At 47.7% G+C, this 57,671-nt stretch carries 49 protein-coding genes, 2 pseudogenes and 1 other annotated feature (2 of these 52 only partly in view); of the genes and pseudogenes, 7 read left to right on the top strand and 44 right to left on the bottom strand.

All coding sequences use genetic code 11. The annotated features are described in order from the left end of the window. The 36 genes from EUZ85_RS13490 to EUZ85_RS13315 form a co-directional block, all read right to left on the bottom strand. Positions 1 to 1,062, bottom strand: partial view of a nucleoside-diphosphate sugar epimerase/dehydratase gene (locus EUZ85_RS13490; protein WP_241567027.1) — the 5' portion only. The gene continues 852 nt to the left of window position 1, outside the view; only the first 1,062 of its 1,914 coding nucleotides appear in the window; its start codon is at positions 1,060 to 1,062; its stop codon lies off the left edge, out of view. A 1-nt stretch (position 1,063) separates the two neighbouring features. Continuing rightward, complete coding sequence (locus EUZ85_RS13485; RefSeq protein WP_256372773.1) at positions 1,064 to 1,957, bottom strand: glycosyltransferase family 4 protein; 894 nt, start codon at positions 1,955 to 1,957, stop codon at positions 1,064 to 1,066. An 884-nt stretch (positions 1,958 to 2,841) separates the two neighbouring features. Then, entirely contained in the window at positions 2,842 to 3,795 is a 954-nt protein-coding gene (locus EUZ85_RS13480) for a ketoacyl-ACP synthase III (RefSeq protein WP_127969782.1), read from the bottom strand. Between the two features lie 221 nt (positions 3,796 to 4,016). After that, positions 4,017 to 4,937, bottom strand: a complete 921-nt coding sequence (locus EUZ85_RS13475; protein WP_129498739.1) for an NAD-dependent epimerase/dehydratase family protein — start codon at positions 4,935 to 4,937, stop codon at positions 4,017 to 4,019. Between the two features lie 153 nt (positions 4,938 to 5,090). Further along, positions 5,091 to 5,993 (bottom strand): MraY family glycosyltransferase, encoded by a 903-nt coding sequence (locus EUZ85_RS13470; protein WP_164887236.1) that lies wholly within the window; start codon positions 5,991 to 5,993, stop codon positions 5,091 to 5,093. 707 nt (positions 5,994 to 6,700) lie between these two features. Further along, positions 6,701 to 7,810, bottom strand: coding sequence for a glycosyltransferase family 4 protein (locus tag EUZ85_RS13465; protein ID WP_127969779.1), 1,110 nt, complete (start codon positions 7,808 to 7,810; stop codon positions 6,701 to 6,703). Positions 7,811 to 7,858: 48 nt separating this feature from the next. Beyond that, positions 7,859 to 9,847 (bottom strand): asparagine synthase (glutamine-hydrolyzing), encoded by a 1,989-nt coding sequence (gene asnB / locus EUZ85_RS13460; protein ID WP_127969778.1) that lies wholly within the window; start codon positions 9,845 to 9,847, stop codon positions 7,859 to 7,861. Beyond that, a complete protein-coding gene (locus EUZ85_RS13455; RefSeq protein ID WP_127969777.1) occupies positions 9,835 to 10,701 on the bottom strand; it encodes a class I SAM-dependent methyltransferase in 867 nt (288 codons plus the stop codon). The genes asnB (EUZ85_RS13460) and EUZ85_RS13455 overlap by 13 nt, the downstream gene beginning before the upstream one ends. After that, positions 10,673 to 11,821: a glycosyltransferase gene (locus tag EUZ85_RS13450; RefSeq protein ID WP_127969776.1), complete on the bottom strand. Its 1,149-nt coding sequence runs from the start codon at positions 11,819 to 11,821 to the stop codon at positions 10,673 to 10,675. Before EUZ85_RS13450 ends, EUZ85_RS13455 begins: the two co-directional genes overlap by 29 nt. Beyond that, positions 11,822 to 12,916, bottom strand: a complete 1,095-nt coding sequence (locus EUZ85_RS13445; RefSeq protein ID WP_127969775.1) for a hypothetical protein — start codon at positions 12,914 to 12,916, stop codon at positions 11,822 to 11,824. Between the two features lie 213 nt (positions 12,917 to 13,129). Continuing rightward, entirely contained in the window at positions 13,130 to 14,263 is a 1,134-nt protein-coding gene (locus tag EUZ85_RS13440; protein WP_127969774.1) for a glycosyltransferase, read from the bottom strand. Then, positions 14,260 to 15,162, bottom strand: coding sequence for a hypothetical protein (locus EUZ85_RS13435; RefSeq protein ID WP_127969773.1), 903 nt, complete (start codon positions 15,160 to 15,162; stop codon positions 14,260 to 14,262). Before EUZ85_RS13435 ends, EUZ85_RS13440 begins: the two co-directional genes overlap by 4 nt. A gap of 24 nt (positions 15,163 to 15,186) precedes the next feature. Further along, entirely contained in the window at positions 15,187 to 16,038 is an 852-nt protein-coding gene (locus EUZ85_RS13430) for a bifunctional 2-polyprenyl-6-hydroxyphenol methylase/3-demethylubiquinol 3-O-methyltransferase UbiG (protein ID WP_127969772.1), read from the bottom strand. Positions 16,039 to 16,073: 35 nt separating this feature from the next. Beyond that, the gene (locus EUZ85_RS13425) at positions 16,074 to 16,634 is read right to left on the bottom strand and encodes an acyltransferase (RefSeq protein ID WP_127969771.1); all 561 of its coding nucleotides are present in this window, start codon (positions 16,632 to 16,634) and stop codon (positions 16,074 to 16,076) included. A 1-nt stretch (position 16,635) separates the two neighbouring features. Then, entirely contained in the window at positions 16,636 to 18,102 is a 1,467-nt protein-coding gene (locus EUZ85_RS13420) for a hypothetical protein (protein ID WP_127969770.1), read from the bottom strand. Between the two features lie 54 nt (positions 18,103 to 18,156). Next, the gene (neuC, locus tag EUZ85_RS13415; protein ID WP_127969769.1) at positions 18,157 to 19,284 is read right to left on the bottom strand and encodes a UDP-N-acetylglucosamine 2-epimerase; all 1,128 of its coding nucleotides are present in this window, start codon (positions 19,282 to 19,284) and stop codon (positions 18,157 to 18,159) included. After that, complete coding sequence (locus tag EUZ85_RS13410) at positions 19,281 to 20,309, bottom strand: N-acetylneuraminate synthase family protein (protein WP_127969768.1); 1,029 nt, start codon at positions 20,307 to 20,309, stop codon at positions 19,281 to 19,283. Before EUZ85_RS13410 ends, neuC begins: the two co-directional genes overlap by 4 nt. Continuing rightward, the gene (locus EUZ85_RS13405) at positions 20,290 to 21,240 is read right to left on the bottom strand and encodes a D-isomer specific 2-hydroxyacid dehydrogenase family protein (RefSeq protein WP_127969767.1); all 951 of its coding nucleotides are present in this window, start codon (positions 21,238 to 21,240) and stop codon (positions 20,290 to 20,292) included. Before EUZ85_RS13405 ends, EUZ85_RS13410 begins: the two co-directional genes overlap by 20 nt. Next, complete coding sequence (locus tag EUZ85_RS13400; protein WP_127969766.1) at positions 21,215 to 21,931, bottom strand: cytidylyltransferase domain-containing protein; 717 nt, start codon at positions 21,929 to 21,931, stop codon at positions 21,215 to 21,217. Before EUZ85_RS13400 ends, EUZ85_RS13405 begins: the two co-directional genes overlap by 26 nt. Before the next feature lie 9 nt (positions 21,932 to 21,940). Beyond that, the gene (gene asnB / locus EUZ85_RS13395; RefSeq protein ID WP_127969765.1) at positions 21,941 to 23,737 is read right to left on the bottom strand and encodes an asparagine synthase (glutamine-hydrolyzing); all 1,797 of its coding nucleotides are present in this window, start codon (positions 23,735 to 23,737) and stop codon (positions 21,941 to 21,943) included. Then, positions 23,725 to 24,903: a glycosyltransferase gene (locus tag EUZ85_RS13390; protein WP_164887235.1), complete on the bottom strand. Its 1,179-nt coding sequence runs from the start codon at positions 24,901 to 24,903 to the stop codon at positions 23,725 to 23,727. Before EUZ85_RS13390 ends, asnB (EUZ85_RS13395) begins: the two co-directional genes overlap by 13 nt. Before the next feature lie 16 nt (positions 24,904 to 24,919). Then, positions 24,920 to 25,657 carry a WbqC family protein gene (locus EUZ85_RS13385; RefSeq protein ID WP_127969763.1) on the bottom strand — a complete coding sequence of 246 codons (738 nt, stop codon included), beginning with the start codon at positions 25,655 to 25,657 and terminating at the stop codon, positions 24,920 to 24,922. Between the two features lies 1 nt (position 25,658). Next, positions 25,659 to 26,381, bottom strand: a complete 723-nt coding sequence (locus EUZ85_RS13380) for a hypothetical protein (protein WP_127969762.1) — start codon at positions 26,379 to 26,381, stop codon at positions 25,659 to 25,661. Next, entirely contained in the window at positions 26,378 to 28,054 is a 1,677-nt protein-coding gene (locus tag EUZ85_RS13375; protein ID WP_164887234.1) for an ABC transporter ATP-binding protein, read from the bottom strand. The genes EUZ85_RS13380 and EUZ85_RS13375 overlap by 4 nt, the downstream gene beginning before the upstream one ends. A 151-nt stretch (positions 28,055 to 28,205) precedes the next feature. Beyond that, positions 28,206 to 28,724, bottom strand: a complete 519-nt coding sequence (locus EUZ85_RS13370; protein ID WP_127969760.1) for a DapH/DapD/GlmU-related protein — start codon at positions 28,722 to 28,724, stop codon at positions 28,206 to 28,208. After that, a complete protein-coding gene (asnB, locus tag EUZ85_RS13365) occupies positions 28,717 to 30,597 on the bottom strand; it encodes an asparagine synthase (glutamine-hydrolyzing) (protein ID WP_127969759.1) in 1,881 nt (626 codons plus the stop codon). Before asnB (EUZ85_RS13365) ends, EUZ85_RS13370 begins: the two co-directional genes overlap by 8 nt. Before the next feature lie 95 nt (positions 30,598 to 30,692). Then, on the bottom strand, positions 30,693 to 31,847 hold the full coding sequence (locus EUZ85_RS13360; RefSeq protein WP_127969758.1) for a DegT/DnrJ/EryC1/StrS aminotransferase family protein: 1,155 nt from the start codon (positions 31,845 to 31,847) through the stop codon (positions 30,693 to 30,695). Positions 31,848 to 31,852: 5 nt separating this feature from the next. Next, positions 31,853 to 32,857: an NAD-dependent epimerase/dehydratase family protein gene (locus EUZ85_RS13355; RefSeq protein WP_127969757.1), complete on the bottom strand. Its 1,005-nt coding sequence runs from the start codon at positions 32,855 to 32,857 to the stop codon at positions 31,853 to 31,855. Positions 32,858 to 32,873: 16 nt separating this feature from the next. Beyond that, a complete protein-coding gene (locus tag EUZ85_RS13350; RefSeq protein ID WP_127969756.1) occupies positions 32,874 to 33,866 on the bottom strand; it encodes a Wzz/FepE/Etk N-terminal domain-containing protein in 993 nt (330 codons plus the stop codon). A gap of 31 nt (positions 33,867 to 33,897) precedes the next feature. Continuing rightward, positions 33,898 to 34,998 carry a DegT/DnrJ/EryC1/StrS aminotransferase family protein gene (locus tag EUZ85_RS13345; protein WP_127969755.1) on the bottom strand — a complete coding sequence of 367 codons (1,101 nt, stop codon included), beginning with the start codon at positions 34,996 to 34,998 and terminating at the stop codon, positions 33,898 to 33,900. A gap of 1 nt (position 34,999) precedes the next feature. Continuing rightward, positions 35,000 to 35,584 (bottom strand): N-acetyltransferase, encoded by a 585-nt coding sequence (locus EUZ85_RS13340; protein ID WP_127969754.1) that lies wholly within the window; start codon positions 35,582 to 35,584, stop codon positions 35,000 to 35,002. Between the two features lie 16 nt (positions 35,585 to 35,600). Next, the gene (locus tag EUZ85_RS13335) at positions 35,601 to 36,530 is read right to left on the bottom strand and encodes a Gfo/Idh/MocA family protein (RefSeq protein ID WP_127969753.1); all 930 of its coding nucleotides are present in this window, start codon (positions 36,528 to 36,530) and stop codon (positions 35,601 to 35,603) included. Between the two features lie 121 nt (positions 36,531 to 36,651). After that, the gene (locus tag EUZ85_RS13330; protein ID WP_127969752.1) at positions 36,652 to 37,155 is read right to left on the bottom strand and encodes a transcription termination/antitermination NusG family protein; all 504 of its coding nucleotides are present in this window, start codon (positions 37,153 to 37,155) and stop codon (positions 36,652 to 36,654) included. 51 nt (positions 37,156 to 37,206) lie between these two features. Continuing rightward, entirely contained in the window at positions 37,207 to 40,125 is a 2,919-nt protein-coding gene (locus EUZ85_RS13325; RefSeq protein WP_164887233.1) for an SLBB domain-containing protein, read from the bottom strand. A 14-nt stretch (positions 40,126 to 40,139) separates the two neighbouring features. Next, complete coding sequence (locus EUZ85_RS13320; protein ID WP_127969750.1) at positions 40,140 to 41,630, bottom strand: capsule assembly Wzi family protein; 1,491 nt, start codon at positions 41,628 to 41,630, stop codon at positions 40,140 to 40,142. Between the two features lie 226 nt (positions 41,631 to 41,856). Beyond that, positions 41,857 to 42,204, bottom strand: coding sequence for a histone-like nucleoid-structuring protein, MvaT/MvaU family (locus EUZ85_RS13315; RefSeq protein WP_127969749.1), 348 nt, complete (start codon positions 42,202 to 42,204; stop codon positions 41,857 to 41,859). 225 nt (positions 42,205 to 42,429) lie between these two features. On the opposite strand from EUZ85_RS13315, the gene EUZ85_RS13310 reads away from it, so the two are divergent. Then, complete coding sequence (locus EUZ85_RS13310) at positions 42,430 to 42,735, top strand: helix-hairpin-helix domain-containing protein (RefSeq protein ID WP_127969748.1); 306 nt, start codon at positions 42,430 to 42,432, stop codon at positions 42,733 to 42,735. 99 nt (positions 42,736 to 42,834) lie between these two features. On the opposite strand, the gene EUZ85_RS13305 is transcribed toward EUZ85_RS13310, so the two are convergent. The 6 genes from EUZ85_RS13305 to EUZ85_RS13280 form a co-directional block, all read right to left on the bottom strand. Beyond that, a complete protein-coding gene (locus tag EUZ85_RS13305; RefSeq protein ID WP_241567026.1) occupies positions 42,835 to 43,953 on the bottom strand; it encodes a DUF3103 domain-containing protein in 1,119 nt (372 codons plus the stop codon). Between the two features lie 536 nt (positions 43,954 to 44,489). After that, entirely contained in the window at positions 44,490 to 45,074 is a 585-nt protein-coding gene (locus tag EUZ85_RS13300) for an ATP-dependent Clp protease proteolytic subunit (RefSeq protein WP_127969746.1), read from the bottom strand. A 127-nt stretch (positions 45,075 to 45,201) separates the two neighbouring features. Next, positions 45,202 to 45,717, bottom strand: coding sequence for a DUF1993 family protein (locus EUZ85_RS13295; protein WP_127969745.1), 516 nt, complete (start codon positions 45,715 to 45,717; stop codon positions 45,202 to 45,204). Between the two features lie 621 nt (positions 45,718 to 46,338). Next, positions 46,339 to 46,887: an outer membrane beta-barrel protein gene (locus tag EUZ85_RS13290; RefSeq protein WP_127969744.1), complete on the bottom strand. Its 549-nt coding sequence runs from the start codon at positions 46,885 to 46,887 to the stop codon at positions 46,339 to 46,341. A 4-nt stretch (positions 46,888 to 46,891) separates the two neighbouring features. Further along, entirely contained in the window at positions 46,892 to 49,321 is a 2,430-nt protein-coding gene (locus tag EUZ85_RS13285) for a choice-of-anchor L domain-containing protein (protein WP_127969743.1), read from the bottom strand. A gap of 264 nt (positions 49,322 to 49,585) precedes the next feature. Then, the gene (locus EUZ85_RS13280; RefSeq protein ID WP_127969742.1) at positions 49,586 to 49,756 is read right to left on the bottom strand and encodes a diguanylate cyclase; all 171 of its coding nucleotides are present in this window, start codon (positions 49,754 to 49,756) and stop codon (positions 49,586 to 49,588) included. Between the two features lie 52 nt (positions 49,757 to 49,808). Between EUZ85_RS13280 and EUZ85_RS31615 the strand changes: the two are divergent. The 6 genes and pseudogenes from EUZ85_RS31615 to tal form a co-directional block, all read left to right on the top strand. Next, positions 49,809 to 50,545, top strand: a pseudogene (locus EUZ85_RS31615) (IS3 family transposase); the annotation flags it as partial. Beyond that, positions 50,087 to 50,203: a sequence feature (AL1L pseudoknot), on the top strand. It overlaps the preceding pseudogene by 117 nt. 510 nt (positions 50,546 to 51,055) lie before the next feature. Beyond that, positions 51,056 to 52,312, top strand: a complete 1,257-nt coding sequence (gene ltrA, locus EUZ85_RS13265; protein ID WP_127969739.1) for a group II intron reverse transcriptase/maturase — start codon at positions 51,056 to 51,058, stop codon at positions 52,310 to 52,312. A 65-nt stretch (positions 52,313 to 52,377) separates the two neighbouring features. Beyond that, a pseudogene (locus EUZ85_RS13260) lies at positions 52,378 to 52,829 on the top strand (IS3 family transposase); the annotation flags it as partial. A gap of 34 nt (positions 52,830 to 52,863) precedes the next feature. Beyond that, positions 52,864 to 53,898, top strand: a complete 1,035-nt coding sequence (locus EUZ85_RS13255; protein WP_127969738.1) for an IS630 family transposase — start codon at positions 52,864 to 52,866, stop codon at positions 53,896 to 53,898. Positions 53,899 to 54,148: 250 nt separating this feature from the next. Next, entirely contained in the window at positions 54,149 to 55,198 is a 1,050-nt protein-coding gene (gene dusA, locus EUZ85_RS13250; protein WP_127969737.1) for a tRNA dihydrouridine(20/20a) synthase DusA, read from the top strand. Between the two features lie 27 nt (positions 55,199 to 55,225). Continuing rightward, the gene (gene tal / locus EUZ85_RS13245) at positions 55,226 to 56,185 is read left to right on the top strand and encodes a transaldolase (RefSeq protein WP_127969736.1); all 960 of its coding nucleotides are present in this window, start codon (positions 55,226 to 55,228) and stop codon (positions 56,183 to 56,185) included. Positions 56,186 to 56,285: 100 nt separating this feature from the next. On the opposite strand, the gene EUZ85_RS13240 is transcribed toward tal, so the two are convergent. Both EUZ85_RS13240 and EUZ85_RS13235 read right to left on the bottom strand, forming a co-directional pair. Next, the gene (locus EUZ85_RS13240; protein ID WP_127969735.1) at positions 56,286 to 56,981 is read right to left on the bottom strand and encodes an ABC transporter ATP-binding protein; all 696 of its coding nucleotides are present in this window, start codon (positions 56,979 to 56,981) and stop codon (positions 56,286 to 56,288) included. Next, positions 56,974 to 57,671: the 3' portion of a lipoprotein-releasing ABC transporter permease subunit gene (locus EUZ85_RS13235; protein ID WP_127969734.1), read on the bottom strand. Its footprint extends 544 nt past the window's final position; only the last 698 of its 1,242 coding nucleotides appear in the window; its start codon lies beyond the right edge, outside the window; its stop codon occupies positions 56,974 to 56,976. Before EUZ85_RS13235 ends, EUZ85_RS13240 begins: the two co-directional genes overlap by 8 nt.

Raw genomic sequence — 57,671 nt, 5'->3', positions numbered from 1 at the left:
CGCTATAACACTATTCATTAGCTCTTTATTCGTAACCGACCCAAGAATAGGTATTAAGTTAACTGATAGATTTTTCAGCGCAGATAGCTCACCCAGACATTTAACTATTTCATACAGAGCAAACTCTGACTGCTCCAATAAAACAAGTTTCTCTGGAGACAACCTAACCAACTGACGACATAACTCAGAGCCTATAGAACCACCCGCCCCCGTAACAAGAACGTTCTTACCCTTGGCACATGAAAGCATCAACTCCAAATCAGGCTCAACACTATCCCTTCCAAGCAAATCCTCTATTTCTACATTCCTCAGCTCTTGAATTTTGGACCTGCCTTCAATTAAATCTGTAAAGCTGGGGATTTTTAATACCTCAACAGAAAACGGCTCCAGAAATTTCAATATGAGCCGTTTTAAACTTTGTGGGGCCCCGCTAATCGCTAACAGGACTTTGGTAATCTGGTAATCCTTAATCAGCTCGCCAAGCTCATCAGGAGAGTAGACATGTAACCCTTGAACGATACTACCCTGTTTTCGTCTATCGTCATCGACGTATAAGACAGGTTGATAATCACTGCTTTGAGACAGTGCGATAGCTAGCTGGACACCCGCGTCTCCAGCACCATATATAATAACCTTCTCTTTTTGCTTGACGAGTTTACTATGTACATATGCACGCACTAACATTCTCGATCCGCCAACCATCAAGACGGCGAAACACCAATACATAAAAGGCACAGATCTAGGAACAAATGCTTTGAACAGAAATCCAACACTCGCTAAAACAAGCGAGGAGAACGTCACACCAAGAAGCACCGCCATCATCGCATGGTTACTCATAAAGCGAATAACTGCTCGATACAAACCAAGGCGAATGAAAGATATTATTGTGGCGGAGATAGTGATGCTTAAAACTGCTGCATGCTTGATATCAAAACCAAGGTAAAACTCGTCCAGGCGCAAACTCATAGCCGCCCAAAAGGCCAAGAAAATAAATCCTATATCTCCTATAACAGATACAATGCGCTTGGTTTTTCTCGATGCATTTAGCAGTGGTTCCAACACTTCAACCTTCCCTTGCCATAGATTTCATTATTTGACGTCGATTAGTGTAATATAACAGTGATAAAGGGATATACGCAGATATAGTACAAGCCCAAGCATAATCTGGAGAAAGATAAGCAAAAATAGCCATGGGTAGCAACCAAACAACATTAACTATCATCAATATATAGTTAACCTTCCTATGATCACCAAACCTAATGCTCAATAGCTGATATAAGTGAGTACGATGAGGGAGCCAAACTCTTTCACCTCGAAGAATCCGAGAAAATAGAGTGAAAGTCGCATCAGCAATGAAGCCTCCCATCAAGATGACATAAACCCACATACTCACATTTGTTTGCTGGGCACTGCTAAGCATACTCACGCCAAGCACCCAACCCAGAAAAACGCTCCCAACGTCCCCCATGAATATTTTCGCAGGAGCCCAATTCCAAAACAAAAAACCGAAGCAAGAGCACGCTATGGTAAGCATCAGAAAAGCCCACTCGTGCGCGCCTGCATGCGTATAAAGCACTGCAAGCGATAATGTCACAAACAATGTTTCAGTAGCGGCAATTCCATCAATCCCATCCATGAAGTTATACAAATTCGCCACCCATACTATGCCGCCCAGAAAAACAAAACCTCCTGCGAAGCAAAACCACGAATCGGAGAACCAAGGAAAAACGCATGAGGATAAGGAAAGCTCGCTAGCCACATACCCCCCTCCCAGTAGTAACTGACAGGCTAAGCGAAGCTTATACCCGAGTCCGATATGGTCATCAACATAGCTAACTGAAGCTATCAAAGCCGATGTCCACCAAAGACTCCACTTATGGGGAAGTGGGAGAAACGCAAGAACTATCAGCGTACAAATGACTACTGAGACCCCACCACCACGAGGAGTTGGAATCAAATGAGAGCTACGAGGCCCAGGAGTATCTATTATGCCGCCCGCATAAGCATACCGGCGCGCCAGCGCTGTAAGGAATAGAGAAGATAAGGTTACACATATTAGTAAGAATATCGTAATCAAAACTCATTCCGTACAAAGCTTATAGGGACATAGGACGCAAGCCCACTAAAAGCAACATCAAGTCACTTTACAACAAGAATCACATTGCGACGGAAGTCTACCAGCTTTCACAACTCACTTACACAACTTACATCAGGTTATTCACCAGCATAGTGTATCGAATTGTACATGCTTATATATACAGTAGTAATATTTAACTAGCATGCCCCATTGGCTGACTTCCTATGCAAAACGCTTACGGTCATATTCTGGCTGATATTCTTTGCCTCCTCATAAGTGAGTGCGCTACTGGAAGGCGGGCACCCTCAGCTACGCTGAGCGTTATCCCACAAAACCCCTGCCACTATTCAATATCTCAGCTTAAACGCCATTGCATGCCACATGCTCTGCATCACTTACAGTTTTAAAAATCCAGCTGCCGATGGACCGAGGAGAAACAAAGTTCTTAGCTTGCGAAGAAATACGTCAGTTAAGCGAACAGAGGAAGGGGCTGACGCCCGGCCAACTACAGAACAGAGGTTGAGCAAATGCAGCAGGTGTGAAAACCTTGTACTGCAACGTCAACTTCCAAACATGAAGGCGTAAAGTGCTTTACACTGGACTATGCTACGCAATCTAAACGGACATCCCAGTCCAGAAAATTGAGATGACGTATCAAAAGTCGCTTAATTACGCATCTAATTTTTGCGGACCAGATCGTTTCTATTGAGGTAACAACTTGAATTCCAACAACAAAGAGCACTATTGACTCTTTCGTTGTCGAACTAAAAGCCAGTCGACATTGTCGCGTTACATCCCCCCTTACTGGTCAACACACAACTCCCCCATGACAAGCCAACGCCAAACCCTGAGACAACCACTTTTCGGGCCTCTTTTTCATTGGCCAGGATCATTGGAATGGATGAGGAGACAGTATTGCCGTACTGAGCGGCTTCGAAGGGAACTTTGGCGGGGTCAAGCTTCATGCGTTTGATAACCATATCAACGATGAACTTGCTACCTTGGTGGAGGATAAATTTGTCGATATCGCCCAAAACACAGTCGTTTTGAGCCAGGGTGGCGTGAATGTTTTCAGGTACGACGTTGGCGCAAAAGTCGAGCACGGCTCTGCCCGCCATTTCAAATTTACGATCTTCCGCACGGACGCGAATCGCTGCGTTACGAGTACCGTCAGTGCCAAAAATACATTTGCCAATCAACCACTTTGGCTTATCGCTGAACAAGGTGACGGTAGCCGCATCGCCAAACAGTAGGGAAGTATTCTTGTCGGACATATCGATAATTTTCGAATAAGGGTCCGCAGTGATAAGTACGCCTTTTTTGTATCCGTTGGCTTCCATAAAGGCTTTCATAATGGAAATGCTGTAAACATATCCCGAGCAGGCAAGAGAAATATCAAAGCAAGCGCAATTTACGGACAACTCAAGCTTACCATGTACGATGGCTGAAGCATGTGGCACGCCGTAGGCGTCAGGATTTTGCGTACAGACTACAAGACACTCAATATCGCTGGCAAGCGGACCAAGCTCTTCCTCCAGACGTCGAAATGCCTTTACGCACATGTCAGAGGTTTCTTCCCCCTCTCCTTTCACCGCCAGATACCGCATCCCGGTCTTTTCGGTCAGAAAGGTTTCGTTGACGTTAAACTGCTCCTGACGCTCCAGATTGTTAACTCGTCCCTCTGGCAAATACGTACTGATGTGCTCGATGCCGATCATAAATAAACCGTTAAATAGCAAAACCGCATTTTCGGGGGCCCTTCACCCGAAACACGGCTTTTTGTAATTCTTTGATGGGACCGGCATTCAACTGAGAGTCGCCAGCGCCTTTACCTCAAAAGGTAAGTGCTTAGCGAGGAAAGATAAATTCGACCTTTTTCTATAAGAGGCAACCGCAATTCAATTCCTGGCGGCATCAGTTAACGTAATCAGCGTCCTAGTTACCGTATTCCCGGAGCTGGTCGCCAATCTAACTCGGACATCGTCGCTGAGCAGTCTACTTCCAAGCTGCCAAAGAGCTTTTCCTTGATCCCCAACTTATCAAGCACATAGAACATGAGCGATTTGAACGGCTTGGGAAGATTGAAAATACGCCCCTCAATATTCATTGAGCGGCACAACGAAAGGTAAATCTGACTGGTGGACACTGAATAGCCATCGGAAACCAGCCAAAGATTTCCCGCTCCGGGAGCGACGGAGGGCGCCTCCGCACAACGCAAAATAACGTCGACCAGATTTTCGCGACTGATCAAACTGCGACGGTTCTCCACTCCAGCCAAGGGCAGCGGCGCCCGCAGCCGCGCTAATTTTTCTAATATCGCCAAATTTCCTTTGGCGCCATCTCCATAAACCAAAGGAGGCCGAATGATGTCAAAAGACATCGTAGATCCAGCAGACACTTCACGCAGAGCCTGCTCCCCCTCCCACTTGGATAGGGCATAGGGAGATGTTGGATTCGGAGAGTCGAGGGAAGTAAATGGTTGGCCAGGGGAAGTCCCCTCCCCATTAACTTTGATTGTGCTTAAATATATGAATTTCTTAACGCCAGACTTAACAGCCCATTGCGCAAGTTTTCTAGTCGCATCAGTGTTTGCGGCGCGGAATTCAGCTAAAGGATCAACTGCATCGTCTTTGACTTGATGAACCCGAGCCGCGCAATGAACAAGAATGTCGACCCCACACAGCAGCTCAACCCAGTTTTCGCTGTCATAAGCGGGAGACAACTCGACTTTGCCAGGAAATAGCGGCGGACAGTGGTCGGCTTTTCGGGAAGTACCGATGACAAAATGCCCTCGCGACGCAGCTTCTACAGCTAATGCAGAGCCGACAAAGCCCGTACAGCCGGTTATCAATATTCTCATTAAAGCAGGCAACCCAATCTAGATAATGCGCCATTATAGCTTGAGCTGCGCACTTAACCATCGCTGACCTGACACACATTAATGCATGCCAGACAAAAACCACTTATCGCTTGCGCTCCAATCATCACAGATCACTTTTTCAACCATTAGGACCTAAAGGTGGCCTGCACCTACTTGGCCACGCCTTTGGTCCAGATGGTTTATCAGATAGCTATATAAGGCAAACAGCCCAATAAATAAGGGAAACATCACATATTCAGGAATGGCGGCAACCTCCCCGACGACGCCAAACAGCATCAACAAAAAGTGACCGCCAACAATGATTAGAACAGCTCTATTAATTGAGACGCCACTATCAAGGAGAATATGATGAATATGGTCCCTGCCGGCAGTAAAAGGCGAGCGCCCGAGTTTAATGCGTCGCGCCATGACTCTACAGGTATCAAACAAAGGCGCCGCGAAAACCCAGAGTGCGGTTACAGGCTGCATCACTTGATGGTCCCCCTGGGATAGATCTATTGAGAACCAGGCTATAGAGAACCCAAGAAACATGCTTCCCGCATCCCCCATAAATACCCTTGCTCTCGGTTGACCCGGTCCCCGCATATTGAAATAAAGGAAGGCTGCAATCACGCTGATATACAGCAACAAAATGCCGGATTTGAACAGTCCGTCTCCAGCCAATAAACTCAGTAGATAGAACCCTAAAAACGTGACCAGGCTCACGCCTCCCGCCAAGCCATCGACGCCGTCCGCCATATTCAACGCATTGATGACTCCAACTACGCAGAACACTGTAACCGGCAATGCAAAAAAACCAAGCGCAATGTCCCCGACGCCAACCAAGTTACCCATATTCTGTAACGTTACTCCGCCAAACAACGCCATAACCAATGTCGCCGCCGTTTGCGCAGCAAATCGAGTCTTAACGCCCAGCTCGTTAAGATCATCCAGAATCCCTGTAGTCAGTATGATAATTAGCGCAACCACCAAAAGAAGAAAGTAGTCGTTTCCATGAGTGAGAATAACGCCACTGACGCAAAAGCCAAAAAACATGGCGACGCCCCCTATCAAGGGAACCTTGCCATCATGGGCCTTACGCCCTCCCGGCGCGTCAACCAGCTCTAATTTCTGAGACATCGGAATCAGTATTTTGTGCAGAATAATTGTTCCTACTAACACCAAACTATAGAAAGCCAACTGAAATAACGCGTCCATACACCCTTCTTATTCTTCGAGTAAAACCAGTTGAAAAGCCCTCCGGCGAGACCAGAGGCATGAGTCGAACAGCCAAATCGACGCCAAAACGCCCAAGGCGAGTTTGGCTTACGAGCTGGTACTACTTAACTTCTTGGTTTTTTATTCCGGCTGACTTTGACTTCTTGAGCACTGGCTCTAAGTCCCGGAGCTGAGCATTTCAGCGCCTCCAACCATCCACAGTCAGCATCTCAACAATCACTGGAGTCCTATTCACGCCTTGGACACTGACCGGATATGCAGGTGAGTTCTGGTTGGAGCAGTACTATTCAGCTTAGTCGCTTTCCCCCATTTTGCTTGCGATTTTCCTTACATATTTATTAGCGCTCATAAGCCCCTGCCCTCATTAGCTTAAAAGAAAAAGAAGGACCGCAACTCGTTAGAACCACAATTTATGAACGTGGATGGAAAACATGGCCAGTATGAAGCTACATACAACAAGCGGAGTGATGATTAATGAAAACTGTCATTTCGATTAAACGCATGACGGATAAACTCGTGAGAGTTCAAATAACGGAACCGACGCAATCCAACGCTTTTTTTACAACGATCTCCTCAGAAAAGTAATCGACCATCCTTTTTCTTGCTTCTCGCCCCATATTTTCCAAAGCCGCCCTGTCCATATCTATCACTTTGAAAAATACATTCGCCAGATCCCCCGCATCCTTGGGTTTACACAGCAACCCGGTCTCTCCCGGAGCTATAGATTGCCGACACCCTGGCGCATCAGAGACGATGGCGGGCCGCCCCATGCTGGCGGCTTCAAGCACCACTCTGGGCATTCCCTCACGATAGGAAGGCAAAACAACAACATGAGCAGCCTTAATCCACGGCTTCACATCTTCTTGATAGCCAATATATTCCACAATCCCACTGCTCACCCACTGCTCAAGCTCACTCTCCGAAATTGCGCTCTGATTACTTACGCCAGCAGGCCCGGCTAATAGAAACCTCACATTCTGATTCGTCTCTTTCACAATTCGAGCCGCTTCGACATACTCTCTTACGCCCTTATCTCCGATAAGTCTGCCAATCATCAGAAAGACTAAGTCTGTTTTTGGAAGCTCACTGAAGGAGAACTCATTAACGTTAACGCCCGACCCCGGCAATACATCCACTCTCCCCCCATTTATCAGCCCCATGCGGTCAAATAACTGCCGGTCTTCGTCATTTTGAAAAAAAACAGTATCCGCCCCGCCGTTAGAGACTTTAAATGCTTTCCTGGCAATTCTGAACAAGATAGAGTCATGGATAAACATAGTCCCCAACCCTGATATATTATTAGAGTAAGGGATTTTCAGAATTCTACATGCAAGTCCCGAGTACAGATTCATCTTGGGCGTAAAGTTAAAGACATGACTGGGAGAAATTGACTTTATTTTATTATATATAAATAACGCCGATTTTAACTCAGAAATTAACTTTGTGCTTTTTCCAACCATATTTACTTTCACATAGTTGGCACCCAACTGAGATAATTTATAAGAATACTCATCCGGCGGCGCGACACAATAAACTTCAGCCCCCTTATCCAAAAATGAGGTAATGGTAGACTTTCTAAACTTAAACAAATACCAGGACGTATTAGAACAAAGAACCACTCTGTATTTTTTCATATTTTCTTCCTAAAAATACAAAACGTCAGTGTTACAATTTCTCCTCACTTAGCCGCTGATAACTTTGAGACTTTCCGGATTGTATGCACTGACGCTTTTTTCTCTTGTGCTCTCAAGCCAAGCTTGAAACATGAGTATGTCCCAGAGGCTATAGGCCCAGTTTCTGCTTCCAGATAAATGCTCTTTCCATTTAAGACGAATGTCGGCGGGGTGAAAATAACCTTCATGGATCAGTCTTTTCTCATCCAACAGAGATTCAGCCCAATCTCTCAAAGGCCCCCTTAACCAATCTTGCAGTGGTATCCCAAAACCTACTTTAGGGCGGTTAAACAGCGTTTCAGGAATGTATCGGTAGAGCAGCTTTTTCAATATCCGCTTAGTGTCATTACCTTGGAGCTTAAACGCCATTGGCAACCTCCAGGCAAATTCAATAACTCTGTGGTCAAGAAATGGCGCTCTGGTCTCCAAAGAAACGCCCATAGCCGCGCGGTCCACCTTAACGAGAATGTCGTCCGGCAAATAGGTCACCAAATCCAGCGCCATCATTCTTTCCACATAGTTGTGTGGAAGCTGCAACTCACCTCCTGTTATCAGGGTAGCAGGCTCAGCCGCCCCTCTTACTACAGACGTTGGATCTCCCCAATGAGAAACCAGTTTGTAATACAAGTCGTCAATAGAACGACAATTGATGACGCCAGCGGCTTTGTGTAGCTTATCGCCAAAGTTGGAGAGGGCTTCTTTGTTACCGGTGAGCTGAAGAAAACCGCTATAGAGCGCATTCCACCGTTGAGGAGAAATTTTCGTCATACTTGCCGCCAGCAAACTCCTCAATGGCGCGGGCAAAAGAGAAAGTTTCCCCCATAGTCTTTTTGACAAAACATAGCGGTTATAGCCTGCGAAGATTTCATCGCCGCCATCCCCGGAGAGCGCCACTTTTACATGCGCGCCCGCAAGCTTGGAAACCAGGTAGCAGGGTATTTGAGATGAATCGGCGAAAGGCTCGTCATAAAGGGCAGGCAACTTGGGAATGACGGAAATAGCGTCCTTGGGCGTTACATAAAGCTCTGTATGCTCAGTCCCCAGATGAGAGGCGACAGACTTGGCGTATTCAGCTTCATTAAAGCCCGCCTCAGTGAATCCAATAGTATAGGTTTTTACTGGCCTAGAGGACCGTGATTGCATAAGCGCCACTACCGTTGAAGAGTCTATGCCTCCAGACAAGAAACCTCCTAATGGCACATCCGCGATCATTTGACGATCTACGACATTGAGCAGCAGAGCCTCCAGCGCATCCACCGCCTCATCTTCGCTTCCATTGAATGGCTCAGTAATAGCATTATTTATAACATCCGAGGCCGACCAGTAGGGCTTGGTCGTGGGGGTCCTACGGTTCAGGGAGACGTTCAGCAGGTATCCAGGAGGAAGTTTGCTTATCCCTCGGTATATGGAGTGAGGAGCAGGAATGCAGTTATGTCTGAGAAACAACGCTATAGCGTCTCTGTTTACCTCCCCCTTAAACTCAGGGTGCATGGTGATAGACTTAAGCTCGGAGCCAAATACAAACGCAGCGCGCCGACCGTCACCCAGCCAACCATAGTAGAGAGGTTTTTCTCCTACCCTATCCCTGCCAAGCGTCAGCGTCCTGGACAGCCGGTCCCATACAGCAAACGCAAACATGCCAACTGCGTCGGCGATTGTTTGCTCTATCCCCCATTTCTCAAAACCAGCTAATAAAGACTCCGTATCAGAACTTCCTCTCCAGCCAACGTCTCCAACCTTTTCCCTTAAATTCATGTGGTTATATATTTCGCCGTTAAAAGCGACAACATAACGCCCTGAATGGCTCATCATCGGTTGCCGGCCGGCTTCAGACAAATCCAGTATAGACAGTCTCCGATGCGACAAACCAACATGACTGTCCGGGTCGTACCAGATATTTCCATCATCCGGACCTCTGTGAGCAATGGCTTGTCCCATCTCACGAAGCAAGTCGGCGAAGCACGAGCCGTAGCCAAGTATCCCCGTTATTCCACACATACTAGTTTCTTATATCCTATTGCACAGTGGTATGGCTGACTGTCACTGAAATGTACATTGACAAGACCCGCGGCAGTCATCATTTCCTTTATTTCCTGCCGGCTAAACCTTTTTTCCAGCCTTGTGCCTAGTCGATCCAGTGCATCGGTTCTCATCATGTAAAACGATTTATCTTTGTAAAAACCAAGCGGCCAGCTATCAACTTTAAAACCCAGCTTATTCATCATTAGCGCCGTTCTCGCCAATGGCCAATATACGAATAAAGCGAATAGCTGACTGACTGGATATTTATATGCGCCTGGCAACGCAGAAACCGCTTTTCTTATGTAATCGCTCGCCTTCCATAGCCATTTATACCAAGCAGGTTTGTTATCAAAAGAGTAGTACAGATATATAAGGAAGGGGGCGCCTGGCTTTAGCTTCGTAACACAGTCAGCGATGCCCCTGCCCGTATCAGGGATGTGATGGAGCACGCCCAACGAGTATCCAAAATCCAGCGAATTATCCTCAAATGGCAGCGCACCAACGCCCGAGCGGTGAAAATCGCAATTCGGACAGGTCTTGAGCTTTTCTTTCGCGACCTCTATCGCTTCAGACGGGTCCACACAGTGCAACCGCCCAACACGTGGGGCGACATACTTCGCCCAACGTCCAGATCCGCATCCTACATCTACGCCTTCGGCATCAGGCGATATTCGCCGCCAGGGGAAAATAGCGAAGTAAGCATTAAACTGACGCTCTGCCTCATCCTGCGGCATTGCGTCCTGATTCAGCCGACTCCACTCCTCACCAAAATCGTTGACAACCTGTTGGTCAATGTTTCCATCAACGGGGATATCCCTCAGCTTGTTCATTAAAGGCAATCTCCTTCCTCCACAATGAATGGTAGGCGTTCACCATTCCAGCCATACTGTAGTTCTCACGTATTCGCTTTACGCAGGCTTCCTGCCTGGCCCTCCAAAGCTCTTGGTCTTGCATGGCTGTAAACGCCCCCTCGATAGCATCCGCCAACGCAATCGGGTCTTCGGGCGGCGCAGTCCAACCTGTATCGCCAATGATCAATCCGGCGTCGCCAACATCCGTAGAAACACAAGGAACGCCATACGACATCGCCTCAGCAACCACATTGGGCGCAGACTCCGCTGCGCTGGACAATACATGTACGTCCAGCCCGGCAAAGACTTCTCCAACACTGGAAGTGGGGCCCATCAGGCGAATAACCTCTCTTGCAACCCCAGAGGCGCAGATCATCTCTTGTAGACCGCCATTTTCATGCGTCATGCCTGGACCAACCAAATGGCAGATAAAATCGTCTCGCCGGTGCGAAAGTACTTTTAAAGCCTTAAATAAGGTCATGTGATCCTTATAAGGGTCATAGCGGGCGACCATGCCTATTACAATCTTCCGAATAGGGAGTTCTTTTACGCGACGGATAGATCCAAGCTCTATCGGAGCCTCTGGCGACTCGTATCCGTTGGGAATATGAACGAGCTTCTTGCCGTCATAACCTTGGTTTCGGTGCGACTCGATGGCGAACTTGGAGTTACTGACGATCCCCATGGGCAACCAATAGGAAAGTATCGCGCACAGCTTGACGACAATGCGCGTTGAAACAGGAGTTCTTCTCCTGTCGTAAGGACCTCTAATTCCCCAAAATATCGCTCTGCATGACGCGAATCTCGCCAATAATCCACCCACGAGATCAGCGTGGTACATCCAGGTTTGCACGATATCAGGCGATATTCGTTTGATCTCCCGAAAGAGGGCGACAACGGATGTTATGAGGGTTTTCTTATGCAACAGGTTGGCGGAAAAGACATATACCCCCGATGCTTCCAAGAGATCTCCGTAAACCCCTCGCCCTTTAAGGGAGACAACATAGTGAGAGTTGTCTTTGTCGGCCAGGCATAACCTCACCAGTGCAGCTTCCGCTCCGCCTCTATCCAGTGTTGTAATGACATGCATGATCCTCATTTAGGCCCCCTGTAAACGACAGTAATCTTTGATCGCTTTGGGGTCGAAGGATAAAGAGAGTGCGCCCAGCATGCCTAACCCCGTCCAAAATATCCTTCCTCTAACCACATCATGCGCCAACATAAATATCATTATTGACAAGACGGAAAACAAAAGTGGAATCAGTCTCACGGAGAAGCTGCTCGATAGCGCTTTATAGAACACATAAAAAGTAAGTGTAAGGAATAAAATAAAGCCATATATTCCCAGAGTAAAAAACAGCTCCACCCATGAATTATGCATATTCAGTCCATATAGAGTTATAAAGCTACCAGAGCCATAACCAACGGATAAAAAACTTAACGGCGACTCTTTAAGAAGATTTAAAAAATAGGAGAGAGTTCCAAATCGTTCCCCCATTGAACTGTCCATAAATACCGTTGATTTGTGCTCGAGAACAGCAAGCCCATAGTTGTCGACTCCAGACCCTCGCAGCTCATAAAGTATGCCAAAGCTCAGTGCAAAGTAGATAACTGACCCAACCACAAAAAAAAGTATTGAGGCTGTAAACACCCAAAACGAGCGTCTTATTTCATAGCTGGAATCCAGTCTTGATCTGATTACGCCAAACGGGACAGCCATAATAAAAACCAATGCAAAACTGATAATTCCCGCCCGAGAAGCAGATAACGCAAGCGATAGCAGCCCTAGAAAAAAAGTAAAGTAATCTAGTTTCGAAAATTTGAGCTTTTTGAAAATCAAACAACCCAACATATACGACAGGGAAAAGGATATAAGAAATCCATTTTTTGTTGGCCCATCTGAAACACCGCAAGCGATAAGCAGTGGAGGATCACCAGACGCCAGATACCTCGCAGGGAAGTAACTCCCTGTAGCGGTTTGAAGAATAACCAGGGTCGCATTAATAAAGACAAACGCCCTGATTACCAGTCCAATTAGCCTGAAATTAGAATAATCAGTACTTTCCTTTGCATATATATATGTCAGAATCATGAGTATATATGCCTGAAAATTAGCCCAGTTAGCCGTTCTGAAATTAATGACAAAACCCAACACTATTATCAAAATCAAGCCGACGACAAGGGCGTAATCCAACGGAAGCACCCAATGAGAGTCATGGCATCTTTTAATGACTGACGGCAACGTTATAAGCAGTCCGGCGATCATTAACCATGAGTGTAAAGAGCCAGGAAAAAATCTGGTCTGATAGTACAGGAAGAAAATACTGCACAAGAAAAGGAAAAATATAATTCTATTTATTTTTATTAAATTCACTGCATAGCCCTTTAAAAGAACGATCACACCCAATCAGCATGCAGAGTTCGCCTCTTTTAGAAACAGGCGCTCTGTACTTGCAACCATTCTCTCAACGCTAAATTCACTAACAACCCTCTTTCTCGAATAGTCGGATAACTGCTGGTAATCCTTCGGTGACATGGAAAAAATTTTATGCCAGGCCGAGCAAAGCTCCGATATTGATCGTGGCGCGACTACGACTCCGCCATCACCCAATACATACGCAGAGTCTCCGACATCAGTAACGACACATGGCACACCGGAGGACATGGCCTCGCCAATCGAGTTTGAAAATCCCTCCCCATAGATCGACGTTGAAGTATAGACATCAAACAAATTATAGAAAGAGGATACGTCGGTCTGCTTTCCGGCCCATACTATATGATTTTTCAAGCCGGCTTTTTCGGCCAGGTCACGTAACTTGTTTGAATACTCAGCGTTCCCGTCTCCCACCACTACGAAACAAGCCTCAGGATCATGATTATTTACATATTCGGACGCGGCATGTATAAAATACTCAAGTCCCTTCATAGGGTCATGTCTCGCCACTATACCAATAACTCTGGCGCCAAGAGATATGCCAAGCCTATTCCGCATGGATTCTCGTTCTCCTGAATTTGGCTTGAATTTCTCTGTATCAATACCATTGTGCACCACAGAAAAGTTTCTACTATTGAACCCTTCCCTAATTGCCTGAAGGCGCCCCGAGTTAGAGTTTGAAATTATCAAGTTTGAAAATCTTGACAATTTAACTTCAAGCCATCTTATAGCCTCATCCATTTTCGTATAAAGAGCCAAATCCATATTAGAAGATCTCAACCCCCATGCCAGCACGATATTCCTGTCAACCAATTTCGAGATTACCGCGACAATGGATGCAGCCCCCATATAAGAATAGATATAGTCGGGCCTCTCTCTTCTCAAGAACTTTATAAATGAGAATATAAATCCTATAAAATTCCATCGCCCCTTCTTCTCGAGAGAAATAACTCTGTAGTTTAAGCGATCATTTATCTCATACTCGAACTGGCTATAAAAAGTAAGAATAATAACTTCATGTTTGAGAGAAAGGCTTTCAGCAAGCAGCAAGAGCTGCCGTTCAGCTCCGCCAATATTAAGAGAGCGGATAAATAGAACGATCTTCATGAATCCTTCTCGCAATGATTGCCCTTTGTCATGATCTCCAGCGCATAAAAACAAGTGGTTCCGCCAGGCGACGCCATATCCCGGCGAATCGCTTCTTCCAACGCATGCTCATAAACTTCAGGGTTTTCCTTTCTCGGATCTCTCTTTCTTAAAATTCGAGGAAGCGTGATCCAGTCAAAATGCAATTTATTACAGCGGTCCGAACCAAGCCGATATAAAGTCTTACTAGCATTATCGTCAAACAGGTTAGTTATTTTTGAAATAGACTGTATCGAGTATTGGCGCACACCATGCCAAGGAAAAGTTCTAATGCAACTTTCTGACGGAATCAAATGAACCTGGTAGGTATTAGACTTTCTTGAACTCACATAATCGGCAAGTTGCCGAAAAAAGGTGAGATCTTCATCAAAGTGCTCAAGTGCGCTTTGCGTGAAGATAAAATTTTCATCGTCCAGGTAGCCGGAGACATTATTCGATGAGGCTTGAACGAAATTGAACCCGTACTTTTCACGATATTCAAACCATATTGGATTATCTGAAACATCAACGCCTTTATAATAAAACTCGTCTTTTATAAGTATTTTTAATATTTCTCCATATATTCCAGATCCACATCCTATCTCGACGGCGTTAATAGGATGTTCCAGAAAGTCCGTACATCTTTTCAATGGTATGGAATGCCAAAATAGATCACACAGCCTGCGCGCAGGCGAAACGCCTTCAGCTGTTTCAATTTCCCTAATATTATCTATTGCAAAGTTGGAAACGTGGATCCCTTTGTCAACAGGGCCGCCCCCTACAGTGTTATTGGCTGCATTAAGCAACATCCATTTCAACTTATCAAAAAATCCCAATCCATGGTCCGCATTAAGATTCCATAAAGAGGTTGATTTCTCCATATTCCGCCTCACAATTAATAATTATTATTTCTTCTTAACAGGCCTTGCCACGCCATAAAGATTTCTATGCGCTACAGAATACTTACCAAACCTTTTAATTATTTTCTCATTGAAAGAATAAATATTTGAGCTTTCAATAAATTCAACGTCATATCCCGCTCTCCTCAGGATAAGCTCTATTCTGCTCTGAGTACTGGGGTTACAATGGGAGAGTTTTTGAATCCTTTCCTTATATATTTTCCCTGTTTTGGCTACCAGGAAAATATCCAACAGAAGCGCATACATTCTTGTTATTCGTTCGAAAGCCTTTTCAGACATCCACTTAAAGGGCCACAAAGGCCACGTGAGAAAGTCGCGACTATAGAAAATATAGTCATACTGCAGAGGAAAAGTGTAGAACACGAGGGCCCCATCCGAACGCATTTGTCGACGAATGCCCTGCAACAGAGCGCCAAGCTCGTCATCATGTAAATGTTCAAATATGTCGAAGCACAGCGCGATATCAAATTTTTCCTCATCCGCAAGTTCTAGTTCCGCGACATCACATAACTGGAAGTCAACCAAAACCCCTTCTTCTTCAGCAAGATCATGACCGATACGAAGAGCGGATGCATCGAAATCAACGCCCACAGAGGTGAAGCCTCTCAGCGCCATTTCTATCGCGATGGTGCCCACCGAACAGCCGACATCAAGAGTGCGAATTTGCTTATTGGATTCATAACTCAGCTTCGGCAGTACATATTTGTCGACCAGATGATGAGCCAGCTCTATCCTTGAACGCCAATGGTTCGCCTTTCTGTTTTTATGCTTATCAACCTGAGAGGCTTGGTAATCCTCTCCATATTCAAATGAGGTCTCTTTAGGCAGGGTTAGCATTCCAGTTACCTTCCTCTGATAATTTTTAATAGTGCTCAAAACGCGCTGGCGATTGCGCTGGGCGTTGTCTTACTGGATGAAATCACTCGGGCGGGAACCCCAACCGCAACGGCATAATCAGGAATATCTGTGTTAACAACGCTACCAGCGCCAATAATTGCGTGCTTACCGATTTTAACGCCGTCCAAAACCTTACATCCCGCACCAAGCCATGAGTAATCGCCTATTTCTATCCCCTTGGTGAAGACCTCTTTTTTATACAAAGGCGTGCTTTCGTCTCCAGGTGTATGGTTTGCAGGGATAACCACCACATGCGCGGCGATCCGCACTCCCGTCCCTATTCTGAGACCTCCATGGCCGTACAAGATTGAAAATGGGTTAAGGCTGCAGTTATCTCCTATGTATATGCTTCCTCCATATGAAAGAATCATAGAATAACTGTGCAACTCACAGTTCCGCCCAATGTATATATGTCCTCCTTGGTTCGCCTTAACTTTGCAATTAAGCGGCACTCTGGTCGAAGGTGAGATCTGGACATCACTTCGAAAATAGCGAACTTTGTTCCAAACGCCATTTAAATAACTCTTCCACTGCATATCAGCCTCCACTGCCCGTTAGCTTTAACGACCCGTCATAAACAGAGTGGGAGCAGGGTTCATAGAAATAGTCATAAACGGCGGCATACGCTTTTTTGAGGTTCTCAAGGTCATCTTCACTTAAGGCTCGGGGGTTTTCACCAAACATCCTATTTACTTCCCCATCGAACACTTTGCTGCGGCAATCAGACAAAAATTCGATGATTCGAGTCTTCAATTCTTCAGGAGGGAGGTCTTCGTGATCGAGATCATGAATCAGTTCAGGTAAGTCCGTAGGCGACTTGCACAGTCGTACAGTAGGAAGATCGTTATAATAGTTATTGGCGAAAGTGATTACTTTCTTACCCATCAACCCAGCCTCATGACCAATGGTTCCAGTAAGCGTAAAGACGATTTTCGCCCTTTCTATCAAAGTACGTGAGTCGTATTGGTCATGTACGAGCTTAACACCCGGTATTTGGCTGATTTTTCTATAGAACCGCAGTGACTTCCCATCAATATCGGTAGGATGAATTTTAACCAGAAGCACACTACCTACCGGAATGCTCCTCGCCACGAACGTAATGAGAGAAATCTGGTCGGAAAAGTAAGCCCCCGCCACATCAATGGAAGATTCAGGCTGGGTATGTAACGCATAGATATAAAACTCGCGTTCCAGGTTGATCGCGCTCCAGGGCTTGAACAAGTTAAATAAAATCATGTTCACCCTTCTCCGCATGTACATCGTCACAATCCTGGGAAGGGTATATCTTGACCAGTTATTACCTTTGTCATGCTTACTTCTGTCAAGCAAGTTAGCAAACACTGCAGCATGAGGTTTAAGTAGCTTTACAGTATCTCGCAGGCTTCGAGCGGATATTTTCAGCGCAGGCCGCTGCTTTGCTTCTTTGAATTCATGCAAAACCCGATGCGCCCAATCATAGTCGGCTTTTGATTTTTTCCTGAACGTGATAAGCGTGTCCGTCTCATGCGTTGTGCAAAATCCATATGTATTCAGTGGAATCCGCAGTCGAGTTGGAACAATCCATGGAATATCCAAAGAACGGCAGACCATCATCGTCATTAGCTGTAATGCCGTATCCCTTCCACTACTGACCAGATTGATCTCGTTCTTAGCCAAGAAGTCCGTGATCACCCGTCGCAAATGCTCCATATAACAGAGCGCATCATCCGGGCGGATTTTGTTCAGTATCCTGTCCATCAGGATAATGTTATTTATTTTGGGTGAGCCGCACTGCTCTATCGCAGCAAGGTTGTCCCGGCATTCTTTCTCATTAAACATGCCGTAGCGAAACCCGGCATTAGTGTCCAATACACGGGACCTTGGAATACGCAGTTGTTCTGTGATGACGCGATATTCAGACGTTGTAATACAAATCCAATAGACTTCGAACCCTGTTTCTTCCAGCGATTTTGCAAACCCAAGAAAATACTGACCTGGGTAACTGACAAGCGCTATTTTTTTCATGTCTCGCTCCAATATCTTTTATTTATATTTTGAAGCCGCCTTAATTAAGCGCTCTTACAGAATCAATTTGGTTAACTCTTCCGCAATCCTTGATCCAGCTTTGCCCACGCCAAATCGTTTATCTGACTTATATCTACCATGCTCCAACTGCTTCATGATCAGATCTGATATCTGATTCCTTTCATAATTGGAGAAGGCTATGTTATTTCCGTGCTCCCTCCCTTGTTGTCTATCGCCAACCAAAACAACCGGAGCGCCAAGGAACGAGCCTTCCCGAATGAATGATGAGGAGTTGCCGACACAGCAGACCGCATTATTCAGTACGCGAGCGTAGTCTTCCGGCGGAAAGTTCTTAAAGTAAAAGATAGGCGCATCCATGTTATTTTCACGGAAATGTCGAATTCCTTTGGAGACATGATCACTGCCTGCGTCGATATTCGGCCACATCACGATTTTCTGAATATCCTTCACCAGCTTTAACGCCTCAAGCGTCTCACTGACTTGCTCAAAGCCGTGCCCATAGGCGGTCGTAACCGGATGTTGCAACATCAGGATGTAAGGCTTGCTCCAATCTACCGGCTTACCGACCCCCTGATACTTTTTCATGTCTCTAGGGTCCAGCGATAAGTCGATATCACAAAGCAAATCTATCGCCGGGCAACCATAGTTAAATACGTACCGGGGATTTTCCCCCATCGAGATAACACGTTCGGCGGACATTTCAGACGCGACGAAATGCACATCCGCCAGCTTGGTGATGGCATGGCGCACCCTGTCGTCGATATTCCCACTCACTTCTCCCCCTTGCAGGTGCACTAAGGGGATATTCAAATAGGTCGCGGCAACTGCTGTCGCCATGGTTTCAAATCGATCCGCCACCGTTACCACCATATCTGGCTTGAGATCTTCGAACGCCGTCGTCAACTCCACAATTCCCATGCCAGTGGACTTCGCCTGAGTAGACAGCGTCTCACCTTCAACGACATAGTAAATCGATCTCAAGGGGGTAAAGCCGTCGGCTTTTATGACGTCGATCGCCCTCCCAAACCGCTCCAGCAAGGTTGAAGCGCCAACGATCAATTGCAGCTCTAAATCAGGAGACTCCTGAACGGCGCGCATAACTGACTTGACCCGGCCATAGTTGGCCCGGCTGGCGACCACCACACATATTTTTTTCTTCATAGCAAATCATCCTTCTCGATAAAGTCCCAGGCTTTTTTCGATTGGCGTAAACTACGGCCGACTACTTGGCGAAAGCTATTCACTGGAATACCTGCGCCATATGGTTTCTTACCTTCCAAATCAGCAAAAGTCAGAGTCTCACCTGCTTCAATATCTCTATTCACAGCAAGAGACTTACCAAACATAGTCCTCAATTTTTCTTTTTCATCATCAATCTCTTTCCCTTCACCTTCCGATCTGGCCTGCTCGATACAGCGCACGCCATCGACCATCCTCTTGAACTCTTGGATATTCATCGACGCGCAGGCGTCGGGGCCAAACATGTTCTGGTCAAACGTAATGTGAGCCTCCACAACGGACGCTCCCAAAGCGACAGCGCCGATGGCGGGATAGCAAGTTCCTGAATGATCTGACAGGCCAACCGGACATTCGAAACGTTCTTTAAACCGCCTCAGCCAGGCAAGCCCGATACTTTCAGGTTTAGTCGGATACTGCGTCGTGCATTGCAGCAGTGCGAAGGGAGCGCCATGCTCTTTTATGACTTCCACGGTTCTTTCCAGCTCAGATATGGAGCTGAGTCCGGAAGACAGAATAATCTCCCTGCCGGTGCGTATGATTTTGTCTATAAGCAGCAGATTATGAACATCTCCTGACCCTACCTTATACCGCTTGACTCCCAGCTCTTGCAGCAGGTCAACCGCAACGTTCGAGAAAGGCGTGGCGAGAAATTCAACGCCCAGGGAGTCGCAGTGCCGTTTGACCTCTCTCCACTGCTCCAAGGAAAGTTCCATACGCTTCCAATACTCATAGCGAGAGTTGTCTACATAGGAAAACTTTTTCCTGAACGGCTCCAGCGGGCTGCTTTCTGCGTCGGCAATGTGAAGCTGGAACTTGACTGCATCGGCCCCAGTAGAGGCGGCCGCATCAATCAGCGAATGCAGAATGCCTATGCTGCCGTCATGCGCCTGTCCTATTTCAGCGATAACGAAGGTTCGTCCTTGTTCTTCATAGTTGCTTATATTCATGATTTTCCTTTATGAAGGACTGAAGAAGGTGCACAATATGGCGTTCAGTCTTCGCCATTGAAGTTGTCGTTGCTCCCGCGATGTGAGGCGTTATCAGCACATCGCTTCTATACGAAATATCCCTCCACTTCTTCAGACTATCCGGGTTGTTCTCATGACTGACGACATCCAGCGCGACGCCGGCAAACACCCCATCATTAATCGCTTGAACCAGAATGTTTTCATTTACCAGCTCACCCCGGGCTGTGTTCACAAAGTACTTCCCTGCCAAAGCGGCTATTTCTTCATCGCCAATACAAGGAGGCTCGCCATTCTTATGTGAAGCGCAGAGAACGATCACGCGGCAGTTTGCGATCATGGGTAGAACGCCAGCTTCTCTGCGCCAGGAAGAGTTCGTCACGACGATATCTTTTATGTCGAAATAGTGAATCCGGGCTCCAAACGCAGAACAGTATTCCGCAACACGGCTCCCTACCCGCCCCATTCCAATGATTCCGACCGCCATACCGAACAGCTCTTCTCCTCTAAGCCTGTCGCGATCCCAAACGCCATTAGATACTTGTAAAACCGCAGATTTGTAATTTCTCAGAAGCGCCAGAATCAGCCCAAAGGTGTGCTCTGGCGTCGCTCGAATGGTTTTCAGAAATTCGACCTCGCCCCTCAAACTGATCAGTCTAATACCCCTTTTACTGAGCTCGGTTTCATCAATGTGAGTGTGTCCAGTGGTAGGAGAGCAAATAACACGTAACTTTGGAGCTTTAGCTAAAAAGCCGGCGTCGATCTGGTGGGCAAGTCGTATGAAGATGACATCTACAGCAGCCAAAAACCGCTCCAGGGAAGCGCCGCTATAGAGACAAACCTCTCCAAGCATCGCCAAGCGCCCCATTGCTTCCTGGCAGAAATTATCAGGCTCCAGTATTCCTATCTTCATAAGATATGATCGCTCTAAGAAGTTTCAGATCACTTTCCGTATCAATATCTACCGAGTCGTATTTGCTCATTTCCATAAGCATAGGATTGTCGCAAACAAGTTTTAGTTGTTTTTTAATGAATGGAACGCGGGTCATATACAGCGCTCCATTTCGCACCAGTATGGGTTTTATTTCCTGCCTTCTAACACCCTGATTGTGCATCGCGCTTTTGGGGATAAGCCTCCCTTTATCAGCGCGTTCATAACTCACCAGTTCGTTTATGTAATCCTCCTGATAACAGGAAATCATCGAGTCGGCGTCGCTGCACTCAAACAACTCAATGGCCTCACCAATTGCTTCCGCATTTCTGAGGGGGCTGGTAGGCTGCAACAGCAACACAGCATCAAAGGGCTCGTCTTTACTTTCGAAAAAATCAATCGCATGCAGCACATAGCTGACGGCTTTTGCAGTATCCGTCGCCGCCGCCTCAGGCCTCATAAAGGGCACTTCCGCGCCTAATGCCTTGGCCACACCTGCAATCTCTCTATCATCTGTGGAGACAATGCACTTTGTTATCGCCCCCATTGCAGCCAGCTCCGCTCCGGTTTCAATGGAGAACTGAATAAGAGGCTTTCCGCATACATCAGCCAGATTTTTCCTTGGTATCCCTTTGGACCCGCCTCTCGCGGGAATAATCGCAAGTGTTTTCATGGGGTATTTCTAATCCAGATACTCTCTGGCCCATAGCTCCAGATTAAGCCATTGCCAGATATAGAATGAGTTATCCTGATCGCCATTCAGGTAAGCGTTGTATAGCTGCCCGGCTTTATCAGGGCATACCCAATTCCGGCTTCTAAAACTCTCGGAAACCAGAATATTTTCAATCCAGGGCCGCCAGTCTTTGGCGATCCACTCTCTCTGAGGCGATTGCACCGACCGCTTGGGACAATAGGCGACTTCAGCGCCGCCTCGTTTCGCCAATATATCCCTGAATATTCGTTTGGTTCCTTTTCCTCCTATTAATTTTTCTGTTGGAATCGCAAAGGCAAACTCAACCAAACGATGGTCCAGAAAAGGCACCCTTAACTCTCTTGAGTGGGCCATGGAAACCCGGTCATTGAACCTCAGGCCTCTTGGAATTTTGTTGTGCAGAAGGTCTACGGCCGCCGCTTGCTTTACCGGATCGCCAAAATAGGTTGGAACGCATGACGACAATCCTGGTTCATGTAAAAGACTGGGCGAGATGGCTTCAGGCCTGACGCCCCTGCTACCATCAATCGCCTCCCCGACTGCCGCAGCCTTATACTTCTCACCCCAGAATAGGAAATACTCCTGCTCTCGCGAGCGATATTCAGAATCAGTAGAGGATGACTGTATGTATTGCTGGTGGTATCGCTTATAGCCCAGAAATGTTTCGTCAACGCCATTGCCATCCAAAAGCACCGTCACGTTATTCTTTCTGGCAAGCTCATAGGTAAAGTTGTATCCACATACAGAGACGCCGCCAAACGGCTCAGCCTGGTCGCGGGTAGTTTTCAGAATGGATGTGTAAATCATCTCGGAAGTTAAACTCGCTACATGCAAGTCTCCTCCCTGGGAAATCTCATTTACCCAGGGTAACTCCGAATATCCCTCATAATCCTGCGTAAAAAGATGCGCCGCGCCTAATTGTTCAACAGCCATCCGCACCAGCATTGAGGAATCAACGCCGCCGGAAACGTTAAGCCCAACGTCAACATCAGCGATGAGATTAGACTTCACAGCCTGCTCGATCAGCGTGGATGCAGTTTGATATATTTCCTCATCCGTCGCTTTTGACAAGTCAGGAATATTCTCTGTTACGCGATACCATTTACTGTCCGCCCATGTTCCTGTGCTCAGATCAATTTCTATCAGTCCACCGGCGCCAACAGAATAAATGTGACGAAAAAACGTGTGGTGGGTATGGTCGTACAAACCATATTCAAGATAGTCCCTGATGGTTGAAAGGTTTTCGCTGGCGGAGCGCCGGGTATACAGAATGGGTGGAATCTCACTGGCGGCTATCCATTGACCGCTTTCTATATTTCTTGAAAAGTAGAAAGGCTTGATGCCAAACCTGTCACGGGCTAAATACACCTTTCCCGCAGTATTGTCATAGACGGCGAAAGCAAACATCCCCACCAGTTTTTTAAGGCAGTCAGCCCCCCACAGACACCAGGCGGCTAATAACACTTCTGTATCGCTGCGGGTGGACCAGTTCCAGCGCAAACCTATTTCGTCCCGGATCTCCTGATAGTTATAAATTTCACCGTTATAAATGATAGTGTACTCGCCACAGGGTGAAATATAAGGCTGATTAGCCGTCTGAGAGCGATCAATAATCTTGAGACGCGCATGCCCCAGAAACAGGCGATCATTTTTATACAACTTATAACCCTGCGCGTCCGGGCCTCTGTGTTTCAGCATACCCAAAGAAGTTTCCGCATCGCTTCTAACGACGCCAGAAGGATCAAAAATTGCAATTAAGCCGCACATATCTTCTCGCTGCGTTTCCGATGAATCAGAAATTGACCGTCGCTCCAGGTTGACCCCATATATTGCTTGGCCAGTATGGCTTCGATACACATCCTTATTTGCTTTGCTCTCGCGGCCAGAGAATGCTGTGCGGCGACTAACTTCCGTCCCGCATTGGCGATCTGTTGTGCATGAGGATCATGGATAAGCTGCGCCAAACGATCAGGGAGTTCTTCCGGCGCTGTTTCCAGATAGTGCTCCCCATGCCTAAACCCGGCATCGCCATACCCAATACAAGGCGTACATAACAAAACCGCTCCTGCGGCGGGAATCTCAAAAAACTTCCGAATTGGCATGCCAAATCCACCCTTAGCCGTATAGACAAATTTGGTGGAGCCCAAGCTTCGGTGAAAGAGCTCATTGAATAGTTTTAGCGGTATATGTTTCGAGTAGACAGGCGCACCCAGCTTATTGGCGAGCCTGAAGAAGTTAAAATAATGCTTAGGCGCCAGCTTAAAGCTGGAGCGGCTCAGCTTTTCGCTGGCCTGTTTTCTTAGATAGTAATCAATACCAGGAATCGATGAGTCATAGCGCCGGTCGCTTAGCGGAAGATAGGAGAACTCGTTGTGAGCGATATAGTGTAGCGCGGTAATAAAGCGTTCAGGCTGCGAAACAGCAAAGTCATACCAGGCATCGGATAATCGGTTGGCTTTTTTAATATAGTGTTTTTCCTGTTGAGCGAAGGCGGGAAGCTCAGATAGCGGCTGAATAAATTGATGATTGGGACCCACTACTGTCAATCCTTGCGCCAACAATCGATCAATTTGCTCCTGCGTCGCTGCGTAATAGTCAAACGATAGCGTCGACACCAACTTCACCGGCGCCTGCGCTTTCCCAATATTCGTTTTGATATCTTTGATAAAACCGTCAACGCATCTAAGCTTGAAATCTTTCGCCACACTCCGTTGCAGGAAGGCGACCAATCTATCTGCAGGCTCATTGATGTCATCGACAAAGACCGGACACCATGGTCCTACAAATACCGCATCATAGGGGCCAGACTCATCAATCCATCGCAACAGGCCTCGCTCAAGCGCCTCTTCCGAGACAAAACCCGGCCCGTAAAAGTCTGAATCCGGAGCAATTTCGGCAATAAGCGCCGGCATCAAACTGGCGGTTGGATTCATGTAACTGACGTTGACGTCAATATATAGAGCTTTCATTTCGCAGCCCCACCGTTTGCGCTCGAATTGCCTGTTTCAAACATGCCGCCCCCTTTCTCGCAATGGCGACAAGTATTGAGTGTTGCAGATCAGGACCAAGCAACGCTTTTCCTATGTCGTACTCCACTTTCCTAAGCTCTATACCCGCCTGATTAAGTAAGCTCTCATCCTGATATCCATCTGCTCCTTGACCGCTTAGATACACGCTCGATCCAAGCACTTCGCAGCGACGAATCAAGCGTTCATTTTTATGAAATGCCTCCAGTCCGAGTTCTGTCCCTTTCTTGAACTCCACGTCTATTCCTAATAAAGAAGCAATATACATATTCATGTGTATATTGATTTCTGCAACAGAGGAATAAAGAAAGTAGATGGACGCAAGCTCTTCGCAAATAGGCGCCAGCTCATGACTATACGGCATACCAGAGAGATTAAGATTTATAGTTTTCAGTATTTTGTTAAGCTCTTTTTCCGATTTAACATATTTCTTGTCAGCGATCCTTTGATCATTGCCTTTGCTCACCGGGAGAGTTAAGTAGGCAGAGCCGCCGCCAACAGGAATAGTGACTCTGTTTACATAACACTGTTTGGGATACTTGACGTCATCTGAAAAAACAAAGACATCGCTCTTCGCCATTTTTTCAAAGTATCCAAACCAAGGAAAAAAGTTAGGCTGGTGCCCGCTGACGACTGCACATTCATCTTTGCTTCGCGTCATGTCACTTCCCTATATTAGGTCTGTTGTTTTGTTCGAGAAGATTATCGTAGTAACTTATCAAGTATGAAGTCCGCCCATCCAGGCTGCGAAGCACCTTGTCCCTTGGACTCATATCTGTTTTCTGCCACCAGACCGGATGAGTTAATACATATACACTGTCAATCGCGTCGTCCCTTAAAACCTCCAGTAAAGGAGTGAAACGCCAGATTCCGTTACTGTCTGAGCAATAGTTGAACCTGTTCCTGAATACGGTATAACTGGCGTTTTTCATTCCTCCTATAACGGCTCTTTCAAAACTATTGGCGTCATAAGTGGACGGGTTATGTAGAGAAAAGGAAGCCACTTCACAACCAATAAGCGCAACTATCACATTCGCTTCTATCTGGATTGCTTCCTCCAGGTTTTGTTCCTGGTAAATACTGGGATCGAAATGCAGGCCTAAATCATGCCCTAGTTCATGAATCCGTCTTAGCTGATCAATCGTTTTGGGATCAAATACGCTGTAAAACAGTGAAGAGGGTTGTACGTAGTAGGTGGATTTAACTCCCAGCTGCTTTTCAATCTTTGCGAGCGCTAGCGCCCGGCTGGGTGAGAAGTCAATATCATGCCGCCAAACAGCAACTCGTTCTTCGAAAGAGTCATCTTTAATTAACTGGAAGTGGAATCTTGATAAAGCAACCTCAAGAACTTCCGCATATTTTCTTTCCGTAAAGTCTTCACTCATGATAATGAAACCATGTGTTGCTTACATGCCAACTGATATAACGACCCACCGTCCGACATCAGTGTCGTCCAACAGCCTGTCTCAATAACCTGCCCCTCCCCCATCACGATAATTTGATCAGCATTTCTGACCGTGGATAGACGGTGAGCAATGGAAATAATGCATAGTTCATCTCGAAGTTGCTCCAGCGTGCCAAGAATGACTTGCTCAGACGCCGAATCCAGAGCACTGGTCGCCTCGTCCAACAGCAATATTTGCGGGTGGGATAGCAAAGCCCTGGCGATGCCCAAGCGCTGACGCTGCCCGCCAGACAAGCGCACGCCTTGGTCGCCGACTATCGTGTCATAGCCATCAGGCAGGCTTTCTATGAAGGTATGCGCATTCGCTTTTTTCGCCGCCTGCACAATGTCTTCATCCCTTGCGCCCTTAGCGCTCCAGGCAATATTTTCCCTGATCGTCCGGTGAAACAAGATTGTTTCCTGGGGCACGTATCCAATCGCTTTGCGCCACAGGGCAGGTGGAACCTGATGAATGGAGGATTCACCAATGCGAATGTCTCCACCGTACAGTTGGCTAAGCCCCAAAATTGTATGCACGAGCGTTGATTTCCCCGCGCCTGACTCTCCGACTACGCCGATAAAGCCTCTCTCTGGAGCAGAGAACCCCACGCCTTGTATGAGTCGACGCCCGCCATAGCCAGCGCTGACATTAACAAGAGACAGCGGGCCGCTTGGAGTTCGCACACCTTCAGCGCCTTCAAGCGCCTGCGCTTCCCGCTGCTCATCCGCTTCCTCGCACAACGCTTTCAACTCAAGCAAAGCAGGTAGATATGAACCCAGTAGCTGTACATTCTGTTGTAACGAGTTAAATCTCGGCAGCAGCCTTACAAACAAACCAAGTATGAGCAACATATATGCTGCAGGCGTTTGAAAGTAGATATGGCCAGTTACAAGAATCAGGCAAAGTGCGGCGATGGATGCAAACTCAAAAATATTCCTGGTGACGCCGGGGATAAACGTCGCCAATGTATGATTCCACCTTAACTCCTCCGTAACCTCGTTAATCTCCTCAATCGCCAATGGTTCCGACCCTGTTGATTTCACGAGTTTCGCGCCTGAGATATATTCAGATACCTGCACCATGAGACGGCTGTTACAGTTACTAATATTCGTTCCAATCTTGTAATTCTTGATAGTGACTTTTTTGACCACCAGAAAAAGCACTGCGGCCAGTCCAATTAAAGCCATTGTTATCTTCCAGGAAAGAAACGCGGCGACAACGACATAGACAAGAATGACAACGACAGATGAAGATATTTGCGCCATCACCATAAATGCGCCGCTCAAACGCAAGGTTTCGGTGGTGATGGACTTGATTAACACCCCTTGCTTCCTGTGCGAGATAAACTCCCAATGAGCCAGAATAAACGCCTTGAACAAGCGTTGCTGCCAATGCGCGCCATAGCAACGCTGCAAATCAGCCGTATGCCACGTTTGCAAAGTGAGAATTAACGCCTGCAACGCGAACATAAAAATAACGACTGACAATACGCCTATTATTGAGGCGTCCATTCCAAGAAAACCCAGAAAATCTTCCATCATCGACTGCAGCAGACCAGCCCCCCCGGCATCATTAACGCCAATGATCGACAAAAGCGGCAACAACAGCGCCATACTGGCCCCCTCAAACGCCGCCGCCGCGACCATCACCACCATGAGCCACCAGAGCTTACGGCCATGAACGGCGTATGCATCAGTCAGGAAGTCCTTAATAATCGCTTTCTGTTCCCGCAGAGAATTCATTGGTCTTCGTACTCTTGAGCTATCAGACAGCGCCGACGATACGGCAAGGCGCGCCATGCGCCCTACTGCCAGCAGGAATATCCTGTAAAACCAGACTGTGCGCGCCAATGACACATCGATCACCGACCGTGACCCCTTTTGCAATCACTGTATATGGCCCGATATAACAATGGTCGCCAATGGAGGTCGCAGCACGTTCATAACCTTCTTTGCCTCCGCTGGTCGCCCATTTGACCGTGTCATGGGTATAAATCTGCACCCCTGCTGAGATGGAGCAATACGAGCCGATAGAGAGCTGTCCGCCAGAGCCGTCCAATATGGTAAACGGCCCTATCCATGTGGACTTTCCTACGGTTACATCTCCAAATATATAAGAGCTGTCATAGACGGAAACCTCGCTCTCAAAACCCAGTTCCTTGGCTTTCTCCCAACGATCCACAATATATTCAGAGAAAGGCAGCGTCCGACGATATTTGGAGTTCAACAACCTACGTTTATCGAACCAAAGTTGTTTAAGTGAAGTGAATAGATCATCAAACATAGAGTTCGCTCAACCATTGCTCTACGTTCAAGAGAGACCAGATTAATAACCTTCTGTTTTGCTTGCCCTGCAGATGTTCTTCAACAAGTTCACGGAGCACTTTTTCATCCATAAACTCGTATATATGTGGGCGACCAGAGAGCAGCTTGCGTTTGACATACTCCATACTGTCCCCTTTAAACCATGACGCGTCGGGCGCTGAAAACCCTTTCTTAATCGCTTCCGTTACTTCTTCAGGGATATAGCTCCTCATGGATTCCCTTAAGATGCGCTTCCCGTCCTTCGTTTTCTGAAAGTAATTAAGCTGCTTATTGCCAGGTTCGTTCTCATTAAGCCTGACTATCTCATTGATATTGCTGAGTTTCATATCTACCGGGCAGCGCATGGCGAAATCAACCAGATCGTTATCCAGAAATGGAACTCTTGTCTCAAGACCATGAGCCATGCTCAACTTATCTTCCACCACCAATACGCCATGCATAAAGGTTTTGGCTTCAAAATAAAGAGAGTGATTAATATATTCTTCCGCAGTATTTAGTTTGTTCGGCTTATATTTGAAGACATCCCTGAAAATATCGCGTGTCCATACATTTTTCACTTCATCCAGGATAGGCGCGAACAGCTTGTGTATTATTTTGTTTGGAATCAGGCGGTGCCAGAACTGGTAGTAATTATCAATATATTGATCAAAGTTGTTGCAGCTGGCCGCTCTGTAATACCGCCATGGATATCCTCCAAATAGCTCATCTCCGCCAACGCCGGAGAGAACCACCTTGACGAATTTACTGGCCAGTTGGGCTACATAAAAATTCGGATAGCTCTGCCCTACTCGGGGTTCTTCTAAATGGTGCGCCATCCTCGGTAACGCGCGCTCCATGTCTCCCGCCTTCAAAACCATTTCATAGTGCTCTGATTTGATCAGAGCTGAAATCGCCTCAGCCTGAGCCCTCTCATCGAAGCCCAGCTCGATGCCGGATGCAGAGCTTAGATCAAAGCCACAGGTAAACGTTTTAAGATTATTGAAGTTCTGGGCGGCAAGAGCGGCTATGGACCCAGAATCCATGCCTCCGCTTAAGTAACTCCCCAGCTCGACGTCAGCGACCAACTGCCTGTTGACGGCCTGGCGGAAAAGTCTGTCCAACTCTTCCTGATACTCTCTAAAAGAGGATCTGGCGGCAGGCTCCTGAAAGGAAAAGTCCCAGTATGAATAGAAATCAAGCTTGGCGTTACTTGGTGAGGGGTCAATCCACGCGTAACTTCCCGCCGGAACCATTTTCATGCCTTGCAGCAATGTACGGTCGGTAAAGAAATTCTGAAAAGTAAAATACTCCAGCAGCCCTTCTTTATCGATCTTTCTGCGATAATCATTCGCAGCGGTAATCGCTTTTTGCTCAGAGCCGAAGTAGAAAATACCGTTTTGAAAGGAATAATAAAGCGGCTTAACGCCATACCGATCCCTGGCCAGCAACATACGCTTTTCTTTTCTATCCCAAAGCGCAAACGCGAACATGCCATTGAACCGCGTAATCGCCTCCACGCCCCAGGCGGCGATCGCATTCAACACTACTTCACTGTCTGTGTTGGAGCGGAACCAGTACCCTTCCGCCTCTAAATCTGCTCGCAATTCCCTAAAGTTGTATATCTCACCATTATAGGAAAGGACGAAGCGGTGATCCGCGCTGATCATCGGCTGGCGACCAGCGGGAGACAAATCCAAAATCGCCAGTCGCCGATGGCCAATCGCCACATTGTTCTCCACCCAGGCTCCCTCGCCATCCGGCCCCCGGTGAGCGATGGCGTCCGTCATCCTTTTCAACCAGACAGGCGACGCCGGCGAGTTATCTAAGTGGATAAACCCTGTAATTCCGCACATTAAAGAGTACCTTCCATATTCCGGGCGAGAGTACAGCTGGTGCTTTCGCGATTAAAATAACGTCAGCTCGACTTTCAGAAGCCTTGGAAGCCGGACTAGCCGCAGATAATCCGTCTTATGCACTGCACGACGAATTGATAATCATCGGCCTGCATCCTGTTATGGAGAGGAATCGCCATAGTCTGGTTATTGCAATCCCTGGCGTTGGGGAAATCCTCATCCTGATAGTGATATTCGTTTTTATAATAACCAAGCATATGCACCGCATGAGTGCCAGGTCGCGTGGAAACGCCAAGCTCTTCCAGCGCCGACATCAGCTCATTTCTGGCTACGGGAGACTTATCAAGATCAATATACAGAACGTATGCCTGCCAGCCATGACGCCCTGAGGGAGAGGGCGCTGGCGTACGTATGCAGTCAATATCCGCAAGTTGTTCGCTATACCATGCCGCCCAGTGTTCCCTCTCTGTCAGCAATTCATCGAGCTTGCCCAACTGAACCACGCCAATGGCGCCCTGGATATCCGTCATACGATAGTTGAAGCCCAGCAGATTAAACTCTGGCAACAGGTAGGGTCTCGGTCCAGCGTGGCGCTGCTCCTCTGAAATCGAGGCTCCATGATTTCTTGCTTGCAGCATACGTTCGGCGAGGACCGAGTCATTGGTCGTCACCATGCCTCCCTCGCCCGTAGTAATAGACTTACGGGGGTGGAAGGAAAACGCGGCGACATCTCCCAGTCCTCCTGCACACCGACCTTCCGCCAGTTCAGCCCCTGCGGCGCAGGCAGCGTCTTCAACAATAGCGACGTTGTGAGGGAGCGCTTCCCTCAGGGCGTCGACATCCGCGCACCGTCCAAATAAATGAACCGCGATGACTGCACGCGTTTTTTCAGTCACTCGTGCTCGCGCTTGCTCTATATCTATATTGAAAGTCTTCGGGTCCACATCAACGAGAACCGGCGTAGCCCCGCAGTACAGAACCACATTCGCCGTGGCTACCCAGGTAAACGCTGGCACGATTACCTCATCGCCAGCCTTTATTCCCAAACCCACTAACGCCAAATGCAGCGCAGTGGTGCAGGATGTCACGGCAATCGCGTGTTTTACGCCATGACGCTCCGCAAACGCTTTCTCAAACAAAGCAACTTTAGGTCCCTGGGTCACCCATCCGCTCATTAAAGGATCTTTACATGCCAGCCATTCTTCTTCGCCAATACTGGGAAGAGATATCTGAATCTTACGATCACTCATGGCGCTTACTCACCTCTTGCGGCTAGTTTCTTGCGTCGCAGCGCCACTTCTCTTTGATGAGACGCGCGCCACTCGATCAATCTTCTAAGCCCCTCATCAAGGTCCACTCTTGCAGTGAAATCTATTTCTTTTTTCGCTCTCTCCGGACAACCAATACGGTTTCTCACCAACGTCGCCTGACTGCGCGGCGCATATTGAATACCATGTTTACAGTCAGTCAGCGTCAAGAGCTTTTCAGCCAACTCTTTCAGACTCGTACGCGTTCCCGTACCCACGTTATAAAACCGATCCGTCGCGCTGGCTTTCATTGCGCAGACATTTGCATGAGCGCAGTCCTCTACCGCGACAAAGTCGAACGCTTCAGAGCCGTCGCCTAAAATGGTAGGTCCTTCGTTGCGGTCAATAGCGTCAAGCATCTTCATAATGACGGCGATGTACGCCCCCTGATAATCCTGTCTGGGACCATAAACATTCATGTACCTGAGCCCGACGTAATCTAGCCCGTATCGATGATGCATGGCTCTCAGCATCGCCTCTCCGGCAATCTTGGTGGCGCCGTAAAAGTTTTTATTATTAAAAGGATGATCTTCCGTCATAGGCTCTTCAACCGCATCACCGTATACAGACGCAGATGAGGAATAGACCAGCCTTTTAACGCCTGCTTTTATGCAGGCCTCCATCACATTAAAGGTTCCCTTTACGTTGACATCAAAAGCAGATCTGGGGAACTCATGACACTGTAATAGCCACAAGGCGGCGAAGTGAAAAACGCCATCCACTCCTTGCATGGCTGAATCAAGAATATCCGTCTGCAAAATATCGCCGCCAACTTCATAAACCTTAACGCGGCTGTCCCTTAATGCGGTCGATAAGTTGTCGTAGCTGCCTCTGACGAAGTTATCGTAAACAATGATTTCTTCCACGCCTTCCTTTAATAGAGCGTCAACGGTATGAGATCCAATTAACCCTGCCCCGCCAATCACCAAAAACTTACGTCCGCTTAAATCCATAACCATCCCCTATGTTTTATGAGTTAGATTGGAGATTTACCGCTTTTCTCTTAAATAGTCCTGAAATCAATACAATGATCGTTCCAAATATAATCCCTGCCATGAACCCGAGAATTACCATAAGTTTTCTATCCGGGCCGCTTTTCATTTCCGGAACAGTTGGCGGATCTATATATTCGTATATATAGTCCTCTCTGGCGTTAGCAAGCATCGCTGTCCTTATCTCCGATTCGATCAAATCAAATATAACTCTCTTTACCTCAATGACATCCGTTCGCTGAGCCTGCGCCTCCAGGAACTCAATATTTTTCTGGGCGTCATCAATATCTTTGTTCTTCATTTCCGCATTCAATGCGCTAACCAGTTTCTCCAACCACTCTTTGGCGAGAACTGGCGAATAATATTGCAGCGATATTGTCACGTAACCGGACCTTTTATCTTCCGCCACGGTCAGTCTGGAGAACAGCTTCTGATAGATCAGGTTGTCGGAGGGCGCGTCTCGACCAGGCTGCATAGCCGCGGGCAACCAATGGTTTGAGCTAGCGTCGTATACTTTTTCGTTGAGAATAAGCGTCTCGGACAGAGGATCCCACCTCTCGCCAGCTATCAAAGGCACAACAATCGCTTCTTTCTTTGCAAAAGAAACGATGAATCGTTTGGACTTGAGAATCGCCAGCGCCAGCTCAGCTTTGTTTTTACCTCCGCCTCCCAGACGAATTCCCGCCAGGCTGGCGAGGCCTCCAAGTCCTCCCGCCAAAGAGGAGTCTGCGCCACTGGCGACGCCGGCCGGAGAGAGAAAGGCAACGGACTTATAATAATTAGGCTGGGAAAATGCGTAATAACCTGAAAGCAAAGTAAAGACGAAGGAGACTGTTAAAATTATCCACTTACCAGCCCAGATTTGCTTAAACAGTTTTACAAAATCAACCTTCGCGCTCTCCGAATCCGAGCCAGAAGGGACAAGATATAAAAAGTTCTTTTGCTGTAAATCATTCTTATCTTCTTTCACTTCGCAACCTCAATATTAAAGGGAAAAGTGATCAACTACCCTTAATCGCGTCCACCAGCGTTTCACATACAAATAGCTGTTCCTGCGAAGTCATGTAGGGACAAATGGGAATACTCATGACACGCTCAGCAAGCATCTCGCTTACAGGGAACGATAGTCCTTCTTGCCGATAGGCAGGCTGCTTATATGCAGGCAATGGATAATGAACAGCGGTAGGCGCGCCACTTGCTTTCATTCGATCAGCGACGCGGTCTCTATCCGCCAATTTAACGGTGAATTGTGCATATACAGACTTACAGTGTGGAGGAACTTGAGGGAGTTCAATTGCACCACATGTATCCAGCAACTCGTTGTATCTCATCGCGAGTTCATGCCGCTTTTCGATTTCCTGATCAAATACATCCAGCTTGGCCAGTAATATAGCCGCCTGAATAGTATCCAGTCTCGCGTTCACCCCTAAACGAGTGTGACAATAGCGAGTTTCTTGTCCATGCACGGTTATTTGGCGAATGATATGAGCCAGTTCATCATTGTTCGTAAATATAGCGCCGCCGTCACCGTAACAACCGAGAGGCTTGGACGGAAAGAAACTGGTTACAGCGATATCAGTAAGGCCGCAGGACTTGGAATTTTTATATGTTGCGCCAAAGCTTTGCGCGGCGTCTTCAATAACGGGAACGCCATACTTCTTCGCCAAGGCGTTGATTTCATCAAACTCAGCACAAGCGCCATAGAGACTGACGGCGATTATCGCCTTAGTATTGCGCGAGAAGCCTTTCTCCAGTTTCGATACATCTATATTGCAGCCGCCGACTTCCACATCGATAAACACAGGCTTCGCGCCAAGCAGACACACTGCTTCAACCGGCGCAATGAAAGTAAAGCCAGGCACAATGACCTCATCTCCAGGGCCAATGCCAAGCGCCATTAAAGCTACTAAAAGTCCATCCGTACCATTAGAAGTAGCAATACAATGCGTCACGCCTGCACGGTCAGCCAGCTTGACCTCCAGCTCGGCGACTTCGGGGCCCAATATATAATGCCCGTGCGAGTGAACTGCTTTGATATTTTCATCGACGCTCTGTTTTATGAGCTCATACTGGCGATCTAAATTGATAAACTTAATATCCATGTCAGTGCTGATCCGCCGTTACAAAATCATTTTTTAGCACGTAATTAATCCCAGAATGGGGGCACACGCATTCAGCTTCCCCCTGCAATGGCAGATCGAGTCTTTCACCAAACTGACTCATCCACCCTACTTGTCTGGCTGGAACGCCGACCATCAATGCATAGTCCCGTACGTCTTCTTTCACGACAGCGCCCGCGCCGATAAAGGCATAGCAGCCAATTGTCACGCCGCAGACAATTGTGCAATTCGCACCCAGGGTCGCTCCCTTCCTGACAATAGTCTTTCTGTACTCGCTTTTCCTTGGCACCGCAGCCCGGGGATTGTAGACATTAGTGAAAACCATACTTGGACCGCAAAAAACACCGTCTTCCAGCACAACACCGTCATAGATGGACACGTTGTTCTGGACCTTAACGTTGTCGCCAATCGTAACGTCATTTCCCACATAAACGTTCTGGCCAAAACTGGACTCCTTACCTATAGATGCGCCTCCACAGATATGAGTCCAATGCCAAACTGTCGATCCATCTCCAATACAGCAACCTTCATCAACAATCGCCGTACCATGTATCTTTACATTATTCATTTGCAAACCTGATGTGCTATTTCTTCAGATATGGATGATATTCATTTGTGGGGTTAACAGGCTTATTGGAGCGTATGTTATAAACGGCCTCAATCGCTCGTCTGGCGTCTTCAATACCAAATCCAGAACCGCTCAATATATCTCTGTAACTCTGAGTATGCAGGTCTGTGAACCCGGAGGAAAACTCCACTTCCTGACCATCCACAGTCATCGATCTGAATGGTTTCATATAGGGCTTCGTTGATGGGGGCAAGTCATTTGCATCGACAGACAAATACCATCTTACTACTGCGTTCTTAAGCTGCATGACGCCAGAAGCCTTTGTCGCCTCATGCAAATGAACCTGGCTATTTACGACATCTCCAAACAAACAAATAAGCACATCAAAAAAATGAATGCCTATATTGGTAACCACCCCGCCTGACTTTTCCTGGTTACCTTTCCATGACATTAAATACCAAGGGCCTCGGGGGGTTATGTATGTCAGATCAATATCGTACATCCTGCCCTCGTCCAGACTTTTCTTTAACTCAATGATTGCAGGATGAAGGCGCAATTGAAGGATAGTATTAATCTTTCGCTCATATTCTGTTTCGAACTCTGCAAGCGCATCCAGATTCCAGGGACTGAGCACAAGAGGTTTTTCACATATAGCGTGAGCCCCCGATCTTAGAGAGAATCGTATGTGAGCGTCATGAAGATAATTGGGTGAGCATATGCTTACATAGTCTATAGACATACCGTTGCGACGTTTCAATTTGTCTATATGCCTATCAAAGCGCTCGAACTCTATAAAAAAATTGACATTGGGGAAGTAGCTATCCAGGACACCTACTGAGTCGTTAACGTCAAACGCCGCCTCCAAACTATTCTCAGTTTCATATATTGCTTTTAAGTGCTTCGGCGCGACATATCCTCCCACGCCGATAATCGCAAACTTGGCCATCCCGATAGTCTCCATTTATTAATGGCGTCAGGCACGCTACCGCCCTTGGCGCACCAGAAGCCAATATTATAATTACGACATAGACAGCAAACAGCAAACAGCAAACAGCAAACAGCTTATTTTAGACTAGCTCTATATATTTTAGCTCAACTTCCAAGTTTGAAAGCCTTCCAAGCACATTAATTAATATATTAACGCGCTCCTCAGGTGAATATGAACTAAATACGGCCTCAATAGACTGAAGCCCCTCGATATTGACTTTTATTCGATCTCCTGGCGTCAAATGCCTTCGAAGATCAACACACCACCTTTCTTGAATTAAGGTCAACCTTTCTTGAATTTCCTTTACAACAGATGTATCAACTTTAGGGGGTAGTGTTGCAAACCTTACGAAATCATTAACACCGCGAGTGCTTCTTATTCTCGCCCAATTATCGTTAGAAGGATCTAAATATATAAATATATAACCAGGAAATAGTGGCTCATAAGCCTCTTTTGAAAACCCTCCGCGACTCTTTGAGACACAAGCAATCGGCCTGAAGACATCATAATTTTGATTAATGAGGTTAATCTCAGCCCTCTCGTCCTGTCGGGATTTGCAGCGAAGCAGGTACCATGCCTTCATTTATTCTCCACCTTGATGCGCCAATACATTAGCTAGCCATTAAGAAATTCTCTACAAACTTCCAACCGCCGCTGCACCCAACGCAATTTGATAGAATATTTGGCTCACATTTGTCCATAACTGCAGTTTATTAAGTCGATCTGTCTGAAGTGGGACAACAATCGTATCGCCAGCGCTTAACTTGCTTTTATTATTCGCAAACCATGCAGAAGAGGACGGCAACCAAACGGAACCATTCGCCTTGACCACATACGTCCGATCCGAATCAGCCTGGGAGGTTTCTCCGCCGCTGCGCTTAATATAGTCATCAACAGTAAGGTTTTGATGATAGATATGGCTGGTCGAAAACTGAACCTCTCCTATAACCGTCACAGATTGCGTGACAGGTGGAACCATCAGCTTATCGCCTTGCTGCAAAATGACGTCCTGCCGCATATCGCCTTTCATCAACGCATCCACGTCCACCACCAAACGCCCTAAAGGCTTCGAGCTTTTAACCCGGCTGAGTAAATCTTGCAGTTTACTGATATCAGATGGAGCGACTTTTTCCTTTTCTTTATTTTCCTTCACCATCTCCAGTTGCAGAGTCGCCAGATCCCTTTGCAAGCGCGCCTCGGCGTCTTTCAGTCTCTCCGCCTCCAGCTCAGCAAGCCTCTCCCGGGTAAATAAAGCGCCTTTCGCAAAGGCATTCGAGGTAAAACCGCCCGCCCGATGCACTACCTGAGACAGGGTTTCACCTTTCTTTACCACATACTCGCCTGGAAACTGAACCTCCCCATCAAGGGTAACTGTGTAGCGCTCCGCATACTCAGGTATAGTTTTTATAAATACCTTGTCAAGCGCTTGAAGCCGATTATTCGGGTTAACTTCGAAGCCTCGAATCGGAAGATTGAATATCTCCAGGTCGCTTTGATTGGAAGACATTACCAGCCGCGATACTTCCGCCCGCAATGTGTACGCCGAATCCAACAATCCACCGGCTGCGGTTATCAGTTGATCGAGCGTCAATTTATCTGTAACAGGATACTCGCCAGGAAATCTGACAGAACCGCCAATCGTCACTACTTGCGGAGGGTGGCCGGTGCTAGCCTGTTTCCTAAGCTTACGTATTACGTCATTTAACAGCGGCTCACGAATAGCGTCCCTGTTGAAAAGAATAATTTTGTCCAGTGGTTGCACCATTGCAGATGCGGACCCGGACTTATCGGAAAAAATATCGACCAGATTAAGCGCCATAGCCTGAATATCGCCACGCTGATTGACCTCTCTCACCAACAAAGCGTAATTAAGGTCCGTGATTGAAGGATCTATACCGCCCGCCGCATCAAGCGCGTCTCTAATCGTGTAGTTTTCAGGTAAAGGGAACTCTCCCTGTAAACGAGCTGTACCCAGCACTTCAAACGTTCTTTGCTTACTGACGGGTGTAGCCTGCACCTGAAGTTTCGCCAGAAGCCCTTCCAGCATTTCGCTCCGGCTACGATATTTATTGAACACCAACAGCCGATCTTTATCCCTTAGCGCAACATCTTGTTTCCCTCCTGGTCTCGACAAGGCTGCGCCAAGCTTGACATGTATCACCTCCAGATCCTTATGCGCATTAACTTCCCTGACAATCAAAGCGTAATCCAGATCAGAATCAGGAAGTAAACCAAACTTAATAGAGTGAACCACATCACTGATTTTCAATCCTGGCTTCCAGTCGTATACGCCCGGCCGACTCACTTCACCGGAAACTTTTATATAACCTTCAACCAATTCATCCACAGCTCCGACCGTAACCAAGTCGCCATTTTTAACTTCAAAGCGCTTCCCCTGCGCCGTAAGCAAATTGACGTCCAGCACAGACTTTTTAAAGCCCTCCGCCACTCGCTCAACTTTTGTGTATTTTGGGTAAGCTTCCGAGCGCAAGCCTCCGGCAAGTTGCACAAGCCCTTCCAGGGTCCTCTCGTCTTTGAGTTCATATATTGCCGGACGATTCACATAACCACCGATACCTGCCGCTTTTCCTTTGGGCGGAATAAATATGACGTCTCCTGGAAGCAAACGCTGATCAGAACTTGTATCTCCGCGCAACAGCAGATCATACAAATCCATGGTGGCGATCAATTTACCTTGACGCTTTAACTGGATATTGCGCAGTGAACCGCCGTTCTTAACGCCGCCACTTACAAATAACGCGTTGGTTATCGTTGATAAAGAGCTAACCGTATAGGCTCCAGGAGTTCTTGCCTCTCCCAGAATAAAAACCCTAATGCTGCGTAGTTCGCCCAACGATATCGCGCTTTCAACACCAATAAATTTTTGCTTGATCAGCTGAGTGAGCTGCCCTTTAAGCTCATTAAAAGACAAGCCTGCAACTGGCATCGGGCCAATTTGAGGGAACTGTATCTGCCCATCTCTGGTGACTATCAACTCCAATAGCTGATTTTCCTTGCCGAACATCTGCACTCGCACCGTATCCCCAGGGCCAATAATATATTCTGCAGGAATCGGAATTTCGGTTACTGGAGCGAAGGTAGTGGGTTCGCCAGCAAACAGCTCATAGCCAAATGGCTCTAACTCTCTCACCGGGCGCAAGGCAATATCTTCGAAATTACGGCTATCGCCTCGTCCGCTCTGGTTGTCCTGATATTTCGCCTCCTCCCATCCAGCCCAAGCTTCATCTTCAATCGGTTTCCGCCTGGGTATGCTGTTGGCTTCACTCTGAGGAAATAGCGTTTCCGTTTGCTTGTCTGCGGACAGCGGCCTTACTGGCGAATCTGGCGCTGGCTCAAGCGTCTGCCTGGGAAGAGACTGGGAGCTTTTTAAAGAGTCAATATCAATGCCATACTGCTCCGCCAATGCCTTTTGCTGCGCCTCAGGAAGCGCCAGGAACCGATTGATCTGCTCAGGAGACAATGTCTGCGCCGACGAGAGTGCGCTAAACACAAACAGAAAGAACAGGGTTATTATTTTCACGATACTGCGCATATATTCATTCACCATTAGAATCTATACGTCCCTTCTAGCCAGAATTGGAAATCTCCGCTGGATGCGTAGTCATTAATTAATTCTGCCGAGTAATAGTTACAACCTAACTCATACCGTAATGCTCTCCACTCATTTTGGTAAGCCATCTCCACTGCCCAGACCGAAGCTGTATAGAGTTCACCGCTAGGAGGGTTGGCTGTCCTTATGCCATCGACATTCGCCCTTAGTCGGGATACCGCCCCTTTGATCATCGCTGAATCAGGTGAGATAAAACGCATGCCCAGACTGTATATTTCAGAATCATTATCGAATGCCGCGCCGATGGCTCTTCCCCGGTATCTGTATCCGGTTTGGTAAATTTGATGATTGTATGTGACGTTAAAGAAGGGGTCGCCGAGCGCACCACCGGCTGTGGTGTCCGCTGCTTCGAGAAAAACGCCAACATCCCAGTCCGAGACGCCAAATGATGACTCCAGCCCGCCAAGCCAGTTGCGCTTGGAAGGAACCCCTCCCGCTTCATCTTCACCCACCATTTGAGCGTAAAATGCAGAAGGAAGAGAGCCAAGGTTGAATGAAAAGCGTAAATCAACGCCTCCTAACTGATTGCCTGGCTCATTATCTCTTGTGATGCCGCCATCCCCGACATTATCCCGCCCTAAGAACAGATCTATCAGGCTGGAAAACGACTGTGGTCGTCCATCGCCTCCCCATTGCGCGGTACGGTATAAAGCCAATTCAAGTCTCTGCAGAGGACGAAAGGAAAAGCGGGCGCCAAGTAGCTTGGCGTCGGGAACATAGCGATCTCCTTCAAGCTGCCCTCCAAACATTTCGAGACTCCACGGCCCCAACCATGAAAGCCAGGGAGTCTCGAATTCAGAGTCAGAGTTACGACGAATGAAAATCCCTGGGACAGGTCTGGCGTTGCTGGATAGAATCAAACTGGAGCGCCAACCAGGGCCCCACCAACGCTCTATTGCTCCTGCGCCAACGACCCAATTTCCTATCAAGCCAGCAATATAGCTTCCATCCGCCCTGGCAGTTGGCAAATCGTCATAGTCGCCATTCACCGCGGACACACGCAAATTGAGCGCCCACCAACTCCCCAGAAAGTCAGCCCGCCCCCAAACCTCCTGATTTTCGGTATAGCCATCTCCGAACTGCTTTAATAGAGGAGAACGATTAGAGACGCGAAATCCGGCATCAAAATGAGCGGTCTGAGTCTTATAGCGGCGTAATTCAAATTGGACGTAGTCAAAAGCGGTACGAATACGGTCAGAAGGGAGTTCTGCGCGGTCGATCAGCATCAATTCTCTATCAATGCTGGACCAGGAGATAGGCCACGCCATCACATTCAGGTTGGCGTACCCTGAATCAACTAGAAGCTGCAGGCTATGGCGAAGACGGATATCGTCAGAATCCGCCCATGGCGAGCCATGTGCATTAAGTGACCAGACCAGGAGTAAGGCAAGTACAGACCTCCTCCCCGGATTTAGTGATTCCTTCACCCTTATTACCGATTATTGTAGTTGTCTGATACCACTCTGATTAGGAGAGCTGGCGTTATTATAATTAGATACAGCTATTTAAAAGGATTATAGGAGAGATGTTTTGGAATGTGTAGGAAGCGGGGAAAATTAATTTTTGCGCATTATTTAACCAAATCAATACATTAGGTGACTGATTTTGGTGCGCGCCACCTGCCAAAAAGCACTGCAGGTAGCGCCAAAAAACTTAGCTGATCCAGCTGTCGACGGTTTCTTTACCGTACTTACCGCGCCATTCGTTCAGCACTTTATGGTTACCGCCACGGGTTTTAACCACTTCGCCAGTATGAGGGTTTTTGTATACTTTCAAAGGACGAACGCCACGACGTTTATCAGTTGCACTGGGTTTCTCGTCTTTATTCCACATACGAACGACTTCTTCTTTGGATACACCGTACTTATCCATTAAGTCCTGTAGTTTCTTTTGAAACTCTAACGTTTTCTTAACGCTCTCATCGCTCTCCAATGCTTCGATCTTCTTCTTGAGATTTTCGTAGGCGGCTTTTGCTTCAATATAAGCAGATAGTTTATTCATTTATAGCTCCGGGGTTATTCGATCGGGTTTACAATCATCACATAACAATGTAATTAAAAATAAATAAATATCAAGAGGTATATGGAGCATTTCTTACAGTCGTACGTTATTTCTTACGAAAAATTCAGAATAAAGCGTACAGCTTTTTTAAGCATATTGAGCATAATAGCGCCACCACCGGGATCGGTGGATATTAAATCAAATACTTCAATGGAGTGATTTCACATGCAAAAACTGCTATCCGTTATTTTCTTCGCTTTTACTCTCGCCTTCGCTAATGTTTCATTCGCTACGGACGTCGCGCCACAGCAAACGCAGCCGGCCGCGCAACAGAATGTGGTGAATATTAATACGGCGGACGCCGAAGCATTAGCAAAAGCACTCAATGGCGTTGGCCTTAAAAAGGCCGAAGCTATTATAGAGTTTCGCACCACCAACGGCCCCTTCAAAGATATTTCCGAGTTGGCGCTGGTTAAAGGTATTGGTGAGAAAACCGTAGAGAAAAATCGTAGCTTGATTGTGCTGGAATAATATTGAGGCATTAGAAAGGCCCCTCCACGACAGTTATAACTGATCCTGGAGCGGGCCTTTTTATTTGGCGGGCGTATCTGCCCGCCTGTTTATTTACCGTTATTTAATTCCATTTAGAGTGTAAGGCTTCATGGTAGTCATCGCATTACCCGATACGCCCATGTGATTTCCATAGTGCATACTCTTTTCTAATGTATAGAAAGAGTCCAGATAGTCGTCGTCATTGCTGAACCAATGCTCAGGCATCAGCTCAACAATTCCACTGCCTAAGGCCACTAATGCGCCAATCTCCGGCTGCCCCAGCGCCGACAGCACTTCAGCGGCGGTAGTCAGAAGTTTTTGCGCCAACGTTTGATAGTTGGTGTTATCGTCATGCTCCATCAAAATGATATTCGCTGCGCCCCAACGATATCTATCCCAATAAACGACAACTTGGTTGGGGTAATAGGTTTTTCCGTCTTCATCGAGATAAGGCATGTCCACAATGTCCAGCGCCGGCTCATCTCTGCTGGGATCAACGCCTGTCACAATCGCGTATACCTCGGCATCGCCGGAGATCCATGGCTCCTCGTCATCTTCCAGGCGAATGCTATCCAGTATGGTCACGTCGATGCTATCCGACTGAGCTTTGTTTATCTGAATGGATTTAGACGCGGAGCGAGAAAAAACCTCACGCATTTGCGCCAGGCCAAGCTGCATATCCTTTTTCGCATTGATGTCGACAACAACGACCGGCTGCTCCGGCATATTCCAGACATCCAGCAAGTGCAAACCGCCATTGCTGTCATAGGCTTCAATATATTGCCAGGAAGATTCGTCTCCATCCGGTTCATAGGCATAGAGTGGCTCCACGCCCTCCTGTAACTGCGACATCATCTGCGGAGCGGCTATACGCAACTCAAGTAATGTTTCCCCTTTTGTACGTATGCCTTTCTTGTTCAGGACGCTTCTTTCTGCGCTTTGCGCCTGATTGATAAAGGAACTGGATAAACCTTTTACATCTTTCAGTACATTGGCTACAGAAACGCTGCCGTTATTTTCCTTTAATTGCCGTACAAGATCCGCTGGATGAATTTCCCGGGCGGCGGCGCTGGCCATCATACGTTTTTCATTGGCGAGTTTGATAAATCCAGGCGGGACGAACTTAGAGTGAATAGCAGGAACATTTGATGGCGAGTTATTAATGGTGACCGTTTCAGCCGCCGTTATATTGGACATAAAACTGCACGCCAACAAAGTTACGAATCCCAAAGCAGTATTTTTCCTCATACTGAATTCCTTATTAGTTCCTTATTGATAGAACCCTGATACAGGTCTATTCCCTCTACTACGGACGCTGGATAAATGGAAAAGAGCGAATAGCCCCCATCAGGGGTTACTGCCGGAGAACGCACTGGATTTTGATAACGACTTTATATGCATGAGAGGTCCGCCGGTCATTTGAGAATACAACATGTTTTCCAAAAAGTTTCTCAATGATTTAATTTTTTTAATATTTTTGAGAAGAATGTTGCAAGTTTCAGTTTTATCGGCTGAATAGGATAGTGACGAGGCTGATGTTTTTTTCTATGCTCTAGAGCCAAATGACCCAAAAAATCTCTTTATTATCAGAAGGCTGAAGCAAAAATAGAGACGGAATGTTATCTATCTTTCGCTCCAGAAGTATATATTCGACAACGTCGGTTATATATATCGTTATAAATAGATCATGAGCGCTTTAAATGGCGCTCATGAAGCAGGAGAGAGTATAAAACCTACTGAAGATCTTTGTAGGACTCGACTATACGGGAGACAATACCGTAATCCATCGCCTCTTCTGGACTCATCCAGAAATCCCTTTCTATATCCACCAATACTTTCTCAAACGGTTTACCCGTCTGCCTGGCGACAACATGGGCGATACGCTCACGGGCTCTCAAGATTTCTTTCGCCTGAATAGCGATATCCGAAGCTGGACCGCCAGCGCCGCCGCCAGGCTGATGAATCATAAAGCGTGTATTGGGCAAACAAACACGACGCTCTTTTTCCGCCGCCAAATAGATATGCGTACCCGCACTGGCGACCCATCCTGCGCCTACCGTAATTACCGGCGCACGGATAAATCGAATAATGTCGTGAATAGCGTCTCCCGACTCCACATGCCCGCCGGGAGAAGATATCAGCACTCTGATAGGGTCTTCCGAATCTTCGGCCAAGGCTATCAAGCGCTGACAGGTCGCTTGCGCCATTTCATGATTAATCTCGCCGAAAATAAACACAAAACGGGACTTGAACGAATACTGCTCTTCAATACGGTCAGCCTTACTCCCCTTTTCAGGTTCGCCGGACAACTTTTCCATGGATCACTCTCCTCATATTGATTTTAGTTTGCGCACCGAGCGCAACAGGCGATTAAGCCACCTCAGTATAGATCACCTCTTTCCGGTCGAAAGCAACCGAAACGCAAAGGTCGATGTTCATAGGAGCTCAAAATGCAAATCCCGAAGGATACTCATGAAAACCATCGAAGTCCCCCTTCCCGACCGGAACCCCACAATGTCGCAAAATGGCGTAGACCATGCTGAGATGAAAGAAAAAGTTCGGCAATGCATACTGGGTAAGAAACGTTTGGCCATCCAATCGCAACTCTTTGAACCCGGCTGTCGTCACAATTTCCCGTTCTGCCACCTGTGTAAAGCTATGCGCTGGCAAGGCCTGCAAATAACCCTCTGCTTCTTGAATTTGACGGCGCAGATCTACGACCGTGTCTTCACGAGACTCTGTTTCCGGTATCTCCAGCCCGGCCAACGGATAGCAGGTACGCAGAGAAAAACCGATTGCCGTGCGCACCTGCTGTACAAGAGGGAACATACCCGGAGTAAGACTTGTACGTAGTATCGCTTCCTGCCTGGATGCGATATCGGCAAACGCCTCCAGGCGATTTATCATGGCGGACAAGCGCCGCAAATAGCGTTCAAAGACGATAACGGATTGATCGTACATACTACTCCTAAGATTGAACTTGAGACTTTATTAAACAACGGCTCATTTGGGCTTGTTCATACTGAAAAGCCTTCCAGCGATTAACGCGGAATTAAACACAACACCAAAGTTATCATATCAGGAGAAGACCCTTCTGGAGCCCTTTAAACGTCAAAGCAGTTTCACGATCTAATTGCGCTTGTTATACACTTACCTGCGTACATCTAAACTGTCAATCAATTACTTTTCAGCTACATCATAGCGCTAAGTTCGCCCAACGCTTCACCCACGTTTCCTGGTGCTACCGACGTAACAGACACAGCGCTAACAGCTGTTTTCATTAGAATAGCCTCCACCTGTATCTACACTCGACAACACAGTAAAGAGCTCGCAGTGGCGGTCACTTCACTTTGATTGGGTCACGCAGAGATGACGGCAAATTCCAGATGATATTGAGTTGTTGGGATTTAATTTACAAGCGATTAATATATAAAAAAGTTAGCGTGAACGGCCCAAAGAACAAAGATGCGCCAAGCAGAATTAATGACCGACTATGGATCGGATATACGTTTCAAAACACGAAGCGTCGATAGAGTAACCAACTACTTAGTATGAGGAGTAGTTGGCTACGGTCAACTCATATCAGAATGTAAATCTCAGGCCGGCGCCCAGCATATTTATGGAGCTTCCTTCCAGGCCATCAAGTATGTGAGTGTACTCAGTATAGAGATGTATATTATTACTTAAAGACCAGCGTAAATCCGCCATAAATGTAGCGGATACATCATGATCCAACCCTCCAACATCTATATTATTATATACACCATCAGCCTCCCAAAACCATGCCCCCACTCTAAACTCAAGAGCAAGGGAGTCAGTCAGGTATCTTTGCGCCCCTATGGCTGCATGCGGCCCAGAAATAGAGAAAGACGTATTTGGCAAAGCATCAGACTGGAATTCAAAGTCATCTATAAACAAATATCCTGCTTCAAACAATATATCGTCAGTCAAATACCCAACAGCGCCATAGCCGGCCACCGAACTATCATATTCACCACCATCAGGAACATCATAATCCTTTGTGGCCAAGTCCGCATAGGAGATTACACCACTCACATAAAAGTCGGCATGCGCATTAAATGACGCAGTTAATAAAAGACATCCCAGTGACGCATAGTGCATCCGGCTCATAATATTACTTCCTCCAAATTTTCTTTCTAGAATTTGCGCCAGCCAGTCGTCCAACGATCGTTAACATAAGGATAGCGAAAAATATTTTATCTGAAGCACCACCAGATGCTTTAAATGGATTACCATCTTCGTACAGGATTGTTAAGAATCCTGCTCCAGCACTTGCAGTAGCGGCCTCTGAAGATACTTCAACAGTTGCGATATCATTAATTGAGCTATGAGTATTACTAGCAACTACAAGCTTAATTATATCTGTTTGTGTTGTCTCAAAAGGAATCGTAACAGGGAACTCGAATTCAACCCGTTCTCCGGCAGCGATCGTATAACTTGCAGGCAGAGCGCTAAAGTCAGCCCACCCCAATTCACTTGTCGCCACCAACGAGAAAGTTTCATCCTTTGTTCCTCTATTTCGTATCAGCGCCTTTTGGGAGTAGCCGCCAGAAATCCCTTTTGAGCTTTGCATTATGACGCTGACTTCATACAGGCTCGGAATCAGTGATGAAATAGGAGAGCCTTGAGAAAATTCAGCGACCAAAGTCTCCCGAGGCAATTCAATAATGCTATTAGACTCTCCTATTAATCCACCTGCAAAGCGCATAGCCTCAAGATCTGAGTATGACCCTAATACGTCTGTCGCCGCTGCCGAACCGTTAATATCCGCGCTAGTGACCTCTTCCAGGCTCTCATTGCAATTCCAATCAATGGAAGTACTAGCATCTTCAGTTATAACAATCTCTTCACCGCAAAAACGTTTGACGCCAATTATCTTATCAAAGTCATCGAGACCGTCAGCATTAGGAAGACCTGTAGTTTCTGCGATTTTTGACTCATCAAGAGGTAACATAGAGATATTAGAAAAGCTCATATGACCATCTACACCATCCAATATAACGCCATCTAGAGAGTAGAGCGGATTCATTATGCTAAGGTAGTGGGGCTTATACTTTTCATTATCCCTCCCTCCTTCTCTGAGAGCTAAATTTTGCCCAGTAGCTTTAAGGATGCTTCCTGCCTGCTCATTTATTGTTCCCAGAAAGTCTCCTAAGGGAATGAAAAAATCACTAGAATTTAAGCTTCTTGAAATTGCCGAGATCCCGTCAAAAGGCGAGCGATGACCAATAACTCCATAATGAAAAATGTTTCTACGCGCTGTCGAAAAATTTCCCGACTTTATTTCATCAAAAGCAGTCCACACATATGAGTCACCAGATCTGTCCCCTAATACACTCACTAATGGAATGCTGTTGCTTTTCGAGGTTATACCAGCGGCTTCCCAAGTTCGGTTTGTATTGGGGTCCATAATTGAAGCAGGGCCTGCGTCTATATGAACATTCACACCAATTTCTTTATAGGCCGCAATCACCTTCGCCAAAACCTCTGATTGAGGCTGGTAATTAATAAACCCTACTTCTTTCATCCAATCCAGTTCAATAAATAGATCTTTAACATTAGGGTCTGCCCCCATTGCCGGTAGATCGACAAACTCAGACCCACCACCAGGCAGAGCAACTGTAACGCCATTTAGCTCCCACTCATCAAGGAGGCCATCGCTGTCTGCATCATCAATTTGTTGTGCGCCACTAGCACAGTCTTCCTTCCTCCACAGGAATTTATCAATAAATGCTGTGGAGTCAAACAATGAGTCCCCTAGGTCCATAATGCTGATAATGAAACGAACTTCTTCGCCGCCTGTAACGGGTGTAGAGGCTCGTAGTTTTATTGTTGCATTGTCGTAGGTGGTTCCGGTGGAACAGTTGTCAGGGGTACTAGCCGATGTGCTACAAACAGTATCAAATGCGGAGTTAACTGATATAACTTGCCCAGATGTGTCAAAGGCAAAATTATTAGGTGCAGAAACACTATAGACACCACCAACAATATTGATACTAAATTGTGATGCATCCTTTTCTATTAGAAAAGTGTCATTATAGTTTGAGCCTATAAACTCATTGTACTCATCAGAAAAAAAAGAAAAGTCAAAGCTTGCGCATCTCGCTTCATTTGGGGCCTTTAGGACCATCTCAATCTGGGCCATATCCTCCCCTCCGTTCTCTCCTGGCGTGTTTAACCCCCCAAGAGAACCGGACAATTTTCCGCTATCGTTTGCGTTGCCTGCACTCTCCGCCCACCCCGTAGAAATAACCAAAAATGTGCGTCCCTCAGTTGGGTAACTATTACTAAGCAATAAATTTAGATTATTACCAGATTTAGGGTCTTCAATAATCCCCAATATTGAAGTATCCGCCACCCCAATTGCAGTGCCCTCTGTCCCATTGGTCGAAATAGAAATAACCTGGCTTGCTGGTATACCTAGAGCATTCACAATTTGCTCTGTTGATACATTTGAGGTGATATCCGCGGAAAAGGCCGTATCAGCCACTACCCCCCCACATATAAGCACGGGGTATGTCAGGTAAGCATATATTGTTTTCATTTCATCACGCCTAAATTAAGCCCTATGTCACTGAGCACATCTCTACCTTTCAGGCTAGAGAAATGACCCTAGTCCTTTTTAGCATTTTATTGTAATACAAGAAGTTACATATTTTCACTTATACTTTGATTTCCAGAAGATTCAGTCTAAAAAATAGACAGTAGCTTTTAGAAGTCAAACTTGAAGCCACTTGACGCAACCAACCAAGTTGAAGGAGCTCCAAGCTGATGTAGCGGTTATCTTTAGGCTTCGCGTGAGCTTATTTCAGCGTAATACCGATACTGTCCAGGGCCGCTTTTTTTTGGCTTCGTACATGGCCTCATCCGCGCAGGAAAGCAGTTGGGGCTCACCGGAGACATCATCAGGATAGATGGCGATGCCGATACTGGGGGAGGTGCGCACTTCGACGCTTGCAAATATGTATGGAGCAGACAAGGTGAATCGCCCCGGGTTTGTCGGAGGCTAATCTTCTTGAGAGAATTAGTCTATGAACAAACGATCTGGATACTCCCCCGAAGTACGTGAACGCGCTGTGCGCATGGTGTTGACCGGCGAACACGAACACAAATCCCGCTGGGCGGCGATACAGTCTGTCGCTTCAAAGATTGGTTGCACTCCTGAGACATTACGCTCCTGGATCAACAAAATGGAAGTGGATACAGGTAAGCGCCCTGGAACAACCAGCGAGGACGCCGCCCGCCTTAAAGAGCTGGAACGGGAAAACCGTGAGCTTAAACGCGCCAATGAGATTCTGCGAAAGGCGGCGGCTTTTTTCGCCCAGGCGGAGCTCGACCGCAAACCGAAGTAATGGTTAAGTTCATTGACCTGGAACGGGAAGCCCACGGTGTCGAGTCAATCTGCAAAGTCTTGCCGATGGCGCCGTCCACGTACTACCGCCGAAAACATCTGGCCGCTAACCCGGAGCTGCGCTGTGATCGCGCAAAGCGGGATGAAGAACTCAAGCCAGAGATTACACGAGTGCACGAGGAGAACTTACAGGTCTACGGCGCCCGCAAGATCTGGAAGCAGCTAAACCGCGAGGATATCACTGTGGCGCGCTGTACTGTCGCCCGGTTGATGGGGGAAATGGGGCTGAAAGGCGTGCGGCGCGGTAAGTCCTGTCGCACCACCATTCCCGATGAACTGGCCGACAAGCCGCAGGATCTGGTTAATCGCAACTTCAGCGCCGAGCGTCCGAACCAGTTGTGGGTCGCTGATATTAGTGTGCCGCAGCAAGCTGCGGGAGAGATGAGGGATTGTGGCCCCTCGTCATCGGCATACAGGTGCTGATGACAAACCACCTTATGCGGCGATGGCCAAAAGCCGTGGTCGTGAGCGATAAGGAAAAGGCGCCGATTTAGGCGTCAGGTATGAAGCAGGAAGACGAACAACCGTGAACCGCCGTTCAATTGTCGAAACGACTCAGATGATATCAAAACCGGGGAGTGATGTTGCTCCGGGATCAGTGCGGACAGCGCCTGTTGATGGGCCGCATGGTATCCGGCATAGAGGCGGCGTGATCCTGTTTTGGGCTCTCTCATGGAACTGCGGGAACCTTCGATGGCAATGCCAAGGGAAAAGCACAAGCTCACAAGGCGAGGCCGATAGTACCGATGTGTCATCAAGGGGCGGAGCCGCTCGTAGTAGCATCGAAGGGGCTGTAATGGCCGTGGAGCGAAGGGGCGGCGTCATTCAGCTGAGCTTGTTGGTCAACTGCGCGAGTAGGATGAGCTGATGAGTAAGGCAAAGCCATTTGTGATTGAGAAGTCTCTAGTTTGGGAGGCGTTCAAAGATGTTAGAGCGAACAGAGGAGCAGCGGGAGTCGACGGACAGTCGCTGCAGCAGTTTGAGCAGCATTTGGGGCCGAACCTCTATCGGATCTGGAATCGCCTGTCGTCGGGGAGCTATTTTCCTCCGGCGGTCAGGGGTGTTGCGATCCCAAAGAAGAGCGGCGGCGAGCGTGTTCTGGGTATCCCGACGGTATCGGATCGTATCGCGCAGACAGTGTTGAAGAAGATTTTTGAACCCCTGGTAGAGCCGATCTTCCATGAAAACTCCTACGGCTATAGGCCCAATCGTTCAGCGCATGATGCGCTGACGACGGTGCGGCGGCGATGCTGGGAGTATGACTGGGTGATTGAGTTTGATATCAAAGGGTTGTTCGATAATATCGACCATGACCTGCTGATGCGTGCGGTGAGACGCCACTGTCAGATACCTTGGGTGGCGCTCTACATTGAGCGCTGGTTAAAAGCGCCGATGGTAGGTCCAGGCGGGCAAGAACAGCAACGCGATCGGGGTACCCCTCAAGGAGGTGTGATCAGTCCGGTGCTGGCCAACCTGTTTCTGCACTACGCACTAGATCGTTGGATCAAAGAGCGCTGTCGAAGCGTGCGATTGTGTCGCTACGCGGATGATGGTGTGATCCACTGCAAAAGCCAGCGTCAAGCTGAATGGGTGCTTGCCCAAGTCAGTCGGCGATTGGTTGACTGTGGCTTGCAGATCCATCCGGGGAAAACGCGCATTGTGTATTGCAAGGATGTCAATCGTACGAGCAATCACGAGAGCATTGAGTTCAGCTTTCTGGGTTACAGTTTTCGTCCTCGAAAAGCAGTGGATAAATACCGGCGCGTTTACGTCAACTTCTTACCGGCAGTCAGTTCAGCAGCCTTGAAAGACATGCGGCGGGAAATCCGTAGTTGGCGCTTGCAGTTAAAGAACGACAAATCGCTAATGGATTTATCGCGTATGTTTAACCCTGCATTGAGAGGGTGGTGGCAATACTATGGACGGTTCTATCGTTCAAAGCTGGAGGCTGTTGGCAAGGGCTCCGATGGATATCTGGTTCGGTGGCTAATGCGCAAGTTCAAATCCTTCGCAAGGCGCAAAACCAGAGCATGGCGATACCTTGATACGCTGAAACAACGTTACCCGCACGCCTTCGCGCACTGGAGTCACCAAGCAAAAGGCCGAATGATGGGAGCCGTATGACGCGAGAGTGTCACGTACGGTTCTGCGAGGGGCTGGCGGTGAGAGTCCGCCGGCCTACTCACCCCTACGTTGCCACCTGGTCAGGCTTCGTTTACGTGGCGTTCGTTGTGGACGTTTTCTCGCGCTATATCGTAGGCTGGCGTGCGCTCAAAAGCCTGCAGACGGATATTGTGCTTGACGCCTTGGAGCAGGCGCTGTGGGCGCAGGGAAAACCCAAGGGGGTCACTCATCACAGCGATCGCGGCAGTCAGTACCTGTCGATCAAGTACACGGACGCTTGGCTGAGGCGGGGTTTAAGGCTTCTGTCGGAAGCGTAGGAGACTCCTACGACAACGCTCTAGCGGAAACCATTAACGGTTTGTACAAAGCGGAGGTTATCCACAAAAATGGGCCCTGGAAAGGGCTGGATGAAATAGAACAGGCGACCCTCACCTGGGTGGAGTGGTTCAACAATCGTCGATTGTTGCGGCCGCTAGGCGATGTGCCTCCCGTCGAGTACGAAAGCCTGTATTATTAATCCGGCACCGATATAAGCATGATACAATGCCCGCATGATTATAGATGATGCTCGCTCATTACCTGCCGCCGCGCAGGAAGAAAAAAGAAAACAAGCCGTGCGACTGCGCAAGCAGGGATACAGCTATCACGAAATAGCCGATAAGGTCGGTGTCCATAACCTGACGGTGGGTAAATGGATCAGAGCTTATGAAGCGCAAGGGTTTAGCGGGATTAAGTCAAAGCCCCGCGGACGAGAGCCCGGTTCAGGACAGCGACTGACGCTAACCCAGGAGAACCGAATCAGGCTTTTGATTACCGATAACAGCCCGGATCAGCTCAAGCTGGAGTATGCGCTTTGGACCCGTAAGGCGGTGCAGCAGCTCATTGCGCAGGAGACGGGAGAACAGCTGGCGATCCGAACGGTCGGCAATTATCTGGTCGCCTGGGGTTTCACGCCACAGAAACCGGCGAAAAAAGCGTATGAGCAAAACCCGTCTCTAGTCGAGAAGTGGCTGAAGGAGGACTACCCGGTCATCAAGGGACGAGCCAAGGCGGAAGGGGCGGAGATCTATTGGGGAGACGAGACAGGGCTGCGAAGCGACGCCCAGCATGGGCGGGGCTATGCGCCTCAAGGGAAAACGCCGGTGATTCGCCTGAACGCCAGGCGGGAGTCCACCAATATGATCTCAGCGATCAACAACCGGGGCAAAGTGCGGTTTCAAATCTATGACGGCACAATGGACGCGGACCGGTTGACAGGGTTCATGAAGCGGCTGATCAAAGACGCCAGACGCAAGGTTTTCCTGATACTGGACAATTTGAGAGTCCATCACGCCAAGGTTGTGAAGGCCTGGCTTGAGGAGAATGAGGATCGTATAGAAGTGTTCTATTTACCCGCCTATTCCCCGGAATTGAACCCGGACGAATACTTGAATTGTGACTTAAAAGCGGGAGTTCACAGTGGTAAGCCGGCGCGAGAGAAAGGGGATCTCAAAAAGAAAGTTCGATCACATATGTGTATGTTGCAAAAGAGGCCTTCGAGGGTGAAAAAATACTTTAACCACCCAAGCATCAAATATGCGGCATAGAATACCTATATCGATGCCTGGTTAATAATCTAATTTGCACTCTGTAGCGGGTACTGCCGTCTTTGGCTTTACGCTTGATGATGGTTGCCATGTTATACTGCCTTCCGGACGAATTTTGCACCGCATTTGCTGGTGCACTTTCCTATATTTCCATGGTGCATTTTTAGTGGATCATGGTGCACGCGTGGTGCACCAATTGTATAAAACCGCCTAATTTTGCACAAGAAAGTACAGTTTTATACAACGCAGTATGTCAACAAAATCAAGCACCAAGCCAATAGATTCAGGCATTTCAGGGCTTCGCCGCTTTTCCGTGGCCCCGATGATGGATTGGACAGACAGGCACTATCGTTACCTCGCCCGTCTTCTTTCCAAACATACCTATTTATATACTGAGATGGTGACCACCGGAGCCATCATACATGGTGACCGCAACCGTTTCCTGGATTTCAATGCGGAAGAGCATCCTGTCGCCGTTCAGCTTGGCGGCAGCAATCCTGATGAATTGAAGGAGTGCGCCAAGATTTGCGAAGACTGGGGCTATGATGAAATCAACCTGAATGTGGGATGTCCCAGCGACCGCGTACAGAACAATATGATCGGCGCCTGCCTGATGGGCTATCCCGAGCGAGTGGCGGAATGCGTGGCCGCCATGCGCTCCGCTGTTTCAATCCCGGTGACGGTCAAGCATCGCATAGGCATAGATGATCAGGACTCCGAAGAGTTCTTGTTGAATTTTGTCCGCACCGTCAAAGCAGCAGGATGCTCCACCTTTATCATTCATGCGCGCAAGGCGATTCTCAAAGGACTCAGTCCAAAGGAAAACCGCGAAATTCCACCGCTGATATATCCGCGCGCATACATGATCAAGCAGACATTTCCTGAGCTCGAGATCATCATCAATGGCGGCATCAAAACCATGGACGAATCGGAGAGCCACTTGCAGGAAGTCGATGGTGTAATGATCGGGCGCGAAGCCTATCAGCGCCCATGGATGCTGGCGGATGTGGACCACCGTCTGTTTCACACTCCGCCGCCGAGCTTCAGCGCTACGGATATCGGCTATCAGTTTTTAGAGTATATCGAACGCAACTATCAGAACGGCGATGCGGTCTGGCATATGGCGCGACACGCGCTGGGTTTGTTTCATGGCCAAAAAGGTGGGAAACAGTTTCGCAGATATTTAAGCGAAAACGCCATCAAACGCACCGCCTCACCGACTGTTTTTAGAGACGCTTTAGATATAGTATCTTCTTACAAACAGTCCAACTCTCTGAACACCGCCTCCAAGGCGGTCTGAAAGAACCAACCCAGGGATAAAAATACAATGGCTTTAAGCAAGCTCGAGCAATTACGCCAAATGACTTCCGTTGTCGCTGACACGGGCGATATCGAAGCAATCAAGAAGCACAAACCCGACGATGCGACCACCAACCCTTCGCTGCTGTTGAAGGCCGCATCTCTTCCCGTCTACGAAAGCCTGGTTAATGACGCACTCAACTACGGCAAACAACAAGCCGCTGCGCCTCAAGAAGCTGTAGCCCATGCTATCGACTACTTGTCTGTATCCATTGGCAAAGAAATTTCAAAAGTCATTTCGGGGTATATTTCCACCGAAGTCGACGCTCGCCTGTCCTTTGACACGGACGCCACCATCGACAAAGCCAAGCAGCTGATCAAGCTTTATAGCGATATGGGTGTTGGCAAAGACCGCATACTGATCAAAATCGCCTCTACCTGGGAAGGTATTCGCGCTGCGGAAGTGTTGGAAAAGCAGGGCATTCGCTGCAACCTGACGCTGCTATTCTCCTTCACGCAGGCGGTTGCTTGCGCCGAAGCTGGCGTATTCCTGATATCGCCTTTTGTTGGGCGCATCTATGACTGGTACAAGGCCAAGTGGAACAAAGACGAAATCTCCGTTGACGAAGATCCTGGCGTAATGTCAGTCAAATCTATTTACGAGTTCTACAAGTCGCGCGGCTACAACACAATCGTAATGGGCGCCAGCTTCCGTCATGCTGGACAAATTGAAGCCTTGTCAGGCTGCGATAAGCTGACCATCAGCCCAGAGCTGCTGAATGACCTGGAAGCTGACTCCGGCGAATTAACCCGCGCCCTATCCTCTGAGCAGCCTAGCGCCGAACGCGACGCGCCGATTACCGAAGCCGCTTTCCGCTGGGGGATGAATGAGGACGCCATGGCGACCGAAAAACTGGCCGAAGGCATTCGTAAGTTCGCCGAAGATCAAGTTAAGTTAGAGCAGATGCTGCTCAAAAAAATGGGCTAAACTTGGCAGAGCTTCCAGGGTAACCCCAATAAAAAAGGCGGGCTTCTATAAAGAACTCGCCTTTTTTAATCCCGCAACGACATGCGCCGCAAAGGGTACTCTACAAAGAGTTGCGATCCACTTTCGCCAGTACGCCTTCTTTTAAGGAGTATTGTTCATCCATACGCACCGCCAGCCCATAATCATGAGTCACCAGCACAAATGCGGTCTGATTCTGACGCACCAGATCCCATAACAACGCCTGCACAGAGTCCGCAGTTTCCGGGTCCAGGTTACCTGTAGGCTCATCCATCAAAACGCATGATGGCCTGGGAGAAAGCGCACGCGCTATCGCTACTCGCTGGCGCTCGCCACCAGACAGCTGTCCAGGACGATGCCTAAGGCGGTGCGACAACCCCACACGCTCCAGCCAGTATTCCGCTTCCTTTTTGGCTTCCTTAACCGCAACGCCTCTCAGCAACAAAGGCATGCAGACGTTTTCCAGCGCACTGAACTCAGGCAAGAGGTGGTGAAACTGATAGACAAAACCAACGTGCGCGTTACGCAGTTTGGCCTTGGCTTTTTCATCCATGCCATGCACGTCCTGTCCCGAGATGCGAATAGAGCCCGAACTTGGATGATCCAAGGCGCCCATAATATTCAGCAACGTGGACTTCCCCGAACCGGAAGCGCCAACAATAGCCACGGTCTGCTCTGGATAAAGCGAAATATTAACGCCACGCAGAACTTCGATAGACTCCTTCCCCTGAACATATACCTTATGCACAGATTGGCATTCCAATACTGGACTACTCATACCTCAACGCCTCCGCCGGCTCGATTTTGGATGCGCGCCATGCGGGGTACATAGTCGCAACGAAGCTGATAGTCAGGGTAACGGCGCTAATCAACGCAACATCGCCCCACTGCAAGTCAGATGGAAGGTAACTGATGAAATACACATCCGAGCTTAGTAACTGAATACCCGCCACCTTCTCAAACCAGGCGATCATATCACTGATATTGACCGCCAACAGGCAACCTAACAGAACCCCCAGAGCAGTTCCCACAACCCCTATAAACAGGCCTTGGACCATAAAAATGCGCAGAATATTACCGGGTGTCGCCCCCATCGTACGCAAGATTGCAATATCCGCTTTCTTGTCTGTAACAACCATTACCAGAGTGGAAACAATGTTAAAGGCCGCCACTGCAACGATGAACATCAACAGCAATCCAACCATGGTCTTTTCCATTTGGATTGCTTGAAACAAATTACCGTGCGTCCGTGTCCAGTCGCTTGCGTAGTACCCACTCCCTAATTCCGCAACAATTGTGCGGGACACTTTTGAAGCATCGAACAAATTCTTCAGCTTCAGTCGCACACCCTCAACAGAATCCCCAAGGCGCTTTATCTTGGCTGCATCTTCAATATTGATAATCGCCAGCGTACTATCCAGCTCCGCACCTACACTGAATATCCCTTTCACCGTAAATCGCTTCATTC

Source organism: Hahella sp. KA22 (assembly GCF_004135205.1).
Taxonomy (GTDB): domain Bacteria; phylum Pseudomonadota; class Gammaproteobacteria; order Pseudomonadales; family Oleiphilaceae; genus Hahella.
Note: the sequence above shows the minus strand (reverse complement) of the source record. Positions and strands in the feature narration are given on the sequence as shown.

What these genes read in the sequence shown, in the direction of transcription:
- EUZ85_RS13480 (WP_127969782.1), bottom strand. Translation starts at nt 3,795, where the DNA reads ATGATCGGCATCGAGCACATCAGTACGTATTTGCCAGAGGGACGAGTT.
- EUZ85_RS13475 (WP_129498739.1), bottom strand. Translation starts at nt 4,937, where the DNA reads ATGAGAATATTGATAACCGGCTGTACGGGCTTTGTCGGCTCTGCATTA.
- EUZ85_RS13470 (WP_164887236.1), bottom strand. Translation starts at nt 5,993, where the DNA reads ATGTTTTTTGGCTTTTGCGTCAGTGGCGTTATTCTCACTCATGGAAAC.
- EUZ85_RS13465 (WP_127969779.1), bottom strand. Translation starts at nt 7,810, where the DNA reads ATGAAAAAATACAGAGTGGTTCTTTGTTCTAATACGTCCTGGTATTTG.
- asnB (WP_127969778.1), bottom strand. Translation starts at nt 9,847, where the DNA reads ATGTGTGGAATAACGGGGATACTTGGCTACGGCTCGTGCTTCGCCGAC.
- EUZ85_RS13455 (WP_127969777.1), bottom strand. Translation starts at nt 10,701, where the DNA reads ATGAACAAGCTGAGGGATATCCCCGTTGATGGAAACATTGACCAACAG.
- EUZ85_RS13450 (WP_127969776.1), bottom strand. Translation starts at nt 11,821, where the DNA reads ATGAGGATCATGCATGTCATTACAACACTGGATAGAGGCGGAGCGGAA.
- EUZ85_RS13440 (WP_127969774.1), bottom strand. Translation starts at nt 14,263, where the DNA reads ATGAAGATCGTTCTATTTATCCGCTCTCTTAATATTGGCGGAGCTGAA.
- EUZ85_RS13435 (WP_127969773.1), bottom strand. Translation starts at nt 15,162, where the DNA reads ATGGAGAAATCAACCTCTTTATGGAATCTTAATGCGGACCATGGATTG.
- EUZ85_RS13430 (WP_127969772.1), bottom strand. Translation starts at nt 16,038, where the DNA reads ATGCTAACCCTGCCTAAAGAGACCTCATTTGAATATGGAGAGGATTAC.
- EUZ85_RS13425 (WP_127969771.1), bottom strand. Translation starts at nt 16,634, where the DNA reads ATGCAGTGGAAGAGTTATTTAAATGGCGTTTGGAACAAAGTTCGCTAT.
- EUZ85_RS13420 (WP_127969770.1), bottom strand. Translation starts at nt 18,102, where the DNA reads ATGAAAAAAATAGCGCTTGTCAGTTACCCAGGTCAGTATTTTCTTGGG.
- neuC (WP_127969769.1), bottom strand. Translation starts at nt 19,284, where the DNA reads ATGAAGAAAAAAATATGTGTGGTGGTCGCCAGCCGGGCCAACTATGGC.
- EUZ85_RS13410 (WP_127969768.1), bottom strand. Translation starts at nt 20,309, where the DNA reads ATGAATATAAGCAACTATGAAGAACAAGGACGAACCTTCGTTATCGCT.
- EUZ85_RS13405 (WP_127969767.1), bottom strand. Translation starts at nt 21,240, where the DNA reads ATGAAGATAGGAATACTGGAGCCTGATAATTTCTGCCAGGAAGCAATG.
- EUZ85_RS13400 (WP_127969766.1), bottom strand. Translation starts at nt 21,931, where the DNA reads ATGAAAACACTTGCGATTATTCCCGCGAGAGGCGGGTCCAAAGGGATA.
- asnB (WP_127969765.1), bottom strand. Translation starts at nt 23,737, where the DNA reads ATGTGCGGCTTAATTGCAATTTTTGATCCTTCTGGCGTCGTTAGAAGC.
- EUZ85_RS13390 (WP_164887235.1), bottom strand. Translation starts at nt 24,903, where the DNA reads ATGAATCCAACCGCCAGTTTGATGCCGGCGCTTATTGCCGAAATTGCT.
- EUZ85_RS13385 (WP_127969763.1), bottom strand. Translation starts at nt 25,657, where the DNA reads ATGACGCGAAGCAAAGATGAATGTGCAGTCGTCAGCGGGCACCAGCCT.
- EUZ85_RS13380 (WP_127969762.1), bottom strand. Translation starts at nt 26,381, where the DNA reads ATGAGTGAAGACTTTACGGAAAGAAAATATGCGGAAGTTCTTGAGGTT.
- EUZ85_RS13375 (WP_164887234.1), bottom strand. Translation starts at nt 28,054, where the DNA reads ATGGCGCTGTTGTTGCCGCTTTTGTCGATCATTGGCGTTAATGATGCC.
- EUZ85_RS13370 (WP_127969760.1), bottom strand. Translation starts at nt 28,724, where the DNA reads ATGTTTGATGATCTATTCACTTCACTTAAACAACTTTGGTTCGATAAA.
- asnB (WP_127969759.1), bottom strand. Translation starts at nt 30,597, where the DNA reads ATGTGCGGAATTACAGGGTTTATCCACTTAGATAACTCGCCGGCGTCG.
- EUZ85_RS13360 (WP_127969758.1), bottom strand. Translation starts at nt 31,847, where the DNA reads ATGAGTGATCGTAAGATTCAGATATCTCTTCCCAGTATTGGCGAAGAA.
- EUZ85_RS13355 (WP_127969757.1), bottom strand. Translation starts at nt 32,857, where the DNA reads ATGGATTTAAGCGGACGTAAGTTTTTGGTGATTGGCGGGGCAGGGTTA.
- EUZ85_RS13345 (WP_127969755.1), bottom strand. Translation starts at nt 34,998, where the DNA reads ATGGATATTAAGTTTATCAATTTAGATCGCCAGTATGAGCTCATAAAA.
- EUZ85_RS13340 (WP_127969754.1), bottom strand. Translation starts at nt 35,584, where the DNA reads ATGAATAATGTAAAGATACATGGTACGGCGATTGTTGATGAAGGTTGC.
- EUZ85_RS13335 (WP_127969753.1), bottom strand. Translation starts at nt 36,530, where the DNA reads ATGGCCAAGTTTGCGATTATCGGCGTGGGAGGATATGTCGCGCCGAAG.
- EUZ85_RS13330 (WP_127969752.1), bottom strand. Translation starts at nt 37,155, where the DNA reads ATGAAGGCATGGTACCTGCTTCGCTGCAAATCCCGACAGGACGAGAGG.
- EUZ85_RS13325 (WP_164887233.1), bottom strand. Translation starts at nt 40,125, where the DNA reads ATGCGCAGTATCGTGAAAATAATAACCCTGTTCTTTCTGTTTGTGTTT.
- EUZ85_RS13315 (WP_127969749.1), bottom strand. Translation starts at nt 42,204, where the DNA reads ATGAATAAACTATCTGCTTATATTGAAGCAAAAGCCGCCTACGAAAAT.
- EUZ85_RS13310 (WP_127969748.1), top strand. Translation starts at nt 42,430, where the DNA reads ATGCAAAAACTGCTATCCGTTATTTTCTTCGCTTTTACTCTCGCCTTC.
- EUZ85_RS13305 (WP_241567026.1), bottom strand. Translation starts at nt 43,953, where the DNA reads ATGTCCAATATAACGGCGGCTGAAACGGTCACCATTAATAACTCGCCA.
- EUZ85_RS13300 (WP_127969746.1), bottom strand. Translation starts at nt 45,074, where the DNA reads ATGGAAAAGTTGTCCGGCGAACCTGAAAAGGGGAGTAAGGCTGACCGT.
- EUZ85_RS13295 (WP_127969745.1), bottom strand. Translation starts at nt 45,717, where the DNA reads ATGTACGATCAATCCGTTATCGTCTTTGAACGCTATTTGCGGCGCTTG.
- EUZ85_RS13290 (WP_127969744.1), bottom strand. Translation starts at nt 46,887, where the DNA reads ATGAGCCGGATGCACTATGCGTCACTGGGATGTCTTTTATTAACTGCG.
- EUZ85_RS13285 (WP_127969743.1), bottom strand. Translation starts at nt 49,321, where the DNA reads ATGAAAACAATATATGCTTACCTGACATACCCCGTGCTTATATGTGGG.
- ltrA (WP_127969739.1), top strand. Translation starts at nt 51,056, where the DNA reads ATGAGTAAGGCAAAGCCATTTGTGATTGAGAAGTCTCTAGTTTGGGAG.
- EUZ85_RS13255 (WP_127969738.1), top strand. Translation starts at nt 52,864, where the DNA reads ATGATTATAGATGATGCTCGCTCATTACCTGCCGCCGCGCAGGAAGAA.
- dusA (WP_127969737.1), top strand. Translation starts at nt 54,149, where the DNA reads ATGTCAACAAAATCAAGCACCAAGCCAATAGATTCAGGCATTTCAGGG.
- tal (WP_127969736.1), top strand. Translation starts at nt 55,226, where the DNA reads ATGGCTTTAAGCAAGCTCGAGCAATTACGCCAAATGACTTCCGTTGTC.
- EUZ85_RS13240 (WP_127969735.1), bottom strand. Translation starts at nt 56,981, where the DNA reads ATGAGTAGTCCAGTATTGGAATGCCAATCTGTGCATAAGGTATATGTT.